The sequence below is a fragment of the Streptosporangium sp. NPDC020145 genome, assembly GCF_040631275.1.
Lineage (GTDB): Bacteria > Actinomycetota > Actinomycetes > Streptosporangiales > Streptosporangiaceae > Streptosporangium.
Genome location: NZ_JBEXZT010000005.1, coordinates 453,013 through 509,876 on the forward strand (window position 1 = coordinate 453,013; position 56,864 = coordinate 509,876).

53 protein-coding genes and 1 pseudogene (2 of these 54 only partly in view) are annotated in these 56,864 nt (G+C 70.4%); 43 read left to right on the plus strand and 11 right to left on the minus strand.

What is annotated here, in order from left to right; all coding sequences use genetic code 11:
• Both ABZ463_RS13055 and thrS read left to right on the plus strand, forming a co-directional pair.
• Window positions 1–442, plus strand: the 3' portion of a protein-coding gene (locus tag ABZ463_RS13055; RefSeq protein ID WP_352011661.1) for a GH25 family lysozyme. Its footprint begins 197 nt before the window's first position; only the last 442 of its 639 coding nucleotides appear in the window; its start codon lies beyond the left edge, outside the window; its stop codon occupies window positions 440–442.
• Window positions 443–500: 58 nt separating this feature from the next.
• On the plus strand, window positions 501–2,468 hold the full coding sequence (thrS, locus tag ABZ463_RS13060; RefSeq protein ID WP_352011662.1) for a threonine--tRNA ligase: 1,968 nt from the start codon (window positions 501–503) through the stop codon (window positions 2,466–2,468).
• A 56-nt stretch (window positions 2,469–2,524) separates the two neighbouring features.
• Here thrS and ABZ463_RS13065 read toward each other — a convergent pair whose 3' ends face one another.
• Window positions 2,525–3,058, minus strand: coding sequence for an Asp23/Gls24 family envelope stress response protein (locus tag ABZ463_RS13065; RefSeq protein WP_362775837.1), 534 nt, complete (start codon window positions 3,056–3,058; stop codon window positions 2,525–2,527).
• Between the two features lie 125 nt (window positions 3,059–3,183).
• Here ABZ463_RS13065 and ABZ463_RS13070 point away from each other — a divergent pair, with 125 nt between their 5' ends.
• Window positions 3,184–3,738: an HIT domain-containing protein gene (locus ABZ463_RS13070; RefSeq protein WP_352011664.1), complete on the plus strand. Its 555-nt coding sequence runs from the start codon at window positions 3,184–3,186 to the stop codon at window positions 3,736–3,738.
• On the opposite strand, the gene ABZ463_RS13075 is transcribed toward ABZ463_RS13070, so the two are convergent.
• The 3 genes from ABZ463_RS13075 to ABZ463_RS13085 form a co-directional block, all read right to left on the minus strand.
• Window positions 3,681–5,825, minus strand: coding sequence for a hypothetical protein (locus tag ABZ463_RS13075; protein WP_362775839.1), 2,145 nt, complete (start codon window positions 5,823–5,825; stop codon window positions 3,681–3,683). The two genes, ABZ463_RS13070 and ABZ463_RS13075, sit on opposite strands and share 58 nt — an antisense overlap.
• Window positions 5,826–5,929: 104 nt before the next feature.
• Window positions 5,930–7,567 carry a family 10 glycosylhydrolase gene (locus tag ABZ463_RS13080; protein ID WP_362775841.1) on the minus strand — a complete coding sequence of 546 codons (1,638 nt, stop codon included), beginning with the start codon at window positions 7,565–7,567 and terminating at the stop codon, window positions 5,930–5,932.
• 125 nt (window positions 7,568–7,692) lie between these two features.
• Window positions 7,693–9,825 carry an elongation factor G-like protein EF-G2 gene (locus ABZ463_RS13085; RefSeq protein ID WP_362775843.1) on the minus strand — a complete coding sequence of 711 codons (2,133 nt, stop codon included), beginning with the start codon at window positions 9,823–9,825 and terminating at the stop codon, window positions 7,693–7,695.
• Between the two features lie 199 nt (window positions 9,826–10,024).
• Here ABZ463_RS13085 and pgsA point away from each other — a divergent pair, with 199 nt between their 5' ends.
• The 20 genes from pgsA to ABZ463_RS13185 all read left to right on the plus strand — a co-directional run bounded on the left by pgsA (window position 10,025) and on the right by ABZ463_RS13185 (window position 30,692).
• Window positions 10,025–10,642, plus strand: a complete 618-nt coding sequence (pgsA, locus tag ABZ463_RS13090) for a phosphatidylinositol phosphate synthase (RefSeq protein ID WP_362775845.1) — start codon at window positions 10,025–10,027, stop codon at window positions 10,640–10,642.
• Window positions 10,643–10,654: 12 nt separating this feature from the next.
• A complete protein-coding gene (locus tag ABZ463_RS13095; protein ID WP_352011669.1) occupies window positions 10,655–11,569 on the plus strand; it encodes a phosphatidylinositol mannoside acyltransferase in 915 nt (304 codons plus the stop codon).
• A gap of 49 nt (window positions 11,570–11,618) precedes the next feature.
• Window positions 11,619–12,746, plus strand: coding sequence for a glycosyltransferase family 4 protein (locus tag ABZ463_RS13100; RefSeq protein WP_352011670.1), 1,128 nt, complete (start codon window positions 11,619–11,621; stop codon window positions 12,744–12,746).
• Entirely contained in the window at window positions 12,743–13,282 is a 540-nt protein-coding gene (locus ABZ463_RS13105) for a hypothetical protein (RefSeq protein WP_362775848.1), read from the plus strand. Before ABZ463_RS13100 ends, ABZ463_RS13105 begins: the two co-directional genes overlap by 4 nt.
• An 81-nt stretch (window positions 13,283–13,363) precedes the next feature.
• Entirely contained in the window at window positions 13,364–14,380 is a 1,017-nt protein-coding gene (locus ABZ463_RS13110) for a DUF3048 domain-containing protein (protein WP_352011672.1), read from the plus strand.
• Between the two features lie 162 nt (window positions 14,381–14,542).
• A complete protein-coding gene (gene pdxS, locus ABZ463_RS13115) occupies window positions 14,543–15,457 on the plus strand; it encodes a pyridoxal 5'-phosphate synthase lyase subunit PdxS (RefSeq protein WP_352011673.1) in 915 nt (304 codons plus the stop codon).
• Between the two features lie 191 nt (window positions 15,458–15,648).
• Window positions 15,649–17,313 carry an alkaline phosphatase D family protein gene (locus ABZ463_RS13120; protein ID WP_362775851.1) on the plus strand — a complete coding sequence of 555 codons (1,665 nt, stop codon included), beginning with the start codon at window positions 15,649–15,651 and terminating at the stop codon, window positions 17,311–17,313.
• An 83-nt stretch (window positions 17,314–17,396) separates the two neighbouring features.
• Window positions 17,397–17,813 (plus strand): MarR family transcriptional regulator, encoded by a 417-nt coding sequence (locus tag ABZ463_RS13125; protein WP_352011675.1) that lies wholly within the window; start codon window positions 17,397–17,399, stop codon window positions 17,811–17,813.
• Window positions 17,814–17,855: 42 nt separating this feature from the next.
• Window positions 17,856–19,076: an MFS transporter gene (locus ABZ463_RS13130; protein WP_362775853.1), complete on the plus strand. Its 1,221-nt coding sequence runs from the start codon at window positions 17,856–17,858 to the stop codon at window positions 19,074–19,076.
• Window positions 19,077–19,146: 70 nt separating this feature from the next.
• Window positions 19,147–19,737, plus strand: coding sequence for a pyridoxal 5'-phosphate synthase glutaminase subunit PdxT (gene pdxT / locus ABZ463_RS13135; protein ID WP_352011677.1), 591 nt, complete (start codon window positions 19,147–19,149; stop codon window positions 19,735–19,737).
• A 3-nt stretch (window positions 19,738–19,740) separates the two neighbouring features.
• Window positions 19,741–20,493 carry a YebC/PmpR family DNA-binding transcriptional regulator gene (locus ABZ463_RS13140; RefSeq protein WP_352011678.1) on the plus strand — a complete coding sequence of 251 codons (753 nt, stop codon included), beginning with the start codon at window positions 19,741–19,743 and terminating at the stop codon, window positions 20,491–20,493.
• 68 nt (window positions 20,494–20,561) lie between these two features.
• On the plus strand, window positions 20,562–21,719 hold the full coding sequence (locus ABZ463_RS13145; RefSeq protein ID WP_362775856.1) for a GNAT family N-acetyltransferase: 1,158 nt from the start codon (window positions 20,562–20,564) through the stop codon (window positions 21,717–21,719).
• A gap of 103 nt (window positions 21,720–21,822) precedes the next feature.
• On the plus strand, window positions 21,823–22,407 hold the full coding sequence (ruvC, locus tag ABZ463_RS13150; RefSeq protein ID WP_352011732.1) for a crossover junction endodeoxyribonuclease RuvC: 585 nt from the start codon (window positions 21,823–21,825) through the stop codon (window positions 22,405–22,407).
• On the plus strand, window positions 22,404–23,024 hold the full coding sequence (ruvA, locus tag ABZ463_RS13155; RefSeq protein ID WP_352011680.1) for a Holliday junction branch migration protein RuvA: 621 nt from the start codon (window positions 22,404–22,406) through the stop codon (window positions 23,022–23,024). Before ruvC ends, ruvA begins: the two co-directional genes overlap by 4 nt.
• Before the next feature lie 61 nt (window positions 23,025–23,085).
• Complete coding sequence (gene ruvB, locus ABZ463_RS13160; RefSeq protein ID WP_352011733.1) at window positions 23,086–24,132, plus strand: Holliday junction branch migration DNA helicase RuvB; 1,047 nt, start codon at window positions 23,086–23,088, stop codon at window positions 24,130–24,132.
• Window positions 24,133–24,358: 226 nt separating this feature from the next.
• Complete coding sequence (yajC, locus tag ABZ463_RS13165) at window positions 24,359–24,727, plus strand: preprotein translocase subunit YajC (RefSeq protein WP_352011681.1); 369 nt, start codon at window positions 24,359–24,361, stop codon at window positions 24,725–24,727.
• A 119-nt stretch (window positions 24,728–24,846) separates the two neighbouring features.
• Window positions 24,847–26,625, plus strand: a complete 1,779-nt coding sequence (secD, locus tag ABZ463_RS13170; RefSeq protein WP_352011682.1) for a protein translocase subunit SecD — start codon at window positions 24,847–24,849, stop codon at window positions 26,623–26,625.
• A complete protein-coding gene (secF, locus tag ABZ463_RS13175; protein ID WP_362775859.1) occupies window positions 26,625–27,677 on the plus strand; it encodes a protein translocase subunit SecF in 1,053 nt (350 codons plus the stop codon). The genes secD and secF overlap by 1 nt, the downstream gene beginning before the upstream one ends.
• Window positions 27,678–27,741: 64 nt before the next feature.
• On the plus strand, window positions 27,742–28,260 hold the full coding sequence (locus tag ABZ463_RS13180; protein ID WP_352011684.1) for an adenine phosphoribosyltransferase: 519 nt from the start codon (window positions 27,742–27,744) through the stop codon (window positions 28,258–28,260).
• Window positions 28,261–28,499: 239 nt separating this feature from the next.
• A complete protein-coding gene (locus ABZ463_RS13185) occupies window positions 28,500–30,692 on the plus strand; it encodes a bifunctional (p)ppGpp synthetase/guanosine-3',5'-bis(diphosphate) 3'-pyrophosphohydrolase (protein ID WP_352011685.1) in 2,193 nt (730 codons plus the stop codon).
• A gap of 82 nt (window positions 30,693–30,774) precedes the next feature.
• Here ABZ463_RS13185 and ABZ463_RS13190 read toward each other — a convergent pair whose 3' ends face one another.
• Complete coding sequence (locus tag ABZ463_RS13190; protein ID WP_352011686.1) at window positions 30,775–32,004, minus strand: DUF349 domain-containing protein; 1,230 nt, start codon at window positions 32,002–32,004, stop codon at window positions 30,775–30,777.
• A gap of 60 nt (window positions 32,005–32,064) precedes the next feature.
• Entirely contained in the window at window positions 32,065–32,928 is an 864-nt protein-coding gene (locus ABZ463_RS13195; protein ID WP_352011687.1) for a peptidylprolyl isomerase, read from the minus strand.
• 148 nt (window positions 32,929–33,076) lie between these two features.
• On the opposite strand from ABZ463_RS13195, the gene ABZ463_RS13200 reads away from it, so the two are divergent.
• From ABZ463_RS13200 to aspS, 3 genes are read left to right on the plus strand one after another with little or no spacing between them, the layout of a single operon-like run.
• Window positions 33,077–33,772 (plus strand): MBL fold metallo-hydrolase, encoded by a 696-nt coding sequence (locus ABZ463_RS13200; protein ID WP_352011688.1) that lies wholly within the window; start codon window positions 33,077–33,079, stop codon window positions 33,770–33,772.
• Between the two features lie 3 nt (window positions 33,773–33,775).
• Window positions 33,776–35,041, plus strand: coding sequence for a histidine--tRNA ligase (hisS, locus tag ABZ463_RS13205; RefSeq protein ID WP_362775863.1), 1,266 nt, complete (start codon window positions 33,776–33,778; stop codon window positions 35,039–35,041).
• Window positions 35,038–36,774 carry an aspartate--tRNA ligase gene (aspS, locus tag ABZ463_RS13210; protein ID WP_352011690.1) on the plus strand — a complete coding sequence of 579 codons (1,737 nt, stop codon included), beginning with the start codon at window positions 35,038–35,040 and terminating at the stop codon, window positions 36,772–36,774. Before hisS ends, aspS begins: the two co-directional genes overlap by 4 nt.
• Before the next feature lie 90 nt (window positions 36,775–36,864).
• Here aspS and ABZ463_RS13215 read toward each other — a convergent pair whose 3' ends face one another.
• Together ABZ463_RS13215 and ABZ463_RS13220 are read right to left on the minus strand one after the other, a co-directional pair.
• Entirely contained in the window at window positions 36,865–38,061 is a 1,197-nt protein-coding gene (locus ABZ463_RS13215; RefSeq protein ID WP_352011691.1) for a cytochrome P450, read from the minus strand.
• A gap of 167 nt (window positions 38,062–38,228) precedes the next feature.
• Entirely contained in the window at window positions 38,229–39,131 is a 903-nt protein-coding gene (locus tag ABZ463_RS13220) for a peptidylprolyl isomerase (RefSeq protein WP_362775865.1), read from the minus strand.
• A gap of 197 nt (window positions 39,132–39,328) precedes the next feature.
• On the opposite strand from ABZ463_RS13220, the gene ABZ463_RS13225 reads away from it, so the two are divergent.
• Both ABZ463_RS13225 and ABZ463_RS13230 read left to right on the plus strand, forming a co-directional pair.
• On the plus strand, window positions 39,329–39,802 hold the full coding sequence (locus ABZ463_RS13225; RefSeq protein ID WP_352011693.1) for a hypothetical protein: 474 nt from the start codon (window positions 39,329–39,331) through the stop codon (window positions 39,800–39,802).
• Between the two features lie 38 nt (window positions 39,803–39,840).
• On the plus strand, window positions 39,841–41,154 hold the full coding sequence (locus tag ABZ463_RS13230; RefSeq protein WP_352011694.1) for a replication-associated recombination protein A: 1,314 nt from the start codon (window positions 39,841–39,843) through the stop codon (window positions 41,152–41,154).
• Window positions 41,155–41,158: 4 nt separating this feature from the next.
• Here the strand turns inward: ABZ463_RS13230 and ABZ463_RS13235 are convergent, their stop codons facing one another.
• The gene (locus ABZ463_RS13235; protein WP_352011695.1) at window positions 41,159–41,806 is read right to left on the minus strand and encodes a TetR/AcrR family transcriptional regulator; all 648 of its coding nucleotides are present in this window, start codon (window positions 41,804–41,806) and stop codon (window positions 41,159–41,161) included.
• Between the two features lie 83 nt (window positions 41,807–41,889).
• Between ABZ463_RS13235 and ABZ463_RS13240 the strand changes: the two genes are divergently transcribed.
• The 9 genes and pseudogenes from ABZ463_RS13240 to ABZ463_RS13280 all read left to right on the plus strand — a co-directional run bounded on the left by ABZ463_RS13240 (window position 41,890) and on the right by ABZ463_RS13280 (window position 51,275).
• A complete protein-coding gene (locus ABZ463_RS13240; protein WP_362775868.1) occupies window positions 41,890–42,804 on the plus strand; it encodes a hypothetical protein in 915 nt (304 codons plus the stop codon).
• Window positions 42,801–44,216 (plus strand): isoprenylcysteine carboxylmethyltransferase family protein, encoded by a 1,416-nt coding sequence (locus ABZ463_RS13245; RefSeq protein ID WP_362775870.1) that lies wholly within the window; start codon window positions 42,801–42,803, stop codon window positions 44,214–44,216. The genes ABZ463_RS13240 and ABZ463_RS13245 overlap by 4 nt, the downstream gene beginning before the upstream one ends.
• On the plus strand, window positions 44,186–44,578 hold the full coding sequence (locus ABZ463_RS13250) for a DUF948 domain-containing protein (protein WP_352011698.1): 393 nt from the start codon (window positions 44,186–44,188) through the stop codon (window positions 44,576–44,578). Before ABZ463_RS13245 ends, ABZ463_RS13250 begins: the two co-directional genes overlap by 31 nt.
• Window positions 44,575–44,829, plus strand: a complete 255-nt coding sequence (locus ABZ463_RS13255; protein ID WP_352011699.1) for a hypothetical protein — start codon at window positions 44,575–44,577, stop codon at window positions 44,827–44,829. Before ABZ463_RS13250 ends, ABZ463_RS13255 begins: the two co-directional genes overlap by 4 nt.
• A 1-nt stretch (window position 44,830) precedes the next feature.
• Window positions 44,831–47,503 carry an alanine--tRNA ligase gene (gene alaS, locus ABZ463_RS13260; protein WP_352011700.1) on the plus strand — a complete coding sequence of 891 codons (2,673 nt, stop codon included), beginning with the start codon at window positions 44,831–44,833 and terminating at the stop codon, window positions 47,501–47,503.
• A 53-nt stretch (window positions 47,504–47,556) separates the two neighbouring features.
• Window positions 47,557–47,991 (plus strand): annotated as a pseudogene (ruvX, locus tag ABZ463_RS13265) (Holliday junction resolvase RuvX); the annotation flags it as partial.
• Between the two features lie 113 nt (window positions 47,992–48,104).
• Window positions 48,105–49,136, plus strand: a complete 1,032-nt coding sequence (gene mltG / locus ABZ463_RS13270) for an endolytic transglycosylase MltG (RefSeq protein WP_362775873.1) — start codon at window positions 48,105–48,107, stop codon at window positions 49,134–49,136.
• 178 nt (window positions 49,137–49,314) lie between these two features.
• Window positions 49,315–50,451 (plus strand): endolytic transglycosylase MltG, encoded by a 1,137-nt coding sequence (mltG, locus tag ABZ463_RS13275; protein ID WP_352011702.1) that lies wholly within the window; start codon window positions 49,315–49,317, stop codon window positions 50,449–50,451.
• Window positions 50,448–51,275: a shikimate dehydrogenase gene (locus tag ABZ463_RS13280; protein ID WP_352011703.1), complete on the plus strand. Its 828-nt coding sequence runs from the start codon at window positions 50,448–50,450 to the stop codon at window positions 51,273–51,275. The genes mltG (ABZ463_RS13275) and ABZ463_RS13280 overlap by 4 nt, the downstream gene beginning before the upstream one ends.
• Here ABZ463_RS13280 and ABZ463_RS13285 read toward each other — a convergent pair.
• Window positions 51,250–52,182 (minus strand): hypothetical protein, encoded by a 933-nt coding sequence (locus ABZ463_RS13285; protein WP_352011704.1) that lies wholly within the window; start codon window positions 52,180–52,182, stop codon window positions 51,250–51,252. The two genes, ABZ463_RS13280 and ABZ463_RS13285, sit on opposite strands and share 26 nt — an antisense overlap.
• Complete coding sequence (locus tag ABZ463_RS13290) at window positions 52,179–52,526, minus strand: helix-turn-helix transcriptional regulator (protein ID WP_362775876.1); 348 nt, start codon at window positions 52,524–52,526, stop codon at window positions 52,179–52,181. Before ABZ463_RS13290 ends, ABZ463_RS13285 begins: the two co-directional genes overlap by 4 nt.
• Window positions 52,527–52,890: 364 nt before the next feature.
• Between ABZ463_RS13290 and infC the strand changes: the two genes are divergently transcribed.
• From infC to pheS, 6 genes are all read left to right on the plus strand, one after another.
• Window positions 52,891–53,502: a translation initiation factor IF-3 gene (gene infC / locus ABZ463_RS13295; RefSeq protein WP_352011734.1), complete on the plus strand. Its 612-nt coding sequence runs from the start codon at window positions 52,891–52,893 to the stop codon at window positions 53,500–53,502.
• Window positions 53,503–53,632: 130 nt separating this feature from the next.
• A complete protein-coding gene (rpmI, locus tag ABZ463_RS13300; RefSeq protein WP_184716514.1) occupies window positions 53,633–53,827 on the plus strand; it encodes a 50S ribosomal protein L35 in 195 nt (64 codons plus the stop codon).
• 24 nt (window positions 53,828–53,851) lie between these two features.
• Complete coding sequence (rplT, locus tag ABZ463_RS13305; RefSeq protein ID WP_012892552.1) at window positions 53,852–54,235, plus strand: 50S ribosomal protein L20; 384 nt, start codon at window positions 53,852–53,854, stop codon at window positions 54,233–54,235.
• An 84-nt stretch (window positions 54,236–54,319) separates the two neighbouring features.
• A complete protein-coding gene (locus ABZ463_RS13310) occupies window positions 54,320–55,135 on the plus strand; it encodes an RNA methyltransferase (RefSeq protein WP_352011706.1) in 816 nt (271 codons plus the stop codon).
• 77 nt (window positions 55,136–55,212) lie between these two features.
• Window positions 55,213–56,295: a PAS domain-containing sensor histidine kinase gene (locus ABZ463_RS13315; RefSeq protein ID WP_352011707.1), complete on the plus strand. Its 1,083-nt coding sequence runs from the start codon at window positions 55,213–55,215 to the stop codon at window positions 56,293–56,295.
• A gap of 130 nt (window positions 56,296–56,425) precedes the next feature.
• Window positions 56,426–56,864: the 5' portion of a phenylalanine--tRNA ligase subunit alpha gene (gene pheS, locus ABZ463_RS13320; RefSeq protein WP_352011735.1), read on the plus strand. 602 nt of this gene lie beyond the right edge of the window; only the first 439 of its 1,041 coding nucleotides appear in the window; its start codon is at window positions 56,426–56,428; its stop codon lies off the right edge, out of view.

Genomic DNA, 56,864 nt, shown 5'->3' on the forward strand with positions numbered 1-56,864 from the left:
GCCCGCGGGCGACCCGGAGGACCAGGCGCGCCGCTTCCTCGGGACGGTCGAACGGGCGGGCGGGCTGCGCCACGGAGACCTGGTCGCCCTCGACCTGGAGACCGGTGACCGGCTGCCGCCCAGGAAGGTGGCCCGTTTCGCGCGCGCCTGGTGCGAGGCCGTCGCCGCCCGCGCGAGGGTCAGGCCGGTGATCTACACCTTTCTGGCCTTCGCCGACGCGGGCAACTGCGCCGGGCTTGAGGACCACCCGCTGTGGATCGCCGCCCCCGACCATCCGACGGGCAGGCCGGAGATCCCGCAGCCGTGGCACAGATGGACGATCCACCAGTACTGTCACGAACCGCTGGACCGCAACGTCTTCCGGGGGACCAGGGCGCAGCTCACCTCGCTGGGCTACCGGCCCCGGCGGCGCGCTGGAAAAAGGCGTGGCGGACACCGGTAGCATCGGATCCATAGTCGGGTTTCCCGAGAACCAGCGTCACGCATACCGAGGAGCAACCGTGTCGGCCGTGTCAGAACTGCGCATCACCCTCGCCGGAGCCGAGCGTGTGGTGGCGGGTGGCACGACGTACGGCGACGCCCTCGGGGCGGACGGCCGCTCGGTGGTCGCCGCCAGGGTGAACGGCGAGCTGAGGGACCTCGCGGCCGTGGTGTCCGAGGGCGACCAGGTCGAGCCCGTCGAGGCGGCCAGCGCCGACGGCCGGGCCATCGTGCGCCACTCGACCGCCCACGTCATGGCCCAGGCGGTGCAGGAGATCTTCCCCGAGGCCAGGCTCGGCATCGGCCCGCCGGTCGAGAACGGCTTCTACTACGACTTCGACGTCAAGGACCCCTTCACCCCCGACGACCTCAAGCGCATCGAGAAGCGCATGCGGGAGATCGTCAAGCAGGGGCAGCTCTTCTCCCGCAGGAGGGTCTCCGACGAGGAGGCGCGCGCGGAGCTGGCGGCCGAGCCGTACAAGCTGGAGCTGATCGGGCTCAAGGGCGGCGGTGACGCCGAGGAGAGCGTCGAGGTGGGCGGCGCCGAGCTGACCATCTACGACAACCTCGACCCCAAGTCCGGCGAGCTGTGCTGGAAGGACCTGTGCCGGGGCCCGCACGTGCCCAGCACCCGTTCCATCCCGGCGTTCAAGCTGATGCGCACCGGCGGCGCCTACTGGCGGGGCAGCGAGAAGAACCCGCAGCTGCAGCGCATCTACGGCACCGCGTGGGAGTCCAGGGAGCGGCAGGACGAGTACCTCCACATGCTGGAGGAGGCCGAGAAGCGCGACCACCGCAAGCTGGGCGCCGAACTCGACCTGTTCTCCTTCCCCGAGGAGCTCGGCTCAGGACTGCCGGTCTTCCACCCCAAGGGCGGCGTGATCCGCAGGGTGCTCGAGGACTACTCGCGGCGCAGGCACGAGGAGGCGGACTACTCCTTCGTCAACACCCCGCACATCACCAAGGGCCATCTCTACGAGATCTCCGGTCACCTCGACTGGTACGCCGACGGCATGTTCCCGCCCATGGAGCTTGAGGGGGCCAGTTACTACCTCAAGCCGATGAACTGCCCGATGCACAACCTGATCTTCAGGTCGCGCGGGCGTTCCTACCGTGAGCTGCCGCTGCGGCTGTTCGAGTTCGGCACCGTCTACCGCTACGAGAAGTCGGGCGTGGTCCACGGCCTGACCCGGGTGCGCGGCCTGACCCAGGACGACGCCCACATCTACTGCACCCGCGACCAGATGCGCGACGAGCTGAAGTCGCTGCTGAGGTTCGTCCTCGACCTGCTGCGTGACTACGGCCTCGACGACTTCTACCTTGAGCTGTCCACCAAGGACCCGGAGAAGTTCGTCGGCTCGGACGAGGACTGGGAGGAGGCGACCGCGACACTGCGCGAGGTCGCCGAGTCGGAGAACCTCGACCTCGTCCTCGACCCCGGCGGGGCCGCCTTCTACGGGCCGAAGATCTCCGTGCAGGCGCGCGACGCCATCGGGCGCAGCTGGCAGATGTCGACCATCCAGCTCGACTTCAACCTGCCGAAGCTCTTCGAGCTGGAGTACCAGTCGTCGGACGGCACGCGCCAGCAGCCCATCATGATCCACCGGGCGCTGTTCGGCTCGATCGAGCGCTTCTTCGGCGTCCTGGTCGAGCACTACGCGGGCGCCTTCCCTCCCTGGCTCGCCCCCGTGCAGGTCGTCGGCATCCCGATCGGCGACGCCCACGTCCCCTACCTTCAGGACCTGGCCAAGAAGGCCCGCGAGCGGGGCGTCAGGATCGAGGTCGACGCCTCCGGCGACCGCATGCAGAAGAAGATCCGCAACGCGCAGAAGGCCAAGGTGCCGTTCATGCTCCTGGCCGGTGACGAGGACATCGCCAACGACGCGGTCTCCTTCAGGTTCCGCAACGGCGAGCAGAAGAACGGCGTCCCCGTCGCCCAGGCGATCGACGAGATCGTCGACGCGATCGAGCGGCGCGTCCAGGTCTGATCCCCGCCTCCGGCGCGGCCCGTGCCTCCGACGCGGAGCACGGGCCGCTCACCGGGTCAGACGTCCTCGGCGGAACGGCCGGTGACGGGCTCGCCGGGCAGGCGGACGTCCTCGACGCCCACGTTGACCTCGACGACCCGCATGCCCAGCATCCGGCTGACCGTGCGGGCCACGTTGTTCTTGACCTCGTTGGCCACGTCCATCACGACGTGGCCGTACTCCGCGACGATCGAGACGTCGATCGCGACCGTGCGGTCCTGGACGTGGGCGCTCACACCCCGCCCGCTCCTCCTGGTTCCGGGGGCCACCCGCTCGCCGATCGCCTCAAGCACGCCGGAGGGGTCCTCGCCGAGCCCCACGACACCGGCGACCTCCAGGGTCGCGAGGGCGGCCACCTTCTCGACCACCTCGTCGGCCACCCTGATGCGGCCCTTCACCACCGCGGCGGCCCCGGCGGTTCCCGGGTTCTCGGAGACCGCGGGAGCGGTGGCGAGGGAAGCCGAGAGGTTCAGCGGGAACGGGCGGGCGGCCGGAGCCTCAGCGGGAGAGTCGGTCTCCTCGGTGATCTCTTCGACGGAGACGTCGGTCATGGGTACTCCTCGGCTTTCGGTGGTCATGCTCGCGAGGATTCTGCCGGAAAATAGGCCGCTTTGTCCGCATATACAGGCGGCACCGGCTGGGGACGCCCGAAACCGGTGGGCCTATGCTGCAATGCATGCAGGAGAGCGAGCCGATCGAGCAGGCGGGGGCTGGGGTCCCTGACAACTTCCAGCGACTGTGGACTCCGCACCGGATGGCCTACATCAAGGGGGAGAACAAGCCGGCGGGCTCCGGCCCCGGCGACGGCTGTCCCTTCTGCGAGATCCCCGAACTGAGCGACGAGGACGGCCTGATCGTCGCCAGGGGAACCGCGGTCTTCGCCCTGCTCAACCTCTACCCGTACAACTCCGGCCACCTGATGGTCTGCCCCTACCGGCACGTGGCCGACTACGCCGACCTCGACGAGGTGGAGACCGCCGAGCTGGCCGACTTCACCAAACGGGCGCTCACCGCCCTGCGCAAGGCCAGCGGCGCGCAGGGCTTCAACGTGGGCATGAACCTCGGCGACGTCGCCGGAGCGGGCATCGCCGCCCACCTGCACCAGCACGTGGTGCCCCGCTGGGGCGGGGACACCAACTTCATGCCGGTCGTCGGTCACACCAAGGTGCTGCCTCAGCTGCTGCGCGACACCAGGGAACTGCTCGCGGGCTCCTGGCCCGCCTCCGCGTAGGACCCCCTCTCGCCGAGGGCCGTGACCCCGACCGAGAGCACCAGCGGTACGGCCAGCGCCAGGGCCATGGACAGCACGGCGGCGCCGGAGTCGTTGACCAGGGTGCCGACGACCCCGCTGACCAGGGTGCCGATCAGACCGGCGCGCAGCGTGGGGGAGTACTCGAAGGCCGCGGGCAGCACCCCCGCGCTGGCCGCGTCCGGCCGCAGCAGCGCGTAGACCAGGAAGGCGAACGCGGCGATCACGATCGGCATCAGGTTCGGGTTGAGCAGCGTGCCCAGCATCGCGCCGAGCTTGCGGCTGACCACCTCGAAGGCCTCGCCGGTGAAGATCTGGCCGACGAAACGGCCCAGGTGGGTCTGGGAGCCGGGCGGGCGCAGGTGGTCGAGATAGGCGATGGTCATCACGATGACACCGCCCGCCACGCAGAACGCGCCCAGCTTGACGATCGAGACCCGCCTGCCCGCGATCAGCAGCGCCGTCACGGCGATGCCGGGCACGAAGGCGATCACCCCGCCGAAGTCACTGCCGATCCCGGGGAAGCCGCCCAGGATCATCGCGACTCCTCCCAGCGTCGCCACGATCCCGACCGCCGCGTTCTTACGCCCCACGCTCACCAGCCGGTGGGCGATCGAGGTCACCACCAGCAGAACCGAGGTGGCGAACAGCGCGAACGGGATGTTGCCCAGACCCGAGTAACGGGCGCCGACCACGGCGGTGTAGCCCATGACGCTGTTGAACTGCAGGTTCGTCCCGGTCACCAGGTCACCGGCGATGACCGCCGCGGTGACCCCCGTGACGAACACCAGCGGCCCGAGCGGGGAACGGCGCCACGGGCCCGCCAGCGCGGTCACGGCCAGCAGCAGGGTGATCACGACGATCCCGCCGACCACGGCGGCCGGCGGCGTCCCCGTGTGCTCCCAGGCGAGAAGGTTGACCAGGTAGGTCGAGACCGGCAGGCACGCCAGCGTGACCGCGGCCACCCTGACCCCGCCGAGCCCGCGCCTGCGGCGCATCAGCAGGAAGGCGACGACGTAGAACAGCACCTGCAGCGCGGCCACCGAGGTGAAGAAGATCCCGCCCATGTCCCTGATCGCCTGGCCGGCCCCGTCGTCGTCGACCAGTTCGGCCTTGGCCCCCTCGACCCCGCCCGTACGGCTCGCCGCCACCCGCCAGGGCACCCCGATCACCGAGGGCGGTACGGCCACGCCCGTGACCCCGAGCATCGTGGCCGTGATGTCGGGCACGATGGAGACGTCCTCACGGTGGGTCGAGGGCGCCCCGAGGAAACGGCCCGAGGCGTCCTGAGCGCGCATCATGGCCACCCGCAGGTGCGGGACGCCCCCGTGGTCTCCCAGACCCGCCAGCAGCACGACGGCATCCTGCGGGAGGGCGTTCAGCGCCGCCCCCGTCTTGGCGTCCGCCAGCCGCAGGGCCTGCGCCCGCCGCTCCGGGGTGAGGGCGTCCTCGGCCTCGGGCAGCCGCCCGCCGGTCACGTAGGGCCGGATCAGGTCGTCGACGTCGACCGCGGCCACCCGGCACGCGTCGAACGCGCCGGGGGTCAGCCGTTCCGGGGAGGCGGCGTAGCGGTCGACCCGCCCCGACCGGTCGGCCAGGGCGAGGGCCGCCCCGGGCCCCACCGCGAGCGTGCAGCCCCCCGCTGCGTGCACGGCGTCGCCGAGCGTGCCGGTGCCGCGCTGCCCCGCGACCCGGTACAGGTAGTCGTAGCCGGGGATGACGGCGCCCTGCCCCTCGGGGGCGGGCTCGGGCGGCAGGCCGCAGCCGTACCCGACGGCGGACCTGATCCCGGCGGAGACCGTGAGCCAGCCGTCGTAGGGGCAGGTCACGCGGCCGACCGTGCGGACCGAGAGCGACCCGGTCGCGCTCCGGCCCGCCAGGGCCCACAGGTTCGGCGTGCCCTCGGGGGTCAGGTCGCTCCACAGCAGACCGGGGATCCCGATCAGCACCACCCGCGCGGGACCGTCCGCATGGGCCGTGACCCGGACCGCCGGTTGCGCCGCCGCGTGCGCGGCCCCAGGCCACAGCACTCCCAGGACCAGCGCGAACACGGCAAGCGTTCGCCTCACCGGAGACCTCCCTGACTCAGCCGAGTGTCGGCACCGTACGGGAAGGTAGGGGAAGAGCCCGTCCGAGGTCTACCGGAAGGAGAGAATCACCGGTATCAACCGGGTCAAGGTAGGACGATCTTGGCAGTTGGGCTCTCGTTCTGCAGGCGGTCGAGCGCGGTGACGAGGTAGGTCCCGCTCCCGCGCGCGGTGAAACTCTGCCGCGCCTGGTCCGAGGCGGGCACCACGGCGAGAAGGTTGCGGGCGTCCGCGGTCGCGCACGCCCCGGCCTCACCGGAGGCGACCCGGTAGACGGCGTAGGAGCGGGCGTCGGGGGAGGGGTTCCAGCTGATCGTGCCGTCCTGGACCCTCAGGTCCGCGGGCGTGGCCGGGGCCCTGCCGCCGAGACCCTTGATCAGGGGCAGCAGCGCGGGGCGGGTGTAGTACTTGGCGACGACCCGGTCGAGCGCGCCGAGCGGGTTGGTCAGGAGCTGCTTGGCGCTGAAGTAGACGTCGCCGTTGACCTCCTTGTACTTGCGGTTCACCGCCAGGTGGGAGGCCAGCTCACCCGCCTTGGTCCAGGCCGGGGTGTCGGTCGCCCCGACCCGGTAGAGGCCCTGCCCGATGTACAGGTCGACGTCGGTGCCCTTGACCTGGGAGGCCCACCACGGCACCAGCACGTCGTAGTCGGCCGCCTTGAAGCCGCGCGGCCAGTACAGCTGCGGGATGACGTAGTCGACCGTGCCCTTCTTGATCCAGTGGCGGGCGTCGGCGTAGATGGAGTCGTAGGCGGACATGCCGCCGGTGGCCGAGCCCGTCGGGTCCTGCGCCTTGTTGCGCCAGATCCCGAAGGGGCTCACGCCGAACTTGAGGTACGGCTTCACCTGGTGAACCGCCGTGTCGACCTGGGAGATCAGCGCGTTGACGTTGGCACGCCGCCAGTCGGCCCGCTTGGCGCCCTTGCCGTACTTCCTGAACGCCGCGTCGTCGCCGAACGGCGCGCCCGCGCCGGGATAGGGGTAGAAGTAGTCGTCGAAGTGGACGCCGTCCACGTCGTAGCGCTGGGCCACGTCCTTGACGACCGCGGTGACGTGGTCGCGGACCGCGGGCAGGCCGGGGTTGTAGTAGATCTTGCCCTCGTGCTTGACGATCCACTCCGGGTGCTCACGGGCGGGGTGGCCCGCGGGAAGCCCCTCCGCGCCCCCCTCGAACGCGGCACGGTAGGGGTTGAACCAGGCGTGGAACTCAAGCCCGCGCCGGTGGGCCTCGGCGATCAGGAACGGCAGCGGGTCCCAGCCGGGGTCCTTGCCCGCCGTGCCGGTCAGGTACTCCGACCAGGGCTCAAGAGATGACTTGTACAGCGCGTCCGAGGCCGGGCGGACCTGGAAGAACACCGCGTTGAAGCGGCGTTTGACCGCCTGGTCGAGGATCTTGACGTACTCGGCGCGCTGCCTGGCGGGCGAGAGCCCGGTGCGCGAGGGCCAGTCGATGTTCTTCACCGTCGCGATCCAGATGCCGCGCATCTCCCGCTTGGGGTATCTCGCGTCCGTCTCGCAGGCGGCCGTCACGCTGTCCGCCGCCGGTGTGCCCGAAGCCGGTTCGGTCCCGGTCTGTGTGGCGGACTCGGCGGCCTTGGTGGTCTTGGAGGCCTTGGAGTGCTTGGCCGGCTTCGCCGGAGGGGCGTCCGGGCCGAAGGTGTAGGCCGCGCCGGTCGTGAGGACAGCGAGGGCGGTTGCGGCGAGCAAAGGACGTCCGGTTCGCATGGTTCATCAGTCTGTCATCGGGACCGGGGTACTTTGGCCCTGAAAAAAGAAATCATTCCGTGACGCTACTGTTATGTAGTCAATCCTTGGGAGGCGTGGGCGGCGGCGCCCACGCCTCCCTCGGATCAGCTCGCGACCTTGTCCGCCAGGTGGGCGGGCAGCGGCTCGTAGCGCAGGAAGACACGGTGGAACGTCCCCGTGCCGTGCGACATGGACCGCAGGTCGATCGCGTAACGGGTGATCTCAAGCTCGGGCACCTCGGCGCGGACGAGCGTGCGGCCGGTGCCGACCGGCTCGGTGCCCAGGACGCGTCCCCTGCGGGAGGACAGGTCTGACATCACCGAGCCGACGTGGTCGTCGGGAACCAGCACGGTGACCTCGTCGACCGGTTCGAGCAGCAGCGTGGGAACCTTGGCGGCGGCCTCCTTCAGCGCCAGCGCCCCGGCGATCTGGAAGGCCATGTCCGAGGAGTCGACCGAGTGGGCCTTGCCGTCGTACAGCGTCACCCGCACGTCGACCAGCGGGTAGCCGGCCAGCACGCCGCGTTGCATCTGGGTGCGCACCCCCTTCTCGACGGAGGGGATGAACTGACGCGGGACCACACCGCCGACGATCTTGTCGACGAACTCGAAGCCCCCGCCGGAGGGCAGCGGCTCGATCTCCAGATGGCAGATGGCGTACTGGCCGTGCCCGCCGGTCTGCTTGACGTTGCGGCCCAGCGCCTGGCAGCTGCCGCCGAAGGTCTCCCTGAGCGGCACCCGCAGCCCGATCTTCTCGACCTCGACGCCGTGGCGCCTGCTCAGCCGGTCGAGCAGGACGTCCGCGTGGGCCTCGCCCATGCACCACAGCACCAGCTGCCTGGTCTCCGGGTTGTTCTCCAGCCTGAGCGTGGGGTCCTCGGCGACCAGGCGCTGCAGGGCCTGCCCGAGCTTGTCGTCGTCGGCCTTCGACTTCGCCTGGATCGCCACGGGCAGCAGCGGGTCGGGCATGCTCCAGGCGGTCATCAGCAGTGGCCGCTCCTTGTCGGACAGGGTGTCGCCGGTCTCGGCGCGCGACAGCTTCGCCACCGCGGCGATGTCGCCCGCCACACATGCGGCGACCGTGCGCTGGGTCTTGCCCAGGGGGCAGGAGAGCGCGCCGATGCGTTCGTCCACGTCGTGGTCCTCGTGCCCCCGCTCGGCCAGCCCGTGGCCGGAGACGTGCACGGTCATGTCGGGGCGCAGCGTGCCGGAGAACACCCTGACCAGGCTGATGCGGCCGACATAGGGGTCGCTGGTGGTCTTGACGACCTCGGCGACGAGAGGTCCCTCCGGGTCACAGGTGACATCGGTGACCGGTTTGCCGTCGATCGTGGTGATCTCGGGCAGCGGGTGCTCAAGCGGGGAGGGGAAGCCCTGGGTGACGAGTTCGAGGATCTCGAAGGCGCCGACCCCCGCCCCGGTGGCGAGCACCGGATAGAAGCCCCCGCGGGCCACCGCCTTCTCCAGGTCGCCGATGAGGGTCTCGGTGCCGATCTCCTCACCCGAGAGGTAACGGTCCATCAGGGACTCGTCCTCGCTCTCCTGGATGATCCCCTCGATCAGGGAGGCGCGGTAGAAGTCGATCCTGTCCCGCTGTGAGGCGTCGGGGACGCCCTCGGTGCGCCTGCCGCCGGTGTAGTCGTGGAAGGTCTGGGTCAGCAGCCCGACCAGGCCCCTCAGCTCGCCACCCTCGGTGACCGGAAGGTACAGCGGTGCCACGCCGTCGCCGAAGGCGTCCTGGCAGGCGGTCAGCACCTCGTCGAACTCGGCCCGCTGGTGGTCGAGCTTCGTGATCACCACGGCGCGGGGCATCCCGACGGCCGCGCACTCCTCCCAGAGGATCCGGGTGAGGCCGTCGATCCCCTCGGAGGCGGAGACGACGAAGAGCGCCGCGTCCGCCGCGCGCAGCCCGGCCCGCAGGTCACCCACGAAGTCGGCGTAACCGGGGGTGTCCAGCAGGTTGACCTTGACGCCGTTGTGGACCAGCGGGGCCAGGGTCAGGTTGACCGAGCGCTGCTGGCGCACCTCGACCTCGTCGAAGTCGCTGACCGTGCCGCCGTCCTCGACCCGGCCCGCGCGCTGCACGGTCCGCGTCGCGGCCAGCAGCGTCTCCACGAGGGTCGTCTTGCCCGAGCCGGAATGGCCGACCAGTACGACATTGCGAATCATGTCCGGCCGGTCGGCCGCGGGCGCCCTACCCGCGGCTCCCGCTGTCCCGCCGGTTGCCTTCTCTGCCACGTCGCCTCCTGCGTCGTTGCCGAAGGAGCGCGGCCGCGTGCGGCCACACCCCGGGGTCCGCCGCCGCGTCCGTACACCGCAAGGACGCGGTGTGTTCACCAAATACCCGTGTGGCGAATATCACAAGAGGGCCGAGGTGATCCGGTCGCGGAGCGTTGGATGCGCGCTCACAGGTTGTGTGGCCTACGATCGGAGCGCGATGCTGAAACTTCTGCGCCCCGCCGTGACCCGAATCCTGACCCCCCTGGGCAGGGCGCTCGCCCGCCGGGGGATCAGCCCCAACATGGTCACCGCGGTCGGCACAATCGGCACCGTGGCCGCGGCTCTCTTCTTCTATCCCCGTGGGCAGTTGTTCCCCGGCAGTGTCGTGATCACTATTTTCGTGCTGGCCGATCTGCTCGACGGGGTCATGGCCAGGATGTCGGGCCCGGGAAGCCTCTGGGGCGCCTTCCTCGACTCCACCCTCGACCGGGTCGGCGACGCCGGGATCTTCTCGGGGCTGGTGATCTGGCTCATGCTGGACGGACAGCGGGCGCTGGCGATGGTCGCCCTGTTCTGCCTGGTCGCCGGGGCCGTGGTGTCCTACGTCAAGGCCAGGGCCGAGGGATTGGGCATGACGTGCGACGTCGGTCTCGTCGAACGGCCGGAACGGCTGGTCGTCGGCCTGGTCGCCGCAGGGATCGGCGGGCTCGGCGTGCCGTACGTGCTGTCTGGGGGGCTCTGGCTGCTGGCCGTGGGAAGCGCGGTCACGGTCGTCCAGCGTCTCCTGCACGTCTACCGCCAGGCCTCCTCCTCGGCGTCACGCCCCCTCCGCTGATCGGAAAAAGCGATGACAGGCAAGCCATCTCCCCAGGATCGTCTCGTCGCCGCGGGGTTCGGCGCGGGCTGGGCGATCGTCCCCCACCTGCCGGAACGCCTCACGGCCTGGGCGTTCAGGACGGCCGCCGACCGGTTGTGGAGGCGTCGCGGCGCCTCCGTCCTCCGTCTTGAGGCCAACCTCGCCCGGGTCAAGGGCACGTCGAAGGACGACCCGGCGATCCGCGAGCTGAGCCGTGCGGGCATGCGCTCCTACCTCCGCTACTTCCACGAGGTCTTCCGCCTGCCCTCCATGCCGAAGGCGGAGATCCTCTCCCGCATGCACGCCGTCGGTGTCCAGCGGGTCCACGACAACCTCGCCGCGGGCCGGGGGGTCGTCATGGCGCTGCCGCACATGGGCAACTGGGACATGGCGGGCGCCTGGTTCCGCGCGACGGGGCACCCGTTCACCACCGTCGCCGAACGGCTGCGGCCGGAGTCGCTGTTCCTGCGCTACACCGCCTTCAGGCAGGGGCTGGGGATGGAGGTGCTGCCGCTCACCGGCGGGGACGGGCACACCTTCGGCACCCTGTCGCAGCGGCTGAGGGCGGGGGGCGCGGTCGCGCTGCCCGCGGAGCGGGACCTCACGGCCAAGGGGATCGAGGTCGGCTTCTTCGGCTCGGCCACGCGCATGCCCGCCGGGCCCGCCCTGCTGGCCGTGCACACGGGGGCGGCGCTGGTCCCGACGACCCTGTGGTTCGAGGGAGACGACTGGGGCCTGCAGTTCCACGACGAGATCGCCGTCCCGCAGGAGGGCACCCGCGCGGAGAAGGTCGCCATCCTCACCCAGGCCCTGGCCGACGTCTTCGCCAAGGGCATCGCGGAGCACCCGCAGGACTGGCACATGCTCCAGCGGCTCTGGCTGGAGGATCTGGAGCCCCGCACATGAACGCCTTCGCGGAACACGGCCGGTACGGCGCGCGAGGGGTGGGCCGGAGGTGAGGATCGGCATCGTCTGTCCCTACACCTGGGACGTGCCCGGCGGGGTGCAGGCGCACGTCCGCGACCTGGCCGAGGCCCTCATCGAGGAGGGCCACCAGGTCTCGGTCATCGCCCCGGCCTCGGAGAACGCCCCCCTGCCCGCCTACGTGACCTCGGTCGGCAGGGCGGTCCCCGTGCCCTTCAACGGCTCGGTCGCGAGACTGTCGTTCGGCTTCCTGTCGGCCAACCGGGTGCGGCGCTGGGTGCGTGAGGGCCGCTTCGACGTGCTGCACGTGCACGAGCCCGCCGTACCCTCCGTCGGGCTGCTGGCCTGCTGGGTGGCCAAGGGGCCGATCGTGGCCACCTTCCACACCTCGCACGAGCGCTACCGCTCGCTGTCGGTCACGACGCCGGTGCTCATGAGCGCGCTGGAGAAGATCAGCGGCCGGATCGCGGTCTCCGACGCCGCCAGGAAGACCCTGGTCGAGTTCGTCGGCGGCGACGCGGTGCTCATCCCCAACGGGGTCGCGGTCGGCCGCTACACGCACGCCGAGCCGTTGCCCGGCTGGGACGAGGGCGAGGTGATCGGCTTCCTCGGGCGGATGGACGAGCCGCGCAAGGGGCTGCCCGTGCTGCTGGACGCCTTCGCCGAGCTCGCCCCGCACCGCCCGGGACTGCGCCTGCTCGTGGCCGGTCCGGGAGACGAACAGGAGGCCCTGGCGAGGGTTCCCGCCGCCTTCCGCGACCGTGTCGTCCTGCTCGGCATGGTCAGCGAGGAGGACAAGGTGCGCGCCTACCACTCGGTGGACGTGTTCTGCGCGCCGAACCTGGGAGGGGAGAGCTTCGGCATCGTGCTGACCGAGGCGATGTCCGCAGGCGCCGCCATTCTGGCCAGCGACATCCCGGCCTTCCGCAGGGTGCTCGACGACGGCAGGGCGGGGGCGCTGTTCGAGACCGGGGACGCCGCCTCGCTCGCCCGTGAGGCCGCGGCGCTGCTCGACGACCCCGGGCGCAGGGCCGAACTGTCCGCCGAGGCGAGCCGGGCCGTGTGGAAGTACGACTGGTCGACGGTCGCCCGCGACGTCCTGCGGGTCTACGAGACCGTCGCCAGCACCGCGGGAGTCGAGGAGGACGACAACCGGTGACGACCACCCTGATCCTGGTGGTGGGCGCGATCGTGCTGCTCACCGCCGTCTACGTCTCCTGGCGGGCCGGGCGTCTCGACCGCCTGCACATCCGCCTTGAGCTGGCCAGGGAGTCGCTGGACGCCGCCCTGGTACGGCGGGCCGCCGTGGCGCTCGAACTGGCCGCCTCCCGGCTGCTCGACCCGGCCACCAGCCTGGTGCTGGCCACCGCGGCGCACGAGGCCCGTACGGCGGGGCCCGAGGAACGCGAGCACGCAGAGAGCGACCTGTCACGCGCGTTGCGGGCGGTGGTGGACCAGGAGCGCTTCCGTGAGCGCCTGGCCGACGTCCCGGAGGGGGGCGAGCTGCTCGACGAACTCGGTGCCGCGGTGGCCAAGGTGATCTACTCCCGCCGTTTCTACAACAACGCGGTCGGCGTGACGCGCACCGCCCAGCGCCGATGGCTGGCCAGGACCCTCAGGCTGGCCGGACACACCGAATATCCCTCCTTCTTCGAGATCGACGACACCCCTCCGAAGGCGCTCGCCATCGAATAGGACACGCGGAACTCGGATATCCGGCAAGTCGGGCACAGGTAAGCTCTTGGGCGTTTCATGGCCGATTTGAGGAGATGAACCGTGCGGGTGCCCCGGATGATCGCCGTCGCGCTGGCGGGAGTGGCTGTTCTCGGGCCGGTGGCGGCCTGTTCCTCGAACGAGCCCGCAGCCGGAGGCAGTCCGCAGGCCGCCGACCCCTCCCCGTCGGAGACGCCCACCCCCGAGCCCCCGCCGACCCACCCCTTCACCGGGCTTCCCGGTGCCGCGCGCAGGCCCGTGCTCGCCGCGAAGATCGAGAACACCTCGGCGGGCAAGCCCCAGCTCGGGCTCAGGAGTGCCGACATCGTCTACGTGGAGCAGGTCGAGGCGGGGCTGACCCGCCTGATGGCCGTCTTCTCCTCGAAGCTGCCGCCCAAGATCGGCCCGGTCCGCAGCGCCAGAATCTCCGACCTGCACATCCTGCCGCAGTTCGGCAAGCCCGCCCTGGCCTACTCGGGCGTGCAGACCAAGATGATCCCCAAGGTCCAGGCCGCGTCCCTGGTCGACGTCTCCGACAGCAGGGCCCCCGGCGCCTACTTCCGCCAGCCGGGCCGCTACGCGCCCTACAACCTGTTCGCGAACACCAAGCAGCTGCTGGCCAAGGCGCCGGGGGCCTCCAAGGCCAAGGACATCGGCTTCACCTTCGGCGACGCCCCCGAGGGAGGCGTGGCCAAGAAGTCGTTCACGGTCCGGTACCCGGCGGCGCGCTTCACCTTCGCCTGGTCGCAGGAGGCGGGCAGGTGGCTGGTCTGGCAGGACGGCAAGAAGGACATGGCCGCCGAGGGCGGTCAGCTCGGCGCCCCCACGATCGTCGTGCAGTACGCCAAGACCGAGCGTTCGGAGTTCCACGACCTGAACCAGAGCTATACGCCCCTGGTGCACAGCGTCGGCAAGGGCAGGGCGGTCGTGCTCAGGGACGGCCAGGCGTTCAAGGCCACCTGGTCGCGCAAGACGGAGGAGGACGGCACGGTCTTCACCACCGAGGCGGGTGAGCCGATGAACTTCGCCCCGGGCCAGGTGTGGATCGTGCTGGCGGCGCCCAAGCCTGTCATTCCCTGAGAACCATGACGGTCCTTACCATCATGTCCAAGAAGATCGCATAAGCGCGACAAGATGGTGTGTAAGGGCACATGCCACTCAGCGCCTACGATAGAGAACGCCGGAAACCCGCCCAGGGAGGCGGACCGTGATCCGCAACCCGCTCGTCGTGAGGTAGAGACCGTGTCCAGCAGCACGCCCGAAGTCACCGAGACCGCCGTCACCGGAACCGCCCGGGTGAAGCGCGGCATGGCAGAGATGCTCAAGGGCGGCGTCATCATGGACGTCGTCACCCCTGAGCAAGCCAAGATCGCCGAGGACGCCGGTGCCGTCGCGGTCATGGCCCTTGAGCGGGTCCCCGCCGACATCCGCGCCCAGGGCGGCGTCTCGCGGATGAGCGACCCCGACATGATCGACGGCATCATCTCCGCCGTCTCCATCCCGGTCATGGCCAAGGCCCGCATCGGCCACTTCGTCGAGGCGCAGGTGCTCCAGTCGCTCGGCGTCGACTACATCGACGAGTCGGAGGTGCTGACCCCGGCCGACTACGCCAACCACATCGACAAGTGGCGCTTCACGGTGCCCTTCGTCTGTGGCGCCACCAACCTGGGCGAGGCGCTGCGCCGCATCACCGAGGGCGCGGCGATGATCCGCTCCAAGGGTGAGGCGGGCACCGGCGACGTCTCGAACGCCACCATGCACATGCGCAAGATCCGCGGTGAGATCAGGCGGCTGTCCTCGCTGGCCGAGGACGAGCTGTACGTCGCCGCCAAGGAGCTGCAGGCGCCGTACGAGCTGGTGGTCGAGGTCGCCAAGGCGGGCAAGCTGCCCGTCGTGCTCTTCACCGCGGGCGGTATCGCCACCCCGGCGGACGCCGCGATGATGATGCAGCTCGGCGCGGAGGGCGTGTTCGTCGGCTCCGGCATCTTCAAGTCGGGCAACCCGGCCCAGCGCGCCGCGGCGATCGTCAAGGCCACCACCTTCTACGACGACCCGGACGTCGTCGCCAAGGTCTCCCGTGGCCTGGGCGAGGCGATGGTCGGCATCAACGTCGACGACATCCCGGTCCCGCACCGCCTGGCGGAGCGCGGCTGGTAGCCGATCAGGACCGGACCGGTTCCACCGGCTGGAGCACCGCCTGGCGGAGCACGGCCGGTGGGGGCGGACCACGAGAAGGCGGCGTCTTTGCGGGACGCCGCCTTTTCCATGACCCGGAACGTTAACTCGAAGGTCACGATCGTCGGTAAGGCTGGCGGGCGACCACGTCCGACGACCTTCGAGGGGCCCCCATGTCCCGGCTCAGCCGACGTTCCTTCCTCGTCACCGGCGTCGCCGGCCTCGCGGCGGCGCACGTCCCCGCCCCCGCCGCCGCGGCCGTTCCCGCCGCCCGCAGGCCGCGCGCCGACCCCTTCACCCTCGGCGTCGCCTCCGGCGATCCGAGCCCGGACGGGTTCGTGATCTGGACCAGGCTCGCCCCCCTGCCACTGGCCGAGGACGGCCTCGGCGGCATGCCCGACCTGCCCTTCCCCGTCCGGTGGCAGGTCTACGGCGACGACGCCGGGCACAGGACGGTCAGGCAGGGCACGGTGATCACCGACAGCCGGTGGGGACACTCGGTCCACGTCGAGCTGGACGGCCTTGAGCCGGGCCGGGAGTACTGGTACCGCTTCAGGACCGGGCCGTACCTGTCGCCGATGGGACGGGCCAGGACCGCCCCGCACCCCCTGTCGCTCGGCACGGGCCTGACGATGGCCTTCGTCTCGTGCGCCCAGTACGAGCACGGCCACTTCACCGCCTACCGGCGCCTGGCCGAGGAGGAACCCGACCTCGTCCTGCACCTGGGCGACTACCAGTACGAGTACGCCCGCGACACCTACACCATCCCCGGCGGCAACGTCCGCGACCACGAGGGGCCGGAGACCGAGACGCTGGCGAACTACCGGCAGCGGCACGCGCAGTACAAGACCGATCCCGACCTGCGGGCGGCGCACGCGGCGGCGCCCTGGCTGGTCGTCTGGGACGACCACGAACTGGACAACAACTGGGCCGACGAGGTGCCGGAGAAACCGGAGATCCCGCAACCGGGTTTCCTCACCCGGCGCGCCGCGGCCTTCCGCGCCTACTACGAGAACATGCCGCTGCGGCGTACCTCCATCCCCAGGGGGATCGACATGCAGATCTACCGGCGTGTCCGGTGGGGCGCCCTGGCCACCTTCCACATGCTCGACACCCGGCAGTACCGCGACGACCAGGGCTGCGGAGACGGTTACCGTGACTGCCCGGCCGCGACCGACCCGGCGCGCTCGATCACGGGGGAGACCCAGGAACGCTGGCTGCTCGACGGCTTCCGCCGCTCGCGGGCACGGTGGGACGTCATCGGCCAGCAGGTCTTCTTCGCCCAGCGTGACAGCGACGCGGGGCCCGCCAAGGTGACCAGTCAGGACGCCTGGGACGGCTACGTCGCCTCGCGGCGGCGGATCACCCAGGGGTGGGTGGACGCGGGGGTGCGCAACCCGGTCGTGCTCACCGGTGACGTGCACGCGCACTGGGCGGCCGACCTCAAGCTCGACTACGACGACCCGACCACCCCCACGGTGGGCTCTGAGCTGGTCACGACCTCCGTCACCACCGGGGGCGACGGCGCGGACTCCGACCCCGCGACGCAGCCGTTCCTCAGGATCAACCCGCACCTGCGCTTCTACAACAACCAGCGCGGTTACGTGCTCACCCGGATCGAGCCCGACCTGCTGACCGCCGACTTCACGGTGCTCCCGCAGGTACGGCAGGCCGGCGCGCAGGCTCACGTGAAGGCGACCTTCGTGGTCGAGGACCGGGTGCCGGGCGTGCGGCAGACCTACCTGCGCCCGGCCGCGCCTGCGGCGAGCCGGATGCCCACGGAACCGGAGACCGATCTCATCCAGAAGGTCGTCGACCTGGAGACCAGGCGCCCCTGAACCCCCAACGGGACGACGCATGTCCGGCGTCGTCCCGTTTTTCCGGAATAATAGTTAGACAGGCTAAGTTAGACTGACTAACTATGATGACGGATGAACTCGCGGAGAACCTCTCCAAGGAGCTGCGCCACCTGGTGCTGCTGCTGCGCCGCGCGGCGGCCGGGCAGCCGATCACCAGCCAGCAGTACGCCGTGCTCGGCTCGCTCCAGGACGGCCCGCGCCGGATGACCGAGCTGGCCGAGGAACACGGCGTCCAGCTGCCGACCATGACCGTGCAGATCAACCGCCTTGAGGAGCCGGGACTGGTCGCGCGGGGCGCCGACCCCGCCGACGCCAGGGTCCGCACCGTCGAGCTCACCGACGAGGGCCGCGCCCGCCTGGTGGCCGTACGGCGCGCCAGGATCGCCTACCTGAGCGACCGGCTCGGCGCCCTCACCCAGGCCGAACGCGAGGCCGTCGCCGCGGCGCTTCCCGCCCTGGCCAAACTGGGCCGCCCCTGACGGCCCCTCCACCCGTCCCCCTTCTCCCAAGGAGCGCCTTCCATGTCCTCACAGAGCGGCGGCGCAATCCTGCGTCAGCCGATGTCCGTCTGGGCCACCGCGTTCGCCGCGGTCGTCGCCTTCATGGGCATCGGCCTGGTCGATCCGATCCTGCCCTCCATCGCCAAGGGCCTGAACGCGGGCCCGAGCCAGGTCTCCCTGCTGTTCACCAGCTACTTCCTGGTCACCGCGGTGGCCATGCTCGTCACCGGCTGGGTCTCCAGCAGGATCGGCGGCAAGCGCACCCTGCTGCTCGGCCTGGCCCTGGTGGTCGTCTTCGCCGCCCTGTCCGGGACCTCGGGCAGCGTCGGCGAACTCGTCGGGTTCCGCGCCGGGTGGGGCCTGGGCAACTCCCTGTTCGTCGCCACCGCCCTCGCGGTGATCGTCGGCGCCGCCAGCGGAGGCGCGGAGGCGGCCATCGTCCTGTACGAGGCGGCCCTGGGCCTGGGCATCTCCATGGGGCCGCTGGTCGGCGCCGCCCTCGGCGACTGGAACTGGCGCGCCCCCTTCTTCGGCACCGCGACCCTCATGGCCGTCGGATTCGTCCTCGTCCTGACCCTGCTGAGGGCCACGCCGGAACCGGCCGCGCGCACCCGCCTGTCCGACCCGCTGCGCGCCCTGGCCCACGGCGGCCTGTCGACGACGGCGTTCACCGCGTTCTTCTACAACTTCGCCTTCTTCACCGTCCTGGCCTTCACCCCCTTCATCCTCGGCATGTCGCCGTACGGCATCGGCGCGGTCTTCTTCGGGTGGGGCGTCTGCGTCGCGCTGGCCTCGGTCTTCGGCGCCCCCGCCCTGCAGCGCAGGATCGGCTCGGTCAACGTGCTCCACCTCTCGCTGGGGGCGCTCGCCCTGCTGCAGGTGGGCATCGCCCTGTCACAGCAGGCGGGAAGTCACCCGGGCGTCGTCGTCTTCGTCATCCTGTCCGGCCTGCCGATCGGCCTGAACAACACCGTGTTCACCGAGGCGGCCATGGAGGTCTCCGACGCGCCGAGGCCCGTCGCCTCCGCCGGATACAACTTCGTGCGCTGGATGGGCGGCGCGCTCGCGCCCTACGTCGTCACCAAGCTGGGCGAGGAGGTCGGGCCCGCGGTGCCGTACGTCCTGGGCGCGGCCTGCTGCCTGGCGGGCATGGCCGTCCTGTACGGCAGGCGCCACCACATGAGGAGCCTGGATCGGATCGACGTCGACCACACCTTCCAGGATGCCTCTGCCCCGGCCTGACCCGGTTTGGGGCGACGCGCACAGTGGCCATACGCTGAAGGGGCGTTCCGAGCCCTTGGAGAGGACCACTGTGAGCATCGCCCCGACCGTCGGAGTGTTCGCCCTGCAGGGAGACGTGCGCGAGCACACGCGCGCACTGGAGGCGGCGGGTGCCAGGGCCGTCGCCGTACGGCGCCCCGGTGAACTGGAGGCGGTCGACGGCCTGGTCATCCCCGGCGGGGAGTCGACCACGATGTGGAAACTCGCCGAGACCTTCGAACTCCTCGAACCGCTCAGGATGAGGATCAAGGGCGGCATGCCCGCCTACGGCTCGTGCGCGGGCATGATCATGCTGGCCGACCGGATCGAGGGCGGCATCGAGGGCCAGCAGACCATCGGCGGCATCGACATGGTGGTCCGCCGCAACGCCTTCGGCCGTCAGGTCGACTCCTTCGAGGCGGACCTCGACTTCGCGGGCCGGGGCTCGATACGGGCGATCTTCATTCGCGCCCCGTGGGTGGAATCTGTCGGTTCCGATGTCGAAGTGCTGGCTCGGGCCGAAGCTGGGGATAGGATCGTCGCGGTCCGCCAAGGACCGCTGCTCGCCACGTCCTTCCACCCGGAACTTACCGGGGATGTCGGTGTGCATTCATATTTTGTTGACATGGTGAGGGAGCTCTAGCCGATGTCCGGCCACTCCAAATGGGCGACGACGAAGCACAAGAAGGCCGCGCTTGACTCCAAGCGGGGCAAGCTGTTCGCCAAGCTCATCAAGAACATCGAGGTCGCGGCCCGAACCGGCGGCCCCGACCCGGACGGCAACCCGACGCTGTACGACGCCATCACCAAGGCGCGCAAGAGCTCGGTCCCGATCGACAACATCGAGCGCGCGCGCAAGCGTGGCGGCGGCCTTGAGGCGGGCGGCGCCGACTGGCAGACCATCATGTACGAGGGCTACGCCCCCGGCGGGGTCGCGGTGCTGATCGAGTGCCTCACCGACAACCGCAACCGCGCCGCCTCCGAGGTCCGCGTCGCCCTGACCCGTAACGGCGGCTCGCTGGCCGACCCGGGCTCGGTGTCCTACATGTTCAACCGCAAGGGCGTCGTGCTGGTGCCCAAGGGCTCGCTGAGCGAGGACGACGTGCTGACCGCGGTCCTCGACGCCGGCGCCGAGGAGGTCAACGACCTCGGCGACCAGTTCGAGGTCGTCTCCGAGGCCACCGACCTCGTCCCGGTCCGCAAGGCCCTGCAGGAGTCCGGCATCGACTACGACTCCGCCGAGTCCAGCTTCGTGCCGACGATGAACGTCCCGCTCGACGAGGACGGCGCCCGCAAGGTCTTCAGGCTGATCGACGCCCTTGAGGACAGCGACGACGTCCAGAACGTCTGGGCCAACTTCGACGTCTCCGACGACGTCCTGGAGAAGCTCGACGCCTGAACGGCCGTCGTGCCGGGCGGGACGACCGATTCGCCCCGCCCGGACCGCGCCGCCTAGGTTGGGTGGCTGTGAAGCTACGTGAACTGACCGCGGACGATCTCGACGCGGTGACGGACAATCGCAGGCGGGCCTTCGGACCGGTGTCGGAGGCGGTCCAGCGGCAGTGGGTCGGGATGGTGACTCCCGCACTCGAAGCGGGGAGATATCTCGGTCTCTTCGACGGCGCCCGCCTGGTCGCGACGAGCCGGATCAACGACTTCACCCAGTACTGGCACGGCAGGCCGATCTCCCTCGGCGGCGTCGCCTCGGTGACCGTCGCCCCGGAGGACAGGGGCGGGGGAGCCGGCCGGACCATCATGCTGGCCACCCTTGAGCGCTGCGCCAGCCTCGGTCATCCGGTCTCCGCCCTCTACCCGGCCACCACCCACATCTACCGATCGCTGGGCTGGGAGCACGCCGGAGCCATGCACCGCGCCGTGCTGCCCGCCGAGGCGCTGCGGACCATCAGGCGGACCGAGCAGGTCCAGGTCCGCAGGGCCGGGCCGGAGGACGCAGAGCGGGTCGTCTCGGTCCTGCGGGGAGTCCACCTGGCCACCCGCGCCTGCGGCCCCGTCTGCTGGGACGCCGACGTCTGGCGGGCGCGCCTGGCGACGGGGGACGACTTCGTCTATCTCGCACACGACGGCCTCGTCGTCTACCGCTGGCGCGACCAGGACCTGGAGGTTCCCGTCCTGGTCGCGGGCTCGGAGGCGACCGCGCGGACGCTGTGGTCCCTGGTCGGTTCCTCGGCCTCGATCGCCAGGTCCGTCCACGCGGTCGTGGCCCCCGACGACCCCGTCTTCTGGCTGATAGGGAACCGTCCGACGGACGAGGTGGGCCAGACCCGCTGGATGTTCCGCGTCGTCGACCTGGCCGCGGCGATCCGTGAGCGGGGTTTCCCGCCCGGCGTCACCCTCGACACCGTGATCCAGGTCGAGGACCCCCAGCGGCCGGAGAACTCCGGACCCTGGCACCTGTCCGTCTCCGGAGGGCGGGCGACGGCCGAGCCCGCGGGCACCCTCCCCTCGGCTCTGCCCGTCTTCACGGCCGGGGCGTTCTCCGCCCTGTTCTGCGGGGTTCCGGCCGCGACCCTGCGCAGGACCGGCGGACTGACCGGTTCCGCGGACGGCGACGCCGCCCTGGACGGGGCCTTCCACGCCAGGCCGTACATGCTGGACCACTTCTGAGGGGTGCCTGCCCGGGAACCGTGCGTCGTGTGCGCGCAGGCGGTAGAGTCTGGCACCGAACAGGTGTTCGGCGAGTGGAGGCGTGCCGGTGCGGTTGCCCGAACTGCGGGTGATGGGGGTCGATCCCGGGCTGACCCGGTGCGGGCTCGGCGCGGTCGAGGGACGGCCGGGGGCGCCGCTGACCCTGGTCAAGGTCGGGGTCGTGCGCACCCCCGCAGAAGACGAGACCGGCGCGAGGCTCGTGGCGATCGAGGCGGGCATCGAGAGCTGGCTCGACGAGATCAAGCCGGACGCGGTCGCCGTGGAGCGGGTCTTCGCCCAGCACAACCTCAGGACGGTGATGGGCACCGCGCAGGCCTCCGCGGTGGCGATCCTGTGCGCCTCCCGCCGGGGGCTGCCGGTGGCGTTGCACACGCCCTCCGAGGTCAAGGCCGCGATCACCGGCAGCGGCACCGCCGACAAACGACAGGTCGGCACGATGGTGACCAGGCTCCTGCGCCTGGACGAGATGCCCAAGCCCGCCGACGCCGCCGACGCCCTCGCCCTCGCGATCTGCCACGTGTGGCGGGGCGGGGCGCGCAACAGGCTCGCGGAGGCGGTCGCGAAGGCCGCCGCTCCCGGCACGAGCGCCGCCGCCTACTTCCGCGGCGGGGGCAGGGCCGGATATTCGAAGGGAAGCACGAAGTGATCGCCTCGGTGCGGGGACGGGTGGCCGCGATCGCGCCGGAGGGGGCGGTGGTCGAGGTCGGCGGGATCGGCGTGCTCGTCCACTGCACACCCGGCACACTGGCGGCGCTGCGGGTGGGGGAGGAGGCCAGACTGGCCACCTCGCTCGTGGTCAGGGAGGACTCCCTGACACTGTTCGGCTTCGGCACCGACGACGAGCGTCTGGTCTTCGAGCTGCTGCAGACGGCCAACGGGGTCGGTCCCAAGGTCGCCCTCGCCATGCTCGCCGTGCACACGCCGAACGCCCTGCGGATCGCGGTGGCGAGCGCCGACGTCAAGGCGCTGACCAGGGTGCCCGGAGTCGGCCCCAAGGGCGCTCAGCGGATCATCGTCGACCTCAAGGACAAGCTCGGCACGCCGGAGGAGGCGGTCAACGCCGCGCTCGACGGCACCGCCGCAGTCCCGCCCTGGCGCGACCAGGTGCACTCGGGCCTGGTCGGTCTCGGCTACTCGGTCAGGGACGCCGATGAGGCGGTCGCCACGGTGGCCGTCCAGGCCGACGCCGAGATCGCGCAGGGCAGGGTTCCCCAGGTCGCCGTGCTGCTCAAGGCCGCGCTTCGCGTGCTGAGCGTCCGGTGAGACAGGGCACAGGAAAGGCGGAGACGACGTGAGCGCGGAACGGGATCTGGTCTCACCCGAGATGGAGGGTGACGAGCGCCTGATCGAGGCCGCGCTGCGCCCCAAACGTCTTGAGGAGTTCATCGGCCAGGCGCGGGTGCGCGAGCAGCTCTCCCTGGTGCTGCACAGCGCGTTGCGGCGCAACCGTCCCCCCGACCACGTGCTGATGAGCGGCGCGCCCGGTCTGGGCAAGACGACCCTCTCGATGATCATCGCGGCCGAGCTCTCCGCGCCGCTCAGGCTCACCTCCGGGCCCGCCCTCGAACGGGCGGGTGACCTCGCGGCGATCCTGTCCACCCTCTCCGAGGGAGAGGTCCTCTTCATCGACGAGATCCACCGGATGGCCCGTCCCGCCGAGGAGATGCTCTACCTCGCGATGGAGGACTTCCGCGTCGACATCGTGGTCGGCAAGGGGCCGGGCGCGACCGCCATCCCGCTGGAGGTGGCGCCCTTCACCCTGGTCGGGGCGACCACCAGGGCGGGCCTGCTGCCCGCGCCGCTGCGTGACAGGTTCGGCTTCGTCGCGCACATGGACTTCTACGAGGCCGCCGAGCTCGAACAGGTGTTGCACCGTTCGGCACGGCTGCTCGGCCTGCGTCTCCCGGGCGACGCGGCACACGAGATCGCCGGGCGCTCCCGGGGCACGCCTCGCATCGCCAACCGGCTGCTGCGCCGGGTGCGCGACTTCGCCGAGGTCCGGGCGGACGGGGTGATCAGCAGGGACGTCGCCGCCGCGGCGCTGAACCTCTACGAGGTGGACGCCGAGGGACTCGACCGTCTCGACCGCGCCGTCCTGGGCGCCCTGCTCGGCAAGTTCGGTGGTGGTCCCGTCGGTCTGTCAACACTGGCGGTCGCGGTGGGGGAGGAACCGGAGACCGTCGAGGTGGTCGCGGAGCCGTTCCTGGTACGGCAGGGCCTGCTGGCCCGCACTCCTCGCGGACGCGTCGCGACCGCGGCGGCCTGGGTCCACCTGGGGTTGACGCCCCCTCCCGGAGCCTTCGGCGCGGTGCCGATGCCCGGCCAGGGGCCTGACCTGCATGATCTTGGGGATGACCCCGCGGCTTCCTGACGTTGAGTTACGGTGAGAAAACGCACGGGGTTGATCACAAAAAGGTGACAACCGTATCAAAATGGGAACTTCCCCGCGCGCCAGAACGTGACCTCGTTGCCGCGCTCCTAACAGCTCGCCTAAACTCCGTGGCTTGGCTGGCTGTGTAGGCTGACGTGCTGAGCGCGGCGTGGCCTCACATGACGTCCGGCTCCGGCCGGTCATCCTTAACCGAAGGAGCGGCCCAATGGGCGGCAATTACTCCAGCCTTATCATGATCGCGCTGATGGTCGTGGTGTTCTACTTCCTGCTGATCAGGCCGCAGCGTAAGCGGCAGCAGGAGCAGGCGCAGATGCAGAACTCCCTCACCCCGGGGACCCGCATCATGACCACTACCGGGCTTTTCGCGACGGTGGTAGCGATCGACGCCGAAGATGTGATCCTGGAGATCGCCCCCGGCGTCGAGACCCGCTGGGTCAAGGCCGCGATCGGGCGTGTGGTGGGCCCGGTCGACGACACGCAGGGCGACGCCGAGAACACCGACACCGTGGATGACAATGTGGTGGAAACCGCGCAGTCGCCCGGTGACGACCAGGACTCGACGACCAAGAAGTGATAAGTAGGCTCGCCAACATTCCCTATAGCCGAAAGAACTGACGACCAGTGGCCCGACCGACCAGCGGCCAGAGCAGACCGGGGCGCGTGCTCCTACTGCTACTGGCGATTATTCTCGCCATGGGTGGGGTGATGCTCCTGAACAGGGCTTACACCCCCGAATATGGCCTCGACCTCGCCGGTGGCACGACAGTGACACTGCAGCCCGTCACCCCGAACGGCACGGCTCCCACAGAGGAAAGCCTGGATCTCGCCGTCGGCATCATCCGAAACAGGGTGAACGGCAGCGGTATCTCCGACGCCGAGGTCGCCAAATCCGGTGACAACATCGTCATCTCCGTCCCCGGAGTTGGCCAGGAGGAAGTCGTCAAGCTGGTCGGCACCACCGCGGAACTGCGTTTCCGTCAGGTGATGGCGGTCGCGGCAGGGGCACCCCAGCCGCCGGGGCAGATGCCCACCCAGGCGCCGACGCCGTCATCCTCCCCCTCCTCGACGGCTCCCGGCAAGAAGGGCGACAAGTCCCCCGCCCCGTCCGCCTCCCCCGCGGCCGAGCAGGGCACGAAGACGCCGGAGCCGACCGCGACGGCCGCCGCGAACCCGAGCGCCTCGCCCGCGGGCCGCGCCCTGTCGGCGGCGCTCCTCAACCCCAGCCCGGAGGCGACCCCGACCGCCACCGGCAAGCAGGAGAGCAAGCAGGACACCGGCAAGAAGGGCGACAAGGCGGAGGCCTCCCCCTCGGCCAAGCCCGGCCAGAGCGGCTCCCCCTCGCCCCAGCCCTCCTCGCCCGCGGACAACCCGCTGGCCGACGTGGACACCACCGGCATCGACCCGGCGGTGCTCAAGCAGTTCGAGGCCCTCGACTGCTCCAAGAACAAGGGCCAGGGCGCCCAGGACGACCCCAACAAGCAGTACGCCGGCTGCAGCCAGGACGGCAGCGCCAAGTACGTCCTCGACAAGGCGGCCGTCACCGGAAGCGCGATCGCCAGCGCCAACGCGGGCGTCGACCAGACCACCGGTGAGTGGCTCGTCCAGCTCTCCTTCAAGGGGCAGGGCCCCGACCAGTGGTCCAAGGTGACCACCACCGCGTTCAACTCCCAGCCGCCGCGCAACCAGGTCGCCATGGTCCTGGACGGTGTGATCATCTCCGCGCCGGTCATCCAGGAGCCCATCACCGGCGGCCGGGCGCAGATCTCCGGCAACTTCACCCAGGTGACGGCCAACGAGCTGGCCGGCCAGCTGAAGTTCGGCGCGCTGCCGCTGAAGTTCGAGAAGAGCTCGATCGACGAGGTCTCCTCGACCCTGGGCGCCGACCAGCTGCGCGGTGGCATGATCGCCGGTGGCATCGGCCTGGCCCTGGTGGTCGTCTACTCCATGCTGTACTACCGCGGCCTTGGCGTCGTCTCGGTGCTGAGCCTGCTGGCCGCCTCGATCCTCACCTACCAGGCGGTCGTGATCCTCGGTGCCTTCGCGGGCTTCCGCCTGTCGCTGCCGCACATCATCGGCCTCATCGTCTCGATCGGTATCACCGCCGACTCCTTCATCGTCTACTTCGAACGAATACGAGATGAGATGAAGGAGGGCCGCCGGTCGCTGCGCACGGCCGTCGAGGTCGCCTGGACCCGCGCCCGCCGGACGATCCTGATCGCCGACGCGGTCATGTTCATCGCCGCCGTCGTGCTGTACTTCCTGGCCGTCGGCGGTGTGGCCGGGTTCGCCTTCGCGATGGGCCTGACCACGCTCATCGACATCGTCGTGGTCTTCCTGTTCACCAAGCCGTTCGTCACGCTGCTGGCCAGGCTGAAGTTCTTCGCCAAGGGACACAAGCTTTCCGGTCTCGACGCCGAGCGCATGAGCAGCACGACGGTCGCCGGTACCAAGACCGTTCCGCAGGAGGCATGATGTCCGGCATCGCGAGTCGGTTGTACCGCGGCGAGATCGACGTCGACTTCGTCGGACGCAGGAAGCTCTGGTACGGCCTGTCCGCCGTGCTGCTGCTGGTGTCCATCGCGGGCCTGCTCTTCAACGGAGGCCTCAACCTGGGCGTCGAGTTCAGGGGCGGTTCGGTCTTCTCCTTCAAGGCGCCCAGCGCCCACATCGAAGAGGTCCGCGACACCTTCAACGGCGCGGGCGCCCACCAGGTCATCGTCCAGACGACCAACAACGGCTGGCGGGTCACCACCGACAGCATGCCCCCCGAGCGGGTGACCACGGTCCAGAAGGCGGTCGCCCAGAAGTACGGCATACAGCAGAACGAGGTCACCCTCCAGGTGATCGGCGCCTCGTGGGGCGGTCAGGTGGCCGACAAGGCGGTCACCGGTCTGATCGTCTTCATGCTGGCGATCATCCTGTACCTCACGGTGGCCTTCGAGTGGAAGATGGCGCTGTCGGCGGTCGTGGCGCTCTTCCACGACCTGGTGATCACCGCGGGCGTCTACGCGTGGACCCAGTTCGAGGTCACCCCGGCGACCCTGCTGGGCTTCCTGACGATCCTCGGATACTCCCTGTACGACGCGGTCGTCGTGTTCGACATGATCAAGGAGGTCACCGCCAAGCTCGGCACGACCTCCAAGATGACCTACACGCAGGCGGCGAACAACGCGCTGAACCACACCCTGATCCGGTCGCTGAACACCACCCTGGTGGCGATCCTGCCGGTGGCCGCGATCCTGTTCATCGGCACCACGCTGTTCGGCGCGGGCACGCTGAGGGACCTCTCGCTCGCCCTGTTCGTCGGCATGATCGTCGGTACCTACTCGTCCCTGTGCGTGGCCACGCCGATGCTGGTCACGCTGAAGGAGCGCGAGCCGCGTTACCAGGCGATCGCCCGCAGGCTCTCCTCACAGGGCGGCGGGGCCAAGGGCGGCCAGACGGTCAAGGGAGCCAAGCAGCCGGTCCCCGCGGGGGCCGCCAACGGCTCGGCGCCCGACGGCGACAAGCGCAAGAAGAAGTAGCCGGAAGTCAGCAAGGCCTCCGTCCCCGCCGAGGGGACGGAGGCTTTTCCTTGAGGGAGCGACGATGAGTGACCTGAGCAGGCTGATCCTGGACCACGTCCGGGACATCCGCGACTACCCCCAGCCCGGCGTCCTCTTCAAGGACATCACCCCGCTGCTCGCCGATCCTGAGGCCCTGGCCGCCGTGATCGACGGTTTCGCCGGGCTCCACCAGGTCGACAAGGTCGTCGGGATCGAGGCCAGAGGCTTCATCCTGGCCGCTCCCGCGGCCTATCGGGCGGGTGCGGGCTTCGTTCCGGTGCGCAAGAAAGGCAAACTGCCCGCGGAAACCCTTGAGGCGTCCTACGATCTGGAGTACGGCTCCGCCACCATCGAGGTCCATCGAGACGCCTTCACCCCAGGGGAACGCGTCCTGATCATCGACGACGTGCTCGCCACCGGCGGTACGGCGCGTGCGGCGGTGGAGCTGGTCCGCAGGGCGGGCGCCGACGTCGTCGCCATCGCCGTGCTCATGGAGCTGGCCTTCCTCAAAGGACGGGAACGGCTGGACGGCGTCGAGGTGCATTCCCTGGTGATTGTCTGATCCGACCCCGCCGGGGAAGGCATCCTGGCCAGTCTGGATACACTGGGGGGATCTGGACTCGAACGTGAGGAGTCTGAGTGCCCCGTGATGTGGTCGTCCCCGACGTGACCGCCGACGGTGGCGGTCCCGAGACGGCCGTCCCGGCAGGCGATGCCGGTTCCGCCATGTCCGGAGCCACCGAGGACAGGCCTGCGGTAAGGCGTAGGCTCGCGCGTTTTGGGGGGCAATGGGGTGGCGCCATGAACCCGGTGCTTGAGCCGCTCTTCCGGACGGTCCGCGCGACGCATCCGAAGGCGGATCTGCGGCTCATCGAGCGCGCCTACGACGTGGCCGCCTACCACCACCGTGATCAGAAGCGTAAGAGCGGTGATCCCTACATCACCCACCCGCTCGCGGTCGCGACGATCCTGGCCGAGCTGGGCACCGACGACGAGACGCTGTGCGCCGCGCTGCTGCACGACACCGTCGAGGACACCGCCTACGGCCTCGACGAGCTGCGCAAGGACTTCGGCGACAACATCGCCCTGCTGGTCGACGGCGTCACCAAGCTCGACAAGGTCAAGTACGGCGACGCCGCCCAGGCCGAGACCGTCCGCAAGATGGTCGTGGCGATGTCCCGCGACATCCGGGTGCTGGTGATCAAGCTCGCCGACCGGCTGCACAACATGCGCACCATGCGCTACCTGCCCGAGCACAAGCGGCAGCAGAAGTCCCGGGAGACACTGGAGATCTTCGCGCCGCTCGCCCACCGCCTCGGCATGAACACCATCAAGTGGGAGCTTGAGGACCTCGCGTTCGCCATGCTCTACCCCAAGCGCTACGACGAGATCGCCCGCATGGTCTCCGAGCGCGCCCCGCGCAGGGACCTGTTCCTGCAGGAGGTCATCGAGAAGGTCTCCGGAGACCTGCGCGAGGCCAAGATCCGCGCGGTGGTCAAGGGGCGCCCGAAGCACTACTACTCGGTCTACCAGAAGATGATCGCCAGGGACGTCGCCTTCGACGACATCTACGACCTGGTCGGCATCCGGGTGCTGGTCGACACGGTCCGCGACTGCTACGCCGCCCTGGGAACGATTCACGCGCGATGGAACCCGGTGCCCGGCCGGTTCAAGGACTACATCGCGATGCCCAAGTTCAACATGTACCAGTCGCTGCACACCACGGTCATCGGCCCCGAGGGCAAGCCCGTCGAGCTGCAGATCCGCACCCACGGCATGCACCACAGGGCCGAGTACGGCGTGGCGGCGCACTGGAAGTACAAGGAGGACATGACCACCTCGGGCCCGCCCGGGGCGAAGCTCAAGCCGGCCAGCGACATGGCCTGGCTCAGGCAACTCCTCGACTGGCAGAAGGAGACCGCCGACCCGGGCGAGTTCCTTGAGTCGCTGAGGTTCGACCTGTCGGTCTCCGAGGTCTACGTCTTCACCCCCCGCGGTCAGGTGATCGCGCTTCCCGAGGGCGGGACCCCGGTCGACTTCGCCTACGCCGTGCACACCGAGGTCGGCCACCGCTGCATCGGGGCCCGGGTCAACGGCCGTCTCGTGCCGCTGGAGTCGCGGCTCGGCAACGGCGACACCGTGGAGATCTTCACCTCCAAGTCGCCGGACGCCGGTCCCTCCCGTGACTGGCTCAAGTTCGTCAAGTCGGGCCGGGCCCGCAACAAGATCCGGCAGTGGTTCTCCAAGGAGCGCCGCGAGACCGCGATCGAGGCGGGCAAGGAGGCCATCGGCAGGGCGATGCGCAAGCAGGGCCTGCCGCTGCAGCGCCTGATGTCCGGAGAGTCCCTCCTGGTGCTCGCCAGGGACCTGCACTACGCGGACGTCTCGGCGCTCTACGCGGCCGTCGGAGAGGGCCACGTGGCCGCCCAGGCGGTCGTGCAGAAGCTCGTGCACTCCCTCGGAGGGGTCGAGGGCGCCGAGGAGGACATCGCCGAGGTCTCGGTGCCGACGAAGCTGCGCGGCCGTCCCCGCGGCCGGGGCGGCGCGGGCGTGGTCGTCGCGGGCGACTCCGACGTCTGGGTACGGCTGTCGCGCTGCTGCACCCCGGTCCCCGGAGACGAGATCATCGGCTTCGTCACCCGCGGCCACGGCGTCTCGGTGCACCGCACCAACTGTCCCAACGTGCAGCAGCTGAGGTCAGAGCCCGACCGCCTGGTCGAGGTCTCCTGGTCGGCCGCGGAGGACTCGGTGTTCCTCGTGGCGCTCCAGGTCGAGGCGCTCGACCGGCCGCGCCTGCTGTCCGACGTCACCCGGACCCTGTCCGACCAGCATGTCAACATCCTGTCGGCGTCGGTGACGACCTCGAAGGACCGGGTGGCGATCAGCAGGTTCACCTTCGAGATGGGCGACCCCAAGCACCTGGGGCACGTGCTGAAGGCCGTACGCAACATCCAGGGCGTCTACGACGTCTACCGGGTGAGCGGCGCCTCCTAGGCCCTCTCAGGCCCGCCCCGGGCCATACAGCGAAACGGGGGACGCTCCGGAAAGGAGCGTCCCCCGTTTTGGCGCCGGAGGGTCAGGAGAACTCGGCGAGCGTGCGCTCGGCCTCCTCAAGCCAGGAACGGCGGGCGGTCAGGGCCTCCTCGGCGTCCTTGGCCTCCTTGTCCCTGCCGGCCGCCTGGGCCTTGGCCAGACGGCCCTCAAGCTGCCCGATCGACTTGCGCAGCTGGTCGACCGTGTTCTGCGCGCGGGCGCGGGCCTCGGGGTTGGACCGCTTCCACTCGGCCTCCTCGGCCTTGCGGACCGCCTCGTCGATCTTGCGCAGACCGCCCTCAAGCCGGTCACGCTGCTCGCGCGGGACCGGGCCGGCCTCCTCCCAGCGCTCCAGGAGGCCACGCAGGGCGTTCCTGGCGACGCGGGCGTCGGAGACCGGAAGGATCTTCTCGGCCTCGGCCAGCAGCTGCTCCTTGACCTCGGCGTTGGCCGCCAGCGAGGCGTCACGCTCGGCGAAGACCGCCGAACGGGCCTGGAAGAACTGGTCCTGGGCGCCCTTGAAACGGCCCCACAGCTCGTCCTCGACCTCACGCGAGGCCCGGCCGGCCGCCTTCCACTGCTGCATCAGCTCGCGGTAGGCGGAGGCCGTCGCGCCCCAGTCGGTCGAGGAGGCCAGCGCCTCCGCCTCGACGACGATGCGTTCCTTGGCCGAACGCACGCCCTCGCGCTGCTCGTCGAGCCCGGCGAAGTAGGCCTTGCGCCGCTTGGCGAAGGCCGTACGGGCCGCGGACAGGCGCTTCCACAGCGCCGCCTCGGTCACCCGGTCGATGCGCTCGGCGGCCTTCCACTCCTCGACGAGCTGGCGCAGCCGCTCCCCACCGGTCTTCCAGTGGGTGGTGTCGTCGGCGATGCGCTCGGCCTCGGCGACGATGCGTTCCTTGACGCCCCTGGCCTCGGCGCGAGCCACGTCGCGGGCGGCCTTGACCTCCTCGCGGCGCTGGGAGACCAGCTCCGTGAGGCTGTTGAGGCGGCCCAGCAGCCCGTCGAGATCGCCGACCGCGTGCGCGTCGACGATCGCCTCGCGGAGCTTGACGATCGTCGCCTCCGCCTGGGCGGGCGGCAGATCCGTGCCGCGGACCCGCTGCTCAAGCAGCGTGACCTGCCCGGCCAGCTCGTCGAACTTGCGGTGGAAGTAGGCCAGAGCCTCTTCCGGTTCGCCGGCCTGCCAGGACCCGACGGCCCGTTCTCCCTCAGCCGTACGCACGTAGACGGTGCCGTCGTCGTCTACCCGGCCCCACGGGTCGGTGCTCACCGTGTCCTCCCGCAACTTTCATCAGCCTTTCGAGGCTATCCGCCTCTTGGATGTATTACGTCAGCTCTTGTCGGACATTGTCACGTCTTTGATTTCCACGGTTTCCTTCGGGGCGCCGGTGCCGTCCGGGCCCGGGGTGATGACACCCGCCTTGTTCACCTTGTCGAGGATGTCCAGGCCCTTGGTGACCGTGCCGAACGGGGTGTAGTCCGGAGACAGCTGGGCGTCGCCGTAGACGATGAAGAACTGGCTGCCGTTGGTGTCCGGGCCGCTGTTGGCCATGGCCACGACACCGCGGGTGTACTTCGCGCCTTCGAGGTTCTCGTTGACGAAACGGTACCCCGGGCCGCCCTGGCCGTCGGTCGGGTTCTTGCCGTCGGCCTTGGCCAGCGGGTCGCCGCACTGGAGCACGGGGAACTGCTCGGAACCGAGACGGTGGCACTTGGAGCCGTTGAAGTACTTCTTCCCGGCCAGGAACGCGAAGGAGTTGACCGTGCAGGGGGTCTTCTCCGCCGAGACCGCGATGACGATGTCGCCCAGGTTGGTCTTCAGGGTCATCGTCTTCGGCGTGGTGTCCACCTTCGCCGGAGGCAGGCCGACGTTCTTGGCCGGTCCGCCCTCGGTCTCGGCGACGTAACCACAGGTGCCCGCCGCGGGGTCGAAGGCCGCCGGCTTGGCGCCGGTGCCCGTCTCAGCCGGGCTCGCGGGCGCGGACGGGGTGCCCGAGGCGGCGGTCGCCGGGGACGTTCCACCACCTCCGAGCAGGGACATCGCGGCGATCACACCGCCGACGAGCACCACGACGGTCACACTCGTGCCGATGATCGCATTGCGCTTCATACGCGACTCACGTTCGGCGCGCCGCTGCATCTGCCGTTCGTAGTGCTCGCGGGCCAGTTGCTTCTGGCGGTCCTTGCCGCTCACCACTTCGCCCTCCCGAGTGCCGGAGTATCACTTATTGAGGTGGGCGAATCGTATCGGCCAACGGGTAATGGTTCGCAGCCCGCCGACCCGCACCGGTACCCTTCGGTTACATTCCCATCCGTTTTCTTGACGAGATCAGCTGAGGCAGATGCTCATCGCCGGCTTTCCCGCAGGGTCGTTTCAGACCAACTGTTACGCCGTGGCTCCCGCCGCGGGCGAGGAGTGCGTCGTCGTCGACCCCGGTCAGAACGCCGTGGGCGACCTGGACGACCTGCTGCGCGAGCATCGCCTGAAGCCGGTCGCCGTGCTGCTCACCCACGGCCACCTCGATCACATGTGGTCGGTCGCCCCGGTCTGCGGAGCGCGTGACATCCCCGCGTGGATCCACCCCGAGGACCGGGAGCTGCTGTCCGACCCGATCAAGGGGATGTCCCTGGCCTTCGGGCAGCAGCTGTTCGGCGGGCTGACCTTCTCCGAGCCCGACGACGTGCGCGAGATGGCGGACGGAGAGGTGCTGAGCCTGGCCGGGATGGAGCTGACGGTCGACCACGTCCCCGGCCATACCAGGGGGTCGGTGGCTTTCAGGCTGCCCGGGAGCGGGGAGATCCCCGAGGTGATGTTCTCGGGAGACCTGCTGTTCGCCGGCTCCATAGGCCGCACAGACCTTCCCGGCGGGGACTATCCGACCATCCTGCGCAGCCTGGCGGCCAAGTGCCTGCCGCTGTCCGATGAGACGGTGGTGCTGCCGGGACACGGACCACAGACCACGATCGGCCACGAGCGCGCGACCAATCCGTACTTGGCGGAGGCGGCGCCGTACGCCGGTCCCACCAGGGGACTTTAGAAGATGACTCTGCAGGCGCCCAAGGGCACCTTCGACCTGCTCCCGCCGCGCTCCGAGCGCGCGCTGGCCGTCCGGGAGGCGCTGACCGCCCCCGCCAGGCGGGCGGGGTACGGCTACATCGAGACGCCGGTCTTCGAGGACACCGCGCTGTTCGTGCGCGGCGTCGGCGAGTCGACCGACATCGTCTCCAAGGAGATGTACACCTTCACCGACAAGGGCGGGCGTTCGATCACGCTGCGCCCCGAGGGCACCGCGTCGGTCGTGCGGGCGGTCCTCCAGCACGGCCTGCACAACGGCAGGCTTCCGGTGAAGCTCTGGTACTCCGGCAGCCAGTTCCGCTACGAACGCGCCCAGAAGGGCCGCTACCGCCACTTCTGGCAGGTGGGGGCCGAGGCCCTGGGGGCGGAGGACCCGGCCCTCGACGCCGAGCTGATCCTGCTGGCCGCGGAGGGCTACGCCGGGCTCGGCCTCACCGGGGTCAGGCTGCTGCTCAACACGCTGGGCGACCGCGTCTGCAGGCCCGCCTACCGCGCCGCGCTGCAGGACTTCCTGCGCGGTCTCGACCTCGACGAGGCGACCCGGGCCAGGATCGAGATCAACCCGCTGCGGGTGCTCGACGACAAACGTCCCGAGGTGCAGGCCCAGCTCGCGGGCGCCCCGCTGGTCGTCGACCACCTGTGCGAGGAGTGCAAGGCCTACCACGAGGAGGTCCGCACGCTGCTGACCGCCTCCGGGGTCGCCTACACCGACGATCCCCGGCTGGTGCGCGGGCTTGACTACTACACGCGCACCACGTTCGAGTTCGTCCACGACGGGCTTGGCTCGCAGTCCGCGGTCGGCGGCGGGGGGCGTTACGACGGACTGAGCGAGATGCTCGGCGGCCCGGCGCTGCCCAGCGTCGGCTGGGCGCTCGGCGTCGACAGGACGCTGCTGGCCATGGAGGCCGAGGGGCTGCTCGACGACGAGGCGGACGGCCCGCACGTCCAGGTGTACGGTGTGCCGCTGGGCGAGGAGGCACGCCGCCGGATGTTCCTGCTCATCACCGAGCTGCGCCGGGCGGGCCTCGACGCCGACATGTCGTTCGGAGGCAAGGGCGTCAAGGCCGCCATGAAGGGTGCCGACCGGTCGGGCGCGGGCTATGCCGTCATCCTCGGCGAGCGGGACATCGCCGCCGGGACCGCCCAGGTCAAGGACCTGGTCAGCGGCGACCAGAGCGCCGTACCGCTCGCCGAGATCGTCACGACCCTGAAGGAGAGACTGGAGAAATGATCCGCACGCACGAAGCGGGATCACTGCGCAAGGAGCACGCCGGGCAGCAGGTGACGCTGGCCGGTTGGGTGGCGCGCCGCCGTGACCACGGCGGCGTGGTCTTCATCGACCTGCGCGACGCCTCAGGCTCCTGTCAGGTGGTCTTCCGCGAGGAGGACGACGCGCACGGCCTGCGCGCCGAGTACTGCGTCAAGGTCGTCGGGCAGGTGCGGGTCCGCCCCGAGGGCAACGAGAACCCCGAGCTGCCGACCGGCGCGATCGAGGTCGTGGCCTCCGAGGTCGAGGTGCTCAGCGAGGCCGCGCCGCTGCCCTTCCCGATCGAGGGCGGCACCGGGGTCTCCGAGGAGGCCCGCCTGAAGTACCGCTACCTCGACATCCGCCGCCAGCAGGTCGCCCAGGCCATGCGGGCGCGCTCCAAGGCCACCTACCTGGCCCACGAGGTGATGAACGAGCACGGGTTCGTCTACATCGAGACCCCCACGCTCACCCGGTCGACCCCCGAGGGCGCCCGTGACTTCCTGGTGCCGGTCCGTCTCCAGCCGGGCAACTGGTACGCCCTGCCGCAGTCGCCCCAGCTGTTCAAGCAGCTGCTCATGGTCGGCGGCATGGAGCGCTACTACCAGCTCGCCCGCTGCTTCCGCGACGAGGACCTGCGCGCCGACCGGCAGCCGGAGTTCACCCAGATCGACGTTGAGATGTCCTTCGTCGACCAGGACGACGTCATCGCGCTGGGCGAGGCGCTGATCGGCCGCGTCTGGAAGGAGACGATCGGCTACGAGCTGCCGACGCCGCTGCCCCGGATGACCTACGCCGACGCCATGTCCCGCTTCGGCTCGGACAAGCCCGACCTGCGCTTCGGCCAGGAACTCGTCGAGATGACGGAGTTCTTCGCCGAGACGACCTTCCGGGTCTTCCAGGCGCCCTACGTCGGCGCCGTGGTGATGCCGGGCGGTGCCTCGCAGACCCGTAAGGAGCTCGACGGCTGGCAGGAGTGGGCCAAGTCGCGCGGCGCCAAGGGCCTGGCCTACGTCCTCGTCGGCGAGGACGGCACGCTCGGCGGCCCGGTGGCCAAGAACCTGTCGGAGACCGAGACCGCGGGCCTGGCCGCGAAGGCGGGCGCCGCGCCCGGTGACGCGATCTTCTTCGCCGCCGGTACGGCCGCCGCCTCCCGCGACCTGCTCGGCGCGGCCCGGCTGGAGATCGGCCGCCGCTGCGGCCTGATCGACGAGTCGGCGTGGAGCTTCCTGTGGGTCGTCGACGCGCCCATGTTCGAGGAGGACGGCGAGGGCGGCTGGACCGCGGTCCACCACCCCTTCACCGGTCCGAAGCCCGAGTGGGCCGACAACTTCCAGGACCACCCGGGCGAGGCCCTCGCCTACGCCTACGACATGGTCTGCAACGGCATGGAGATCGGCGGCGGCTCGATCCGTATCCACCGCGCCGAGATGCAGCAGCGCGTCTTCGACGTGCTCGGCATCTCCAAGGAGGAGGCGGAGAGCAAGTTCGGCTTCCTGCTCGAGGCGTTCAAGTACGGCCCGCCGCCGCACGGCGGCATCGCCTACGGCTGGGACCGGGTCTGCATGCTGCTCTCCGGCGGCGACTCGATCCGTGACGTCATCGCCTTCCCGAAGACGGCCTCCGGCTTCGACCCGCTGACGGGCGCGCCGACCCCGATCACGGTCGAGCAGCGCAAGGAGGCGGGCGTCGACGCCAAGCCCAAGGCGGACGCCTGAGACGGTCCTGAGGGCCGGTGGGGCACGGCTCCGGGGGTCAACGCCCCGGGGCCGTGCTCGTACGGCTGCGGGCCGTACGGGCACGGCGGGTCAGAAGCGGACGGGCAGCGTGCGCAGGCCGCGGATGAGTGACCCGCTGAGGTTCCACCGGATCTCGGCGGGATCGCAGTCCAGCTCGATGCCCGGCAGGCGTTCCAGCAGCGTCCCGAAGGCGATCGACGCCTCGAGCCTGGCCAGCGGCGCGCCCAGGCAGAAGTGGATGCCGTGGCCGAAGGCCACATGCCGGTTGTCCGCGCGGGTGATGTCCAGGACGTCGGGGCAGGGGAAGACCTCGGGGTCGCGGTTGACCGCGCCGAGCAGGATGTGGACCACGCTGCCCTTCGGGATGTGGACTCCCGCGAGTTCGAGATCCTCCGTGGCGAAGCGGAACGTGGCACGCTCGACCGGTCCGTCGTGCCGGAGGAACTCCTCGACCGCCGACGGCAGCAGTTCCGGCCGCTCCCGTAACAGCTTCAGCTGCTCGGGGGCGGTCAGCAGGGCCAGCATGCCGTTGCCGATCAGGTTGACCGTGGTCTCGTGCCCGGCGATGAGCAGCAGCGTCAGGCCCGCCAGGAGCTCCTGGTCGTCGAGCAGTTCGTCGTCGTCGCGGGCCAGGACCAGCGCGCTGACCAGGTCGTCACGCGGGGCGGCCCGCCGTTCGGCGATGATCGCGGTGAAGTAGTCGCCGACGGCGAGGTTCACCTCGCCGCGGTGCCTGGCCTGTTCCTCGTTGAGCGCGGGGCCGACGAGGGTGCCGGACCAGTCGCGGAAGGCGTCCTGGTCCTCGACGGGCACGCCGAGCAGTTCGCAGATCACCGTGATCGGCAGGGGGAAGGCGAAGTCGTCGAGCAGGTCCGCCCCGCCCCTGGGGAGCATCGCGTCGACCAGGTCGTCGGCGATCTTCTGGACGCGGGGGCGCAGGGCCTCGATCCTGCGGGGGGTGAAGGCCTTGGAGACCAGGCGGCGCAGCCGGGTGTGGTCGGGAGGGTCGCTGTCGAGCATGTTGCCGGCCAGGATCCGGTTGTCGGCGTGGAAACGCGCGCGGAACGGCTCGGGCACCCAGGAGACGCTCTTGGCCAGGCGGGGGTCGTTGAGGGCGGGACGGCCGTGCTCGTAGTCGAGCACCAGGAAGGCGCCCATGCCGGGAGGGAAGTCGACCGGATGGACGGGGCCCTTCCCCCTGAGCGCGGCGCAGGCGGCGTGCGGATCGGGGCTCAGTATGAACTCGAAAGGTAACTTCTCCGGCATCGGCGCCCCCCGGGGAGATGGATCGGATCCTGTTCCCCTCCAGTCTGGCCCGGGAGGTCGCGGCTCGCCCGCCGTGTGCGAGATGGTGGCCGTGATGACCGGTATGTCGGTGCGAGCGAGCCTGCGACGAAAGGACCTCACCCCCGTCGAGGCCCTCCGAGGTGGCCCTAGGTGAGCTGAACGTCCTTGATGATCACCGGGATCTTGGGGGCGTTCGAGCCACCGTCGCCGGTGATGTCGTTGGGGTTCTCGATCCAGCCGCCCTTGTAGACCTTGTCGAGGATGTCCATGCCCTGCGTGACCGTGCCGAGGGGCGTGTAGTCGGGCTGCAGCTGGGCGGTCTCGTCCGACAGGGAGATCCAGAACTGGCTGCCGTTCTGGTTCGCCGCCTCGGCCGCCTGGGCCAGCGCGACCGTTCCCCTGGTGTAGGGCAGCCCGCCGAGGTTCTCGTCGTTGAAGACGTAACCCGAGCTGCCCTGGCCGTCGGTGGGGTTCTTGCCGTCGGCCTTGGCCTGCGGGTCGCCGCACTGCAGCAGGCCGAGCCCGGAGTTCTCCGGCGTGGCCAGGCGGTGGCACCTGGTGTTGTCGAAGAAGTTCTTCTTCGCCAGGAAGGCGAAGGAGTTGACCGCGCAGGGGGCCCGGTCCGTCTGGAGCTCGATCACGATGTCACCGAGGTTGGTGGTGATCTTCATGTTCTTCAGCTTCAGGTTGGGCTTGGCCGGGGGCATGCCCACGTACTTGGCCGGGCTGCCGCTGGTGTCCTTGCGGTAGGAGCAGGTCAGCTTGGCCAGCTCCGCCGAGGGGGTCGGCGACGGCTGCAGGGCGGGGGCCTGACTTGGGTCGGCCGCCGCGCTCTTCTCCGAGGGGGTGGGGCGCTTGGGGTCGTTGCCGCCGAGGAGGTTCGTCGCGGCGAACAGGCCTCCGGCCACGACGACGACCGCGACGCCGGCTCCGATGAAGGTGTTCCGCCTCGACTTTGCGGTCGACTGCTGGGCGGTCTGCTGGGCCCGCTGGGCCTGCCGCTCCTTGTGCTCCCGCGCCAGCTGGCTCTGGCGGTCTTCGCCGCTCACCGCTTCGTCCTCCAGAATTGCTGTTCCATGACTATTGACTGGGCGAAAGCGTACCCGCCTCGGCGTGTGATGGATGTAAGTGACAGAATCCGTCAGATGGGGTAGGAGAGGAAGACGCGGGTGAAGTGCCGCGTTCCAGGTAGCGTTCACGGTGGGATCCCACCTGCACAGACGCCGCCGATGACCGGAGCCCCCCTATGTTCGACGAGATTCTGGGCCTGCCCGCCCACCCGCTGATCGTCCACGCCGCCGTGGTCCTGACGCCCCTGCTGGTGGTGCTGGCCGCCGTCTACGCCCTGGCCGCACGCACGCGCGCGGTGCTGACCTGGGCGGTCGTCGGGCTCGCGGTCATCTCGCCCGTGACGGTCTTCGCGGCCAGGCAGAGCGGTGAGGAGCTCAAAAGGGGACGTTTCTCCTCGGCGAGCGGGGAGCTCGGGCAGCGCGTCGCCGAGCACGAGAGCTTCGCGACCCCGTTGCTGCTGGCCGTACTGGCGCTCGGAGTGGTCTCACTCGGTCTCGTCCGGCTCACGCGTCCCGGGCGTTCGGAGAGCGCGCCCAAGGGGGTCGGGACGGCGCTGCGCGCGCTGACGGTGGTCCTGGCCGTGGTGGCCGGCTACTACGTGGTGAGGGCGGGCCACAGTGGCGCCGTCGCGGTCTGGGGAGGTTTCTGAGGGATCGGGAGCCCGCCCCCTGACGGTACTGTCTGAGCGTGGACAGCCTGTTCGACTCGGCGGCGGAGGAGGCCCACCGCGGCCATGAGCCACTGGCGGTGCGGATGCGCCCCCGTGGCCTGGACGAGGTGATCGGCCAGCGTCACCTGCTCGGGCCGGGCACGCCGCTGCGCAGGCTCGTCGAGGGCGAGGCCCCGATGTCGCTGTTCCTGTGGGGGCCGCCGGGCACGGGCAAGACCACCCTCGCCTACGTGGTCGCGGGGGTGACCAAGCGCCGCTTCGTCGAGGTCTCCGCGGTCTCCGCCGGGGTCAAGGAGGTCCGCGCCGCCATCGAGCAGGCCCGCCGCGAGCTGGGCATGTCGGGGCGGCAGACCGTGCTGTTCGTCGACGAGGTGCACCGCTTCAACAAGGCCCAGCAGGACGCCCTGCTGCCCGCCGTCGAGAACCGCTGGGTCACCTTCATCGGCGCGACCACGGAGAACCCGTTCTTCTCCGTCATCTCGCCGCTGCTGTCCCGTTCGCTGCTGCTGACCCTGGAGTCGCTGTCGGAGGAGGACATCCGCGGCGTGCTCGAACGCGCCGCCGCCGACCCGCGCGGCCTGGACGGTCGGGTACGGCTGGCGCCCGAGGCGGTCGAGCACCTGGTACGGCTGGCCGGGGGAGACGCCCGCAGGTCCCTCACCTATCTGGAGGCGGCCGCGCTGATCGCCGAGGACGAGATCACCGTCGAGGTGGTCGAGCGCGCGGTCGACAAGGCGGCCGTGCGCTACGACCGCCAGGGCGACCAGCACTACGACGTGGTCAGCGCCTTCATCAAGAGCATGCGGGGCTCCGACGCCGACGCCGCGCTGCACTATCTGGCCAGGATGGTCGAGGCGGGGGAGGACCCCAGGTTCATCGCCCGAAGGATCGTCATCTTCGCCTCGGAGGACGTCGGCATGGCCGATCCCACCTGCCTGCAGGTGGCGGTGGCCGCGGCGCAGGCGGTCGAGTTCATCGGCCTGCCCGAGGGCCGCCTGAACCTGGCCCAGGCGGTCGTCCACTGCGCGCTCGCCCCCAAGTCCAACGCGGTGATCACCGCGATCGACGCCGCCGCCCAGGACGTACGGCGGGGCGACATCGGCCAGGTCCCCGCCCACCTGCGCGACGCGCACTACCCCGGGGCACGGGGGCTCGGCCACGGTGAGGGCTACCGCTACCCGCACGACTTCGAGCACGGCCTGGTCCGCCAGGACTACGCCCCCGCCGAGCTCAGGGACCGCCGCTACTACCGGCCGACCCGGCACGGAGCCGAGGCCGCCTTCGCCGACCGCTGGAGCAGGATCCGCGCCTTCCTGCGCGGCGGCCAGTAGCCCCTCAGGAGGGAGGCGCGCCGTCCTGCCGTCGGGCGCGAGGTCCGCGGCGGGGGAAGCGCACGGTCAGCAGCCTGGCGCGGGGGGCGACCCGGCGGGCCAGCGTGAACAGGGCGTCGGTGCGGGAGCGGTCGGCGTCAAGGTGGGTGAAGAGGTTGACGCCCAGGTAGAAGGTGATCGCGGCGTAGGCGAGGTCGCGGGGCGGCATGAGCCTGGCCAGGGGTGAGCCGCCGATGACCCGCTCCAGCGTCTGCTCGACGAAGTCGATCCACGGGTCGGAGCGTTTGACGATCTCCGCCCTGAGCTCGGGCCTGGCGATGCTCGCGCCGACGAGCTCGGAGAAGAGCGTGATGTGCCCCGCCTCCAGGTCGGCCCGGTAGATCGCGGTGGCGATCTCGGCCAGCTCCTCCAGCGTGCGGGCCCGCTCGACGGCTCTGCGGTAGTCGGTCATCCGCTGCTCGGAGGCGCGGTCGAGTGCGGCGAGCAGCAGCGGATCGACCCCGCCGAAGTGGTAGAAGACCAGCGCCGAGTTGACCCCGGCGGCCTTGGCGATGGTACGGGCGCTGGCCCCGGCGTATCCCTCGGTCCGCACGGTCTCGGCGGCGGCCTCGATCAGCCGCTCCCGGGTCTCCGCGCCCGCCTGCTTGTTCACTTCACCGCTCCCTTGCCAAGACGATCTCTTCGATCATACGGTTTAATCGACTGATTAAACCGACCGATGAAGAGGGTGGCCCCATGGATGACCCGTCCGGAAGATCACCGGACTCGGAACCGCTCCCCGAGGACCGGACCGAGCGCAGGGCACGCTGGAACCTCGCCGGTCTGCTCCTGGCCCTGTTCGTCGCGCTCCTGCTCTACCGGGTGCTGCACGCGGGCCACCTGGAGGAGACGACGCTCTTCTACGTCGGCCTCCCCGCCGTCATCGCCATCACGGTCGTGCTGACGAGCAAACCGAGGTCCGCGACCGGCGCGATCCTGGCGACGATCACCGTGGCCCTCGCCTTCGCGGGACCGTTGCTCGGCGAGGGGATCGTCTGCCTGCTGTTCGCGGCCCCGCTCTTCTACCTCGTCGGCCTGCTGATCGGGGCCGTCATCGACTACTTCGACCGGCGGGGACCCCACGCGCTCGCCGCCCCGCTGGTGCTGCTCACGCTCGTCGCCGTGGGCGCGGAGGTGGCCGGACCGGCCCGTGACAACGCGGTCACCGCGGTGCGGGCGGCCCCGGGGACCGGGACGGAACAGGCCCTGGCCGCCGTCCCCCGCTTCGGCCCGTTCGAGTCGGCGTTCCTGAAGATCGGCTTCCCCAGGCCGCTGGCGGCAACCGGCACCGGCCTCGAGGTCGGCGCACTGCGGGAGATCACCTTCAACCCGCGCCGCTCCCTCGGCATCGGCGCCCTTCCCGAACCGCGTTCGATGACCCTCAGGGTGAAGGAACGCGGTCCGGGGCGGGTGACCTTCTCCGTGGTCCGCGACACCACGCTGACCCGCTGGCTCGACCTCCGCGAGGCGGAGTTCACCTGGGGGAACGGGAGGCTCGCGGTGGCCCTGCGCTACCGCCGTACCTTCGACCCCGGCTGGTACTTCGGCCCCCTGCAGCGCTACGCCGTCGGCCAGGCCGCCGACTACCTGGCCGGGACCTTCGCCCGATGACGGGCGACCCCGTGCTGGTGCGCGGTCTGGCCCTCGCGGTACCGGTCGCCGCGGTGCTCGCGGCCACCTGGAGAGGCCGGGTCCGCCGGGGGCTCGGAGAACGGGACGCGGCCGCGGCGATCCTGGCCACGCTGTGGAACCTGGAGGCGCTCATCGCGGTGAACCTCCTCGCCCAGGACCTCGGCTGGTGGCGCTTCACCGCGGTAGGGGCCCTCTACCGGGGCGTTCCGATCGACCTGCTGCTGGGCTGGGCACTGCTCTGGGGCGCGGTGCCCGGCCTGGTGGCACGCCGGGCGCCGATCCCGCTGGTCGCCGCGTCCCTCGGCTGGCTGGACCTGGCGGTGATGCCCCTGGCCGAGCCCGTCGTCGTGCTCGGTGAGCACTGGCTCGCCGGGGAGGCGGTCGCGATGGCCGTCGCCCTGCTCCCCGGTTTGCTGGTGGCCTCCTGGACGGCCGGAGGCCGCCGCCTGCCCCTCAGGGCCGCCGCCCAGATCGTCCTCGCGGCCGCCGGGGGCATGGCGCTGCCCATCGTGCTGACCGGGGCGTGGCGGCAGCCCATGTGGGTGCTCGGCCTCATGGCGCAGGCGCTGGCCGTGCCCTCGCTGCTCGGGCTGGCCGCCGTACGGGAGTTCGCGCTCGCCGGCCGGGGGACGCCGCTGCCGTACGACCCGCCGGAACGGCTGGTGGTCACCGGGCCCTACGCCTACGTCCGTAACCCGATGCAGGCCGCGATGACGGGCGGCTACCTGCTGCTCGCCCTGCTCGACCCGGTGTTCCTGGCCGCGGCGCTGGTCGCCTTCGCCTACGGGGCGGGGCTGGCGGCCTGGCACGAGGGGGAGGGGCTCACCGCGCGCTTCGGCGGGGAGTGGGCCGCCTACCGGCGCGCCGTACGGGCGTGGGTGCCCAGGTGGCGGCCCGTCGCCTTCCCCGGGGCCGTCGCGTCCGTGTACGTGGCCACCACCTGCGGGATCTGCTCGCAGGTCGGCGGATGGATCGTCGCGCGCCGTCCCGCCGGGCTGCGCGTGCTCGCCGCGGAGGACCACCCCGCGGGGCTGCGCCGGATCACCTACGAGTCGGCGGACGGGCGCGGTGCCCAGGGGGTGGCGGCGATCGCCCACGTGCTGACCCACATCCACCTCGGCTGGGCCCTGGCGGGCTGGACGCTCATGATCCCGGGGGTCGGCCGGTTCGCCCAGCTCTGCATGGACGCCTTCGGGGGCGCGCCCAGGACCCTGGCCGTACGGAACGGGCCGTCGCCGGCGGGGAAGCCGGGCGGGTACGGCCGACCGCCTGGGCGTCGTGTCACGGTATGCCGGGGAAGCGGTTCGGGACGCGGTAAGGTCTTGCCTGTTCCAGCCGGGTCAACTAAGGAGATCGGCGCATGCTTACCGCAGGAGAGGTCGCCGGACTGATCGTCGCGATGGCCTGGGCGATCCTGGTCTGCTTCCTGGCCGTGGCGCTGGTCAAGCTGGCCCGGCTGCTGACCGAGACCACCAAGATGGTCTCCGAGCTGGGCGAACGTGTGGTCCCGCTGCTGGAGGACGTCACGGTCACCGTCAGCGAGACCAACCGCCAGCTGGTCGCCGTCGAGGCCATCGCCAAGGACGTCAAGCAGGTCAGCGGGCACGCCGCCAAGATCAGCGACGTCACCCAGACCCTGGTGACCGGGCCGTTGATCAAGCTCGCCGCGCTGACCCACGGCGTCAGGCGCGCCCTGTCGGCCCGCAGGAACGGCAGGCCCGGCTCCCGGGTCCTCGAAGGGCGGCGGCGATGATCCGCAGGCTCTTCTACATCTCCCTGGGCGCGTTCGGCGCCGTGTGGGCGATGCGTAAGCTGCAGTCACTGCATCCGAACCACCTGGCGCGCCGTGCGGTGCGCGGCGCCTCGGGGGTCCTGGACCAGGCCCGGGACTTCGCGGCCGAGGCGCTGGACGGCGCGGCGCAGCGGGAAACCGAGTTGCGCTCCCGATTCGGCCTCGACAGTGTTGAGAACACCTACACCTACCACGTAAAGGATGGCCGCTGACATGGAGTCGGCAGAGATCGCCCGCCGCTTCCTGCGCTTCTTCGAGGAGCGTGGGCACACCGCCGTGCCCTCGGCCAGCCTCATCGCCGAGGACCCGACGCTGCTTCTCGTCCCCGCGGGCATGGTGCCGTTCAAGCCCTACTTCCTGGGCCAGCAGAAGCCGCCCTACCCCCGGGCGGCCAGCGTCCAGAAGTGCGTGCGCACCCCCGACATCGACGAGGTCGGCAAGACCACCAGGCACGCCACCTTCTTCCAGATGCTCGGCAACTTCTCCTTCGGCGACTACTTCAAGGAGCGGGCGATCCCGCTGGCCTGGGAGCTGCTGACCAAGCCCGAGTCCGAGGGCGGCTTCGGCTTCCCCGAGGAGCGGCTCTGGGTCACCGTCTACCACGACGACGACGAGTCCTACGACATCTGGCACCACAAGGTCGGCATCCCCGCGGAGCGCATCCAGCGCCGCGGCCTGGCCGACAACTACTGGCACATGGGCGTGCCCGGCCCCGGCGGCCCCTGCACCGAGATCTACTACGACCGCGGCCCCGAGTACGGCAGGGACGGCGGCCCGATCGCCGACGAGAACCGTTACCTGGAGGTCTGGAACAACGTCTTCATGCAGTTCCAGCTCGGTACGGTGCGCAGCAAGACCGACTTCGACATCGTGGGCGAACTGCCCGCCAAGAGCGTCGACACCGGCATGGGCCTGGAGCGGATGGCCGCGATCCTGCAGGGCGTCGACAACATCTACGAGATCGACACCACCTACAAGATCCTCGACAGGGCCGCGGAGCTGACCGGGACCCGCTACGGCCGTGACGAGCGCGCCGACGTCTCGCTGCGCGTGGTCGCCGACCACGTCCGCACCGGCGTGATGCTCGTCGCCGACGGCGTGCTGCCCTCCAACGAGGGCCGGGGCTACGTGCTGCGGCGGATCCTGCGCCGTGCGATCCGCAACCTGCGCCTGCTGGGCGCGGGCGAGCAGCGCTACATGCACGACCTGACCGCGGTGACCATCGACGTGATGGGCGATCTCTATCCCGACCTCAAGGCCGACGCCCCGCAGATCCACGGCGTCATCGACGCGGAGGAGGCCTCCTTCCTCGGCACCCTGCGCACCGGCACCGCGATCTTCGACGCGGCCGTCGAGGAGACCAAGCGCAAGGGACGGGGCACCCTCGGCGGTGACCAGGCCTTCCAGCTGCACGACACCTACGGCTTCCCGATCGACCTGACCCTGGAGATGGCCTCCGAGCAGGGCCTCAAGGTCGACGAGGAGGGCTTCCGCAGGCTGATGAAGGAGCAGCGCGACCGCGCCAAGGCCGACGCCGCCGCCAAGAAGACCGGAAACGCCGACATCTCGGTTTTCGGCCAGATCCTGGAGAAGACCGGCAGGGTCGAGTTCCTCGGCTACGACAACGTGACCGCCGAGTCCGCGGTCATCGGCCTGCTCGTCGACGGGCTCCCGGTCCCCGCCGCGGGCGCGGGCACCACCGTCGAGGTCGTGCTCAGCCGTACCCCCTTCTACGCCGAGGGCGGCGGCCAGCTCGCCGACCAGGGGATCATCCGCACCGACGGGGCCGAGGTCGAGATCGTCGACGTGCAGTCCCCGGTCTCGGGCGTGATCGTGCACCGGGGCAAGGTCAGGACCGGTGAGGTCCGGGTCGGAGACCAGGCCCAGGCCGAGATCGACGTCGAGCGGCGCCGCGCCATCTCCCGCAGCCACACCGCCACGCACCTGGTGCACAGGGGCTTTCGCAACGCGCTCGGCGAGACGGCCGCGCAGGCGGGTTCGGAGAACTCGCCCGGCCGTTTCCGCTTCGACTTCACCGCGGCGGGCGCCGTGCCGCCCAGTGTGCTCCGTGACGTCGAGGACGAGGTCAACGCCATCCTGATCAACGACCTGAAGGTCAACGCCTTCCACACCTCCCAGGCGGAGGCGAGGGCGATGGGCGCGCTGGCCCTGTTCGGCGAGAAGTACGGCGAGACCGTCCGCATCGTCGAGGTCGGCGACTACTCCCGTGAGCTCTGCGGCGGCACCCACGTCGCGAGCTCGGGCCAGCTCGGCCTGGTCAAGGTGCTCGGCGAGGCCTCGATCGGCGCCGGAGTGCGACGGGTCGAGGCCCTGGTCGGCCTGGACGCCTTCCGCTTCCTGGCCCGTGAGAGCGTGCTCGTCGCCCAGCTCTCCGAGCAGCTCAAGGCCCGCAGGGAGGAGCTGCCCGAGCGGATCGAGGGCATCGTCACCCGGCTGCGCACCGCGGAGAAGGAGCTGGACAGGCTCCGTTCCGCCCAGGTCCTCGCGCTCGCGGGCGAGATGGCCGCCGGAGCACGTGATCTGGGCGGAGTGTCCGTGGTGACACACCGCGCGCCTGATGGCACCTCTGCGGATGATCTGCGTAAACTCGCCCTTGACGTGCGCGGACGGTTCCCAGGGGATCGCGCGGCGGTCGTCGTCGTCGCGGCGGTTCCCGCCGACCGGCCGGTCGTCGTGGCCACGGTCAACGACGCGGGCCGTGAGCGCGGCCTCAAGGCGGGCAGGCTCGTCGGCGTCGCGGCCAAGGCCCTCGGCGGTGGCGGCGGCGGCAAGGACGACGTCGCCCAGGGCGGCGGGACCCGGCCCGAGGCGATCGGCGACGCGCTGGGCGCCGTCGAACAGGCGATCGCCCAGACACTCGCCTGAGCGGCCGAAGCCGGTGAGCCGCGCGCGGCTCTGAGGCGGAGGCGGAGAACATGATGAGAAGTGGCATCCGGCTGGGTGTCGACGTCGGCTCGGTCCGCATCGGCGTGGCCCGCAGCGATCCGTCCGGATTGCTGGCCACGCCGGTGGAGACCGTACGGCGAGGCAGAGGCGACCTCGACCGGCTCGCGGAGATCGCGGCCGAGTACGAGGCGGTGGAGATCGTCGTCGGCCTGCCGACCTCGCTCTCCGGCCGTGAGGGGCAGGCGGCGGGGGTGGCCCGTGAGTTCGCGGGCAGGATCGCCTCGCGGCTGGCGCCCGTCCCCGTCAGGCTGTTCGACGAACGGCTCACCACGGTCACCGCGCAGCAGGGGCTGCGCGCCAGTGGCGTCAGGGCCAGGGAGCAGCGCGGCGTGGTCGACCAGGCGGCGGCGGTCGTGCTGCTCCAGGCTGCCCTGGACAACGAACGGGCGACCGGCAGGCCGCCGGGCGTGGCGGCCGGTCCACCGGCAGGGCCGTCCTCCGGGTCGCCGAGAGGTTCTTCGTCCGGGCCGCCGGGCGCCCGGCGGCCCGGTGAGGAGAGGCCGAGCGGCGGGACCGGACGGTGAGCGGGCGGCGGCTGGCATGGCTGCTGGCCTGTGGCGCGGGCGCCGCGCTGCTCGGAGCCGGGGGCTATGTCCTGGCCAGGCCCTACCTCACCCCCGCCGACTTCGAGGGGCCCGGCACGGGAGCGGTCACCGTGCGGATCGCGCAGGGCGCGAGCGCGGGGGAGATCGCCGCGACGCTGGCCGAGGCGGGGGTCGTGGCGAGCGCGGGCTCGTTCGTCGCGGTGGCCGAGGAACGCGGGAAGGCGGGCAGCCTGTTCCCCGGGCACTACCGGATGCGCAAAGGCATGTCGGCCACCTCGGCACTCGACCTGCTGACCGAGCCCCGCTCCCGGATGGTGCGGCGTGTCGTCGTCCCCGAGGGGCTGCGTCTGCCGGAGCTGCTCGACCGGCTCGCGGAGGGCACGGGGATGCGCAGGGCCGACCTCGTCGGGGCGGCGAGGAACCTCCGGGCGCTGGGCCTGCCCGGCTACGCCAGGGGCCCCGAGGGCTTCCTGTTCCCGGCGACCTACGAGGTGGAGCCGGACACGACCCCGGCCGAGCTGCTCGGGGCCATGGTGGAACGTTTCAAGGACGCCGCCGCCGACCTGAACCTGGAACGGCGGGCCGCCAGGAGGGACCTGACCCCGCTTGAGGCCGTCACGGTGGCCAGCATCGTCCAGGCGGAAGGTGGGAGATACTCGGACTATCCGAAGATCGCTAGAGTGATCTACAACCGGATCAAGGCCGGTTCCCCCCTCCAGCTCGACACCACGGTGCTCTACGCGCAAAGGCGCAGAAGCCTCATGGTCTCGGAGAAGGACACCACGGTGCGCTCGCCGTACAACACCTATCTGAGGCCCGGCCTGCCGCCGGGCCCCGTCGCCAGTCCCGGGGAGAAGGCGCTGAGAGCGGCGCTTCGGCCTGGCAGGGGAAGGTGGTTCTGGTTCGTCACCACGGATCCGGCGCATAGAATCACGAAATTCACTGACAAAGAGAGTGAGTTTGTGAGATACCGGGAACAGCTGAACAGATACCTCGGGACGCACTGATGTCCGGCGGAACACCCCCCGTTCCGCCGCGCGCGGCGATCCACTCCGGCGGTCCGAACGAGGGCCAACGGCGGTCCGAGGTGTCCGGTCCGGGGCTCCTCCTCGGTTTGGCGGACCCGCTTGACGCCACGCCGTCCCTGCCGGGAGATTGGCCAGCGCATCTATGAACGGGCTCGATATGGACTTTCTGGTCGGCGCCGAGGACGACGACGGGTCACGGCGTGGCTCTCGCCAGTCTCCAGGACGGCGCGGCCGCCGCAGAAGGCGTCGCCGCAACAGGGGCGGCTTCCTCGCCCCGATGCTCGCGGTCATCGTCCTGATCGGCGGTCTCGGCGCGGCGGGCTTCTACGGTTACACCTGGCTGCGTGAGATGACGACTCCCCAGGACTACGCCGGTGAGGGCAGCGGCGAGGTCGTCATCGAGATCAAGGACGGTCAGACCGCCTCCGACGTCGCCCAGACCCTGGAGAAGCAGGACGTCGTCAAGAGCGCCAGGACGTTCACCGGGGCCGTCGCCGACGCGGGCAAGAGCGCCTCCCTGCAACCGGGTGAGTACCGCATGCGCAAGCGGATGTCCTCGGCGGCGGCCGTCAAGCTGCTCGATCCGTCTCTGCGGCTGCTGGAGCGGGTGACGCTGAAGGAGGGCCTGCGCCTGTCCGACACCCTGGCGACGCTCGCCAAGGAGACCGGCAAGCCGCTCAAGGAGTTCCAGCAGGCCGCGAAGAACGTCAAGGCGCTCGGCCTGCCCGGCTACGCCAAGGGACGCCTGGAGGGCTACGCCTTTCCCGCCACCTACGACATCACCCCCAAGATGACCGCGGCGGACATCCTCACCGCGATGGTCGACCGTTTCAACCAGACGGCCGACAAGGACGGGCTCGTCTCGGCGGCCAAGAGCCTCGGGCACACCCCGCACGAGATCATGACGATCGCCAGCATCGTCCAGGCCGAGTCGGGCAGCGTCGAGGACATGTCCAAGGTGGCCCGGGTCATCTACAACCGCCTGGACGGCAACCGCAAGCTGGAGATGGACAGCACGGTGATGTACGGGCTGAACAAGTACGGCATCTCCGCCACCAACGCCGACCTGGAGAGCAAGTCGCCCTACAACACCTACAAGCGGCTCGGCCTGCCGCCCGGCCCCATCGCCAACCCGGGTGACCACGCCATCCAGGCGGCGCTCGACCCGGCCAAGGGCGACTGGATCTGGTTCGTCACCACAGACCCCAAGCGCGGCATCACCAAGTTCGCCTCGACGGAGGCCGAGTTCTTCCAGTTGAAGGCGGAGTTCGAGAAGAACAGGAACGGCGGATGACGCGGGCGGCGGTCCTGGGCTCGCCCATCGCCCATTCGCTCTCGCCCCACCTGCACCGGGCCGCCTACGAGGCCCTCGGCCTGTACGACTGGCAGTACGAGGCCTTCGAATGCGACGAGGCGGGACTGCCCGCCCTGCTCGACGGGCTCGGCCCCGGCTGGGCGGGCCTGTCGCTGACGATGCCGCTCAAGCGCGCCGTGCTCCCGCTGCTCGACACGGTCTCCGACCTGGCGGTCGAGGTCGGCGGGGCGAACACCGTGATCCTCTCCGAGGGCGGTCGCCACGGGGAGAACACCGACGTGTACGGCATCGTCCAGGCGCTCACCGAGGCCGGGGTCAAGCCGCCGCACGGCGCCACGGTCCTCGGCGGCGGGGCGACGGCCGCCTCGACACTGGCCGCCCTGCGCGAGCTGGGCCTCTCGCGGGCCAATCTGGTGGTCCGCGACCCGGCCAGGGCGGGCGAGACGGCACAGGTGGCCGAACGGCTCGGCACCGCCCTGTCGGTGCGCACCTTCGACGAGTTGGAGAGCGTCCTGGACGTCGACCTGGTCGTCTCCACCCTGCCCTCCGGCGCCGCGGACGGTTTCGCCGGCCTGCTGGCCGGGGTGCCCGCGCTCTTCGACGTGGTCTACGCGCCGTGGCCGACCCGGCTGGCCTCGGCCGTCGAGGCCGCGGGCGGCACCGTGGTCGGTGGCTTCCCGATGCTGCTGCACCAGGCGGTCCGGCAGGTCGAGATGATGACCGGCCGGACCGACGTCCCGGTCGAGGCGATGCGCGCGGCGGGCAAGGCCGAGATCGTCAGGCGAGCGGCTCCGGGGAGCTGACGGTCCCCGAGCCGTACGGCCGGAAGCCCCTCCTGGCCACGACGAAGGCGGTGACGCCCACCAGGACCTGGACGAGTCCGGGAAGCCACTCGTCGTGCGACATCCCGGACCACGGCACGCCGCGGTAGAGCACCAGGAACAGCGGCACCAGGAGGACGACGGCCCGGCGTCCCGCCGGGGTGCGGCTGGCCGCCCCACAGGCCATGCAGACCATCGTCGTCATGGCCAGGGAACCGAGGAAGTACTCGGGGGCGAGGAAGTGCTCCAGAGCCGAGGCGACGTTCATCGTCAGGATCGCCGCGGCGGTCCAGCGCAGCAGCGAACGGCGGCCGACCAGCGTCGCCCCCGCCGTCGGGCTGGGGGCGAACGTCAGCAGGAGCGCGACAGCGAGGTCGGGCAGTGCGTAGAACGCCCTCTCGAAGGGGGTGAACGGGTCGATGCCCATGCTGAGCACAGCCGGGATCGTCGTGCTGGCGGCCGTCAAGACCCAGGCCGCCGCCGCGGCCGCCCAGCGCGGGCCGCGCAGCGCGAGCCAGACGATCAGCAGGCGCGGCAGCGCGTAGACGGCGGGCGTCAGGGCGTAGAGGAGAGGCTGGGTGCCGTCGACGGTCAACAGTATGGTGCCCCAGGTGCTCATCTCCAGGACCAGCAGGTGGAGCGGGGCGACGATCGCGGCGATGTTCAGCGCGTCACGCCAGGATCCGCCGCTGCCCGGGCCGAAGGCGTGCCGCAGGCGGATCAGCACCCCGCCCTTGACCAGGTCGAGCACGTCACGCGGGTCGGGGAACCGCCATCCTTGCCCGGCCTGCGCCAGCATCACCCCGAGCATCTCCTCCCCGTGCCTGGCCCTGTGCTCGGCCGGGTAGAGGGCCAGCAGCCTGCGGTAACGCTCCTCCAGTGTGCTCACGCCACACCCCCGCCCACGCCGGGGACCAGGGCACGCAGCCGGGTCGAGGCCGCCTCGGCGTGCCTGCGCAGCCGTTCGGCCTCGGTGGCCAGGCGGGTGCGGCCCTCCGCGGTCAGCCGGTAGTAGCGCCGTATCCGGCCCTCCACGACCTCCTCGCGGTCGGTGGCGATCAGATTTTCGGACTGGAGGCGGTCGAGGGCGGCGTACAGGGTTCCCGCCCGCAGGCGCACCCGGCCGCCGGAGATCTCCTGGACGTCGCTGATCACCCCGTAACCGTGCTGGGGTCCCGCGGCCAGGGCCGTGAGGATCAGGAACGTCGGCTCCTGCATCGATCTCTGGTTCATATGGTCTTTATATATCGACCATCGGCATATTGAGAAGGTGGGATCGGGAATGATTCGGCGGGTGTCGGGGGTGTGATAGAGTAACTACTCGATCGGTCCGGCATGCCTGCTGGACGCGCAAGCGGAGGTTCACCTCCCACCTGGTCGACCGAGAGGTCGGCAGGTCAAGGATCACAGCCGGATGACTCCGGCCGGGCTCGCGGTGTGTGAATCGGCGAGTTCATGTGGCCCCGCATGCGCGACGTGCGGGGCATTCGCGCTTCTCGACCTGGAAACGGCCTGTGTTCCGCGACCCTCCCGGCACGATCGAGTATGTGCAAAGCCGCCTGCAAGGACGGCGGCGGATCGCAACCTAGGAGGCCTCATCAGCGCCGAGCCCCGCATCAACGACCGTATTCGCGTCCCCGAGGTCCGCCTCGTCGGTCCGAACGGCGAACAGGTTGGCATCGTCTCCATCGGCGATGCTCTGAAGCTGGCTCAGGAAGCCGATCTCGACCTCGTCGAGGTCGCGGCTACGGCTCGCCCGCCCGTGTGCAAGCTCATGGACTACGGCAAGTTCAAGTACGAGTCCGCGATGAAGGCACGCGAGGCGCGGCGTAACCAGGCGTACACGATCATCAAGGAGATCAAACTCCGCCCGAAGATCGACCCGCACGACTACGAGACCAAGAAGGGTCACGTGGTGCGGTTCCTTAAGGCGGGGGACAAGGTCAAGGTAACGATCATGTTCCGCGGCCGGGAGCAGTCCCGGCCCGAGCTGGGCTTCCGGCTCCTGCAGCGGCTGGCCGAGGACGTCACGGAGCTCGGCTTCGTCGAGTCCCAGCCCAAGCAGGATGGCCGTAACATGATCATGGTTATCGGGCCGCACAAGAAGAAGGCCGAGGCCAAGGCCGAGAAGGCGGCGGCCAAGGCGCGGCGTGACGACGATGCCGCGGACGGGTCTCAGGACGAGCAGGTGCCCGCTCCGCAGGAGTGACTCGCATAGCCTGAACCGTCAGGCAGTCGCGAGATGAAGCCGAGGCCGGGTCCGGTCTCACAGTCAGGCATGCCCTTGACTCGGGTTACCGGCCCGGGACATCGGCACGATCGAGGGAGAGACGGCTGAGATGCCGAAGATGAAGACGCACAGCGGTGCGAAGAAGCGGTTCCGGCTCACCGGCTCAGGCAAGATCAAGCGCCGCCGCGCCAACCGCGCCCACTACAACGAGTGGAAGTCCTCCAAGCTGACGCGTCGTCTCAAGCCCGAGGTCGTGCTCTCTGACGCCGACGCCAAGAAGATCAAGAAGCTGCTCGCTAAGTAACGGCCCCCGGGGAGATAGATACAAATGGCACGCGTGAAGCGGGCGATCAACGCCAAGAAGAAGCGCAAGGTCGTTCTCGAGCGGGCGAAGGGCTACCGGGGGCAGCGCTCCAGGCTGTACCGCAAGGCCAAGGAGCAGATGCTCCACTCGATGACCTACGCCTACCGCGACCGCAAGGACCGCAAGGGCACCTTCCGCCGTCTGTGGATTCAGCGCATCAACGCCGCTGCCCGTCAGAACGGCATCACCTACAACCGCCTCATCCAGGGGCTGCGTCTGGCCTCCATCGAGGTCGACCGCAAGATCCTCGCTGACCTCGCGGTCAACGACGCCGCCACGTTCGCGACCCTGGTCGAAGCCGCCAAGAAGGCGCTTCCGGCCGACGTGAACGCGCCGGTCGCCGGCTGAATCCGGCGCCGACGAACGCGCTGAAGAACACGCGGCCCACAGCGATCACGCTGTGGGCCGCATTCGCATTCCTGGGGAACGGACATGGCGGGATCTGAGCTGACCAACATCAAGTCGCCGCGGGTCAAGGCGGCCAGGCGGCTGACCAAACGAGCCTTCAGGGACCGGGACCGGTCCTTCCTGGCGGAGGGGCCGCAGGCGGTTCGTGAGGCGCTGGCGCTCGACGGCGTCGTGACCGAGCTGTTCACCACCGTCGAGGCCGAGGCGCGCCACGCCGACCTCGTCGCCGCCGCCGTCTCCGCGGGGGTGCCCGTGCACCGGGCCAGCGGTGAGGTGATGGCCGAACTGGCCCAGACCGTCACCCCGCAGGGCCTCCTGGCGGTGTGCCGGTTCGTGCACGTCCCCCTGGAGAGCGCGGTCACCGACCAGGCGAGGCTCGTCGCCGTGCTCGCCCACGTCCGCGACCCGGGAAACGCCGGGACCGTGCTGCGCACCGCGGACGCCGCGGGGGCCGATGCGGTGGTCTTCACCGACGCCTCCGTCGACCCCTACAACGGCAAGTGCGTTCGGGCCAGCGCCGGGAGCCTCTTCCACCTGCCCGTCGTCACCGGTGCCCCGGTGGCACAGGCCGTGGACAGGCTCAAAGGGGCGGGCCTGCGGGTGTTCGCCGCCGACGGCGCGGGAACGCGGACGCTCGACGACGTCGACCTCTCGGGGCCCGCGGCCTGGATCTTCGGCAACGAGGCCTGGGGGCTGCCCAAGGAGATCCTCGACCTTGCCGACGAGGTGGTCAGGGTGCCGATCTACGGCGGGGCGGAGAGCCTCAACCTCGCGACGGCCGCCGCGGTGTGTCTGTATGCCTCTGCCCGGTCTCAACGTGTACGTCCCCTGAGCGGGTGAGGCCCCCCGTCCCGAGGCTGCCGGAGGACACGCGAAACCCGCTATTGTCGGCGTTGTAGCGTCGAGGAGGCGGGGTCGTGCACGGCGAACACACCGACGAGCGGAGCGCTGATTCCGCCTGTGTGATCGACGTCGACGACCTTCCCGACGGCCTCGTCGTGACCGATCGGGACGGCCACGTGCTGAGCGTCAACCGGGCCGCGACCCGGCTGACCGGGATCGGCTGGGACCAGGCCGTCGGACGTCACGTGCGGGACGTGTTCTCCTTCCGCGATCACGACGGGCGCGACTGGTGGAAGTGGCTTGACACCTACGGCGGCCTGCCGACCCGCACCCGCCAGCCCGAGCTGCCGCTGCGCACTCCCGGCGGTCAGGAGATGCTCGTCGCGGCCCGGCTGGTGCGCAGGCCGGAGCGGGGTGGCGAGATCGCCCGTGTGGTGATCACGATGCGTGACGCGGGCGCGCGGGCCAGGCTCGAACGCAGCCGCGCGGACCTGGTCTCGACCGTCGCCCACGAGCTGCGCTCCCCGCTGACCAGCGTCAAGGGGTTCACCGCGACCCTGCTCGCCAAGTGGACCCGCTTCACCGACGACCAGAAGCTGGTCATGCTGGAGACGGTCAACGCCGACGCCGACCGGGTGACCCGGCTGATCACCGAGCTGCTCGACGTGTCCCGCATCGAGTCGGGGCGCCTTGAGATCCATCGTCAGGTGGTCGACGTCCCGGCGAGGGTCCAGAAGATCATCGATGGGCGGGTCGCAGCGGGGGAGCCCGAGGGGCGCTTCCTGCTCCGGGTGCTGGGCGAACTTCCCGAGACCTGGCTCGATCAGGACAAAATCGACCAGGTGCTGGCCAACCTGATGGAAAACGCCGTGCGCCACGGGCGCGGTACGGTGACAATAGTCGTCGAACCGAACCAATGGGGAGTGACCGTGTCCGTCCGTGACCAGGGAGAGGGCATTCCGCCCGAGCTGGCCACGCGCGTGTTCCGGCAGTTCTGGCGGGGCAACGCCCGCCGCCGCGGTGGCACCGGCCTCGGTCTCTTCATCGTCAAGGGTCTCATCGAGGCCCACGGCGGCACCATCTCCGTGCAGCGGGGGCCCGAAGGCGGGGCCGAGTTTCGATTTATGGTGCCCACCGGCACCCCTGACTTCGCCTGAGCGCGGATGCCAGCCCGGTGGGCTTCCCCGACTAGACTCATGGCCGCTCAAGCCCTGGATTCGGAGCTTTCTCTTGTCTAACTACGACCCGGTCGAGGTGACCCCGCTGCACGCCGACGAGGTGGCGCGCATGCAGGCGGAGGCGCTCGACGCCGTCAAGGCGGCGCGCGACCTCGACGAACTCAAGCAGGTACGGCTCGCGCACGCCGGCGACCGCTCGCCGATCGCCCTGGCCAACCGTGAGATCGGCGCGCTTCCGCCCGCGGCCCGGGCAGAGGCGGGCAAACGCATCGGCGGCGCGCGCAAGGCCGTCGCGGACGCCTTCGCCGAGCGTCAGGCACAGCTGGAGGCCGAGCGCGACGAGCGGGTCCTCGTTGAGGAGACCGTCGACGTCACACTGCCCTGGGACCGCACGGCCCGCGGTGCCCGCCACCCGCTGACCACCCTGCAGGAGCGCATCGCGGACGCCTTCGTCGGCATGGGCTACGAGGTCGCCGAGGGGCCGGAGCTGGAAGGCGAGTGGTTCAACTTCGACGCGCTGAACATCTCGCCCGACCACCCGGCGCGCT

Excerpts from the sequence above, each read along its gene's own strand:
- ABZ463_RS13065 (WP_362775837.1), bottom strand. The coding sequence starts at position 3,058 with ATGACCGACGTCTCCGTCGAAGAGATCACCGAGGAGACCGACTCTCCC.
- ABZ463_RS13070 (WP_352011664.1), top strand. The coding sequence starts at position 3,184 with ATGCAGGAGAGCGAGCCGATCGAGCAGGCGGGGGCTGGGGTCCCTGAC.
- ABZ463_RS13080 (WP_362775841.1), bottom strand. The coding sequence starts at position 7,567 with ATGCGAACCGGACGTCCTTTGCTCGCCGCAACCGCCCTCGCTGTCCTC.
- pgsA (WP_362775845.1), top strand. The coding sequence starts at position 10,025 with ATGCTGAAACTTCTGCGCCCCGCCGTGACCCGAATCCTGACCCCCCTG.
- ABZ463_RS13095 (WP_352011669.1), top strand. The coding sequence starts at position 10,655 with ATGACAGGCAAGCCATCTCCCCAGGATCGTCTCGTCGCCGCGGGGTTC.
- ABZ463_RS13120 (WP_362775851.1), top strand. The coding sequence starts at position 15,649 with ATGTCCCGGCTCAGCCGACGTTCCTTCCTCGTCACCGGCGTCGCCGGC.
- ABZ463_RS13125 (WP_352011675.1), top strand. The coding sequence starts at position 17,397 with ATGATGACGGATGAACTCGCGGAGAACCTCTCCAAGGAGCTGCGCCAC.
- ABZ463_RS13130 (WP_362775853.1), top strand. The coding sequence starts at position 17,856 with ATGTCCTCACAGAGCGGCGGCGCAATCCTGCGTCAGCCGATGTCCGTC.
- ABZ463_RS13140 (WP_352011678.1), top strand. The coding sequence starts at position 19,741 with ATGTCCGGCCACTCCAAATGGGCGACGACGAAGCACAAGAAGGCCGCG.
- ruvB (WP_352011733.1), top strand. The coding sequence starts at position 23,086 with ATGGAGGGTGACGAGCGCCTGATCGAGGCCGCGCTGCGCCCCAAACGT.
- yajC (WP_352011681.1), top strand. The coding sequence starts at position 24,359 with ATGGGCGGCAATTACTCCAGCCTTATCATGATCGCGCTGATGGTCGTG.
- secD (WP_352011682.1), top strand. The coding sequence starts at position 24,847 with ATGGGTGGGGTGATGCTCCTGAACAGGGCTTACACCCCCGAATATGGC.
- secF (WP_362775859.1), top strand. The coding sequence starts at position 26,625 with ATGTCCGGCATCGCGAGTCGGTTGTACCGCGGCGAGATCGACGTCGAC.
- ABZ463_RS13180 (WP_352011684.1), top strand. The coding sequence starts at position 27,742 with ATGAGTGACCTGAGCAGGCTGATCCTGGACCACGTCCGGGACATCCGC.
- ABZ463_RS13185 (WP_352011685.1), top strand. The coding sequence starts at position 28,500 with ATGAACCCGGTGCTTGAGCCGCTCTTCCGGACGGTCCGCGCGACGCAT.
- ABZ463_RS13200 (WP_352011688.1), top strand. The coding sequence starts at position 33,077 with ATGCTCATCGCCGGCTTTCCCGCAGGGTCGTTTCAGACCAACTGTTAC.
- hisS (WP_362775863.1), top strand. The coding sequence starts at position 33,776 with ATGACTCTGCAGGCGCCCAAGGGCACCTTCGACCTGCTCCCGCCGCGC.
- aspS (WP_352011690.1), top strand. The coding sequence starts at position 35,038 with ATGATCCGCACGCACGAAGCGGGATCACTGCGCAAGGAGCACGCCGGG.
- ABZ463_RS13215 (WP_352011691.1), bottom strand. The coding sequence starts at position 38,061 with ATGCCGGAGAAGTTACCTTTCGAGTTCATACTGAGCCCCGATCCGCAC.
- ABZ463_RS13225 (WP_352011693.1), top strand. The coding sequence starts at position 39,329 with ATGTTCGACGAGATTCTGGGCCTGCCCGCCCACCCGCTGATCGTCCAC.
- ABZ463_RS13240 (WP_362775868.1), top strand. The coding sequence starts at position 41,890 with ATGGATGACCCGTCCGGAAGATCACCGGACTCGGAACCGCTCCCCGAG.
- ABZ463_RS13245 (WP_362775870.1), top strand. The coding sequence starts at position 42,801 with ATGACGGGCGACCCCGTGCTGGTGCGCGGTCTGGCCCTCGCGGTACCG.
- ABZ463_RS13250 (WP_352011698.1), top strand. The coding sequence starts at position 44,186 with ATGCTTACCGCAGGAGAGGTCGCCGGACTGATCGTCGCGATGGCCTGG.
- ABZ463_RS13255 (WP_352011699.1), top strand. The coding sequence starts at position 44,575 with ATGATCCGCAGGCTCTTCTACATCTCCCTGGGCGCGTTCGGCGCCGTG.
- alaS (WP_352011700.1), top strand. The coding sequence starts at position 44,831 with ATGGAGTCGGCAGAGATCGCCCGCCGCTTCCTGCGCTTCTTCGAGGAG.
- mltG (WP_352011702.1), top strand. The coding sequence starts at position 49,315 with ATGGACTTTCTGGTCGGCGCCGAGGACGACGACGGGTCACGGCGTGGC.
- ABZ463_RS13280 (WP_352011703.1), top strand. The coding sequence starts at position 50,448 with ATGACGCGGGCGGCGGTCCTGGGCTCGCCCATCGCCCATTCGCTCTCG.
- ABZ463_RS13290 (WP_362775876.1), bottom strand. The coding sequence starts at position 52,526 with ATGAACCAGAGATCGATGCAGGAGCCGACGTTCCTGATCCTCACGGCC.
- rpmI (WP_184716514.1), top strand. The coding sequence starts at position 53,633 with ATGCCGAAGATGAAGACGCACAGCGGTGCGAAGAAGCGGTTCCGGCTC.
- rplT (WP_012892552.1), top strand. The coding sequence starts at position 53,852 with ATGGCACGCGTGAAGCGGGCGATCAACGCCAAGAAGAAGCGCAAGGTC.
- ABZ463_RS13310 (WP_352011706.1), top strand. The coding sequence starts at position 54,320 with ATGGCGGGATCTGAGCTGACCAACATCAAGTCGCCGCGGGTCAAGGCG.